52 protein-coding genes (2 of these 52 cut by a window edge) are annotated in these 57,671 nt (G+C 46.6%); 22 read left to right on the forward strand and 30 right to left on the reverse strand.

The features are described from left to right. The 15 genes from QTP81_RS12815 to bamJ form a co-directional block, all read right to left on the reverse strand. Nucleotides 1-1,230, reverse strand: partial view of a M17 family metallopeptidase gene (locus tag QTP81_RS12815; RefSeq protein ID WP_289366021.1) — the 5' portion only. Its footprint begins 336 nt before the window's first position; 1,230 of the gene's 1,566 nt are visible here — the first part of the coding sequence; the start codon lies at nt 1,228-1,230; its stop codon lies beyond the left edge, outside the window. 17 nt (nt 1,231-1,247) lie between these two features. Next, on the reverse strand, nt 1,248-2,351 hold the full coding sequence (dinB, locus tag QTP81_RS12820; protein ID WP_289366023.1) for a DNA polymerase IV: 1,104 nt from the start codon (nt 2,349-2,351) through the stop codon (nt 1,248-1,250). A 126-nt stretch (nt 2,352-2,477) separates the two neighbouring features. Continuing rightward, nucleotides 2,478-2,711: a (Na+)-NQR maturation NqrM gene (gene nqrM / locus QTP81_RS12825; protein WP_289366025.1), complete on the reverse strand. Its 234-nt coding sequence runs from the start codon at nt 2,709-2,711 to the stop codon at nt 2,478-2,480. An 11-nt stretch (nt 2,712-2,722) separates the two neighbouring features. Continuing rightward, nucleotides 2,723-3,760, reverse strand: a complete 1,038-nt coding sequence (locus QTP81_RS12830; protein ID WP_289366026.1) for an FAD:protein FMN transferase — start codon at nt 3,758-3,760, stop codon at nt 2,723-2,725. 54 nt (nt 3,761-3,814) lie between these two features. Then, nucleotides 3,815-5,047 carry an NADH:ubiquinone reductase (Na(+)-transporting) subunit F gene (nqrF, locus tag QTP81_RS12835; RefSeq protein WP_289366027.1) on the reverse strand — a complete coding sequence of 411 codons (1,233 nt, stop codon included), beginning with the start codon at nt 5,045-5,047 and terminating at the stop codon, nt 3,815-3,817. A gap of 18 nt (nt 5,048-5,065) precedes the next feature. Then, on the reverse strand, nt 5,066-5,674 hold the full coding sequence (gene nqrE, locus QTP81_RS12840) for an NADH:ubiquinone reductase (Na(+)-transporting) subunit E (protein WP_289366028.1): 609 nt from the start codon (nt 5,672-5,674) through the stop codon (nt 5,066-5,068). A 2-nt stretch (nt 5,675-5,676) separates the two neighbouring features. Continuing rightward, the gene (locus QTP81_RS12845; RefSeq protein ID WP_289366030.1) at nt 5,677-6,309 is read right to left on the reverse strand and encodes an NADH:ubiquinone reductase (Na(+)-transporting) subunit D; all 633 of its coding nucleotides are present in this window, start codon (nt 6,307-6,309) and stop codon (nt 5,677-5,679) included. 12 nt (nt 6,310-6,321) lie between these two features. Further along, a complete protein-coding gene (locus tag QTP81_RS12850) occupies nt 6,322-7,083 on the reverse strand; it encodes a Na(+)-translocating NADH-quinone reductase subunit C (RefSeq protein WP_289366031.1) in 762 nt (253 codons plus the stop codon). After that, nucleotides 7,073-8,296: an NADH:ubiquinone reductase (Na(+)-transporting) subunit B gene (locus tag QTP81_RS12855; protein ID WP_289366033.1), complete on the reverse strand. Its 1,224-nt coding sequence runs from the start codon at nt 8,294-8,296 to the stop codon at nt 7,073-7,075. The genes QTP81_RS12850 and QTP81_RS12855 overlap by 11 nt, the downstream gene beginning before the upstream one ends. 3 nt (nt 8,297-8,299) lie before the next feature. Continuing rightward, nucleotides 8,300-9,640, reverse strand: coding sequence for a Na(+)-translocating NADH-quinone reductase subunit A (locus QTP81_RS12860; protein WP_289366035.1), 1,341 nt, complete (start codon nt 9,638-9,640; stop codon nt 8,300-8,302). Between the two features lie 499 nt (nt 9,641-10,139). Continuing rightward, nucleotides 10,140-11,333 carry an enoyl-ACP reductase FabV gene (gene fabV / locus QTP81_RS12865; protein WP_289366037.1) on the reverse strand — a complete coding sequence of 398 codons (1,194 nt, stop codon included), beginning with the start codon at nt 11,331-11,333 and terminating at the stop codon, nt 10,140-10,142. Between the two features lie 76 nt (nt 11,334-11,409). Then, on the reverse strand, nt 11,410-12,513 hold the full coding sequence (locus QTP81_RS12870; protein WP_289366039.1) for a TRAP transporter substrate-binding protein: 1,104 nt from the start codon (nt 12,511-12,513) through the stop codon (nt 11,410-11,412). Between the two features lie 14 nt (nt 12,514-12,527). After that, nucleotides 12,528-13,895: a TRAP transporter large permease gene (locus QTP81_RS12875; RefSeq protein WP_289366043.1), complete on the reverse strand. Its 1,368-nt coding sequence runs from the start codon at nt 13,893-13,895 to the stop codon at nt 12,528-12,530. Next, nucleotides 13,895-14,404, reverse strand: coding sequence for a TRAP transporter small permease subunit (locus tag QTP81_RS12880; protein ID WP_289366045.1), 510 nt, complete (start codon nt 14,402-14,404; stop codon nt 13,895-13,897). The genes QTP81_RS12875 and QTP81_RS12880 overlap by 1 nt, the downstream gene beginning before the upstream one ends. Nucleotides 14,405-14,529: 125 nt before the next feature. Further along, nucleotides 14,530-15,147, reverse strand: coding sequence for a BamJ family beta-barrel-assembly machinery protein (gene bamJ, locus QTP81_RS12885; protein WP_289366046.1), 618 nt, complete (start codon nt 15,145-15,147; stop codon nt 14,530-14,532). Between the two features lie 141 nt (nt 15,148-15,288). Here bamJ and ppc point away from each other — a divergent pair, with 141 nt between their 5' ends. Further along, nucleotides 15,289-17,931 carry a phosphoenolpyruvate carboxylase gene (ppc, locus tag QTP81_RS12890; protein WP_289366047.1) on the forward strand — a complete coding sequence of 881 codons (2,643 nt, stop codon included), beginning with the start codon at nt 15,289-15,291 and terminating at the stop codon, nt 17,929-17,931. A gap of 60 nt (nt 17,932-17,991) precedes the next feature. On the opposite strand, the gene mdh is transcribed toward ppc, so the two are convergent. After that, complete coding sequence (mdh, locus tag QTP81_RS12895) at nt 17,992-18,930, reverse strand: malate dehydrogenase (RefSeq protein WP_289366048.1); 939 nt, start codon at nt 18,928-18,930, stop codon at nt 17,992-17,994. A gap of 235 nt (nt 18,931-19,165) precedes the next feature. Between mdh and argR the strand changes: the two genes are divergently transcribed. Continuing rightward, nucleotides 19,166-19,630, forward strand: a complete 465-nt coding sequence (gene argR / locus QTP81_RS12900) for a transcriptional regulator ArgR (protein ID WP_289366050.1) — start codon at nt 19,166-19,168, stop codon at nt 19,628-19,630. A 111-nt stretch (nt 19,631-19,741) separates the two neighbouring features. Here argR and QTP81_RS12905 read toward each other — a convergent pair whose 3' ends face one another. Beyond that, nucleotides 19,742-22,894 carry a TonB-dependent receptor gene (locus QTP81_RS12905; protein WP_289366051.1) on the reverse strand — a complete coding sequence of 1,051 codons (3,153 nt, stop codon included), beginning with the start codon at nt 22,892-22,894 and terminating at the stop codon, nt 19,742-19,744. Nucleotides 22,895-23,374: 480 nt separating this feature from the next. On the opposite strand from QTP81_RS12905, the gene QTP81_RS12910 reads away from it, so the two are divergent. The 5 genes from QTP81_RS12910 (at nt 23,375) to QTP81_RS12930 (ending at nt 28,039) form a co-directional block, all read left to right on the forward strand. Then, the gene (locus QTP81_RS12910) at nt 23,375-24,202 is read left to right on the forward strand and encodes a type 2 periplasmic-binding domain-containing protein (protein WP_289366053.1); all 828 of its coding nucleotides are present in this window, start codon (nt 23,375-23,377) and stop codon (nt 24,200-24,202) included. Continuing rightward, nucleotides 24,195-25,169, forward strand: a complete 975-nt coding sequence (locus QTP81_RS12915; RefSeq protein ID WP_289366055.1) for a hypothetical protein — start codon at nt 24,195-24,197, stop codon at nt 25,167-25,169. Before QTP81_RS12910 ends, QTP81_RS12915 begins: the two co-directional genes overlap by 8 nt. Nucleotides 25,170-25,229: 60 nt before the next feature. Next, on the forward strand, nt 25,230-25,853 hold the full coding sequence (udk, locus tag QTP81_RS12920; protein WP_289366056.1) for a uridine kinase: 624 nt from the start codon (nt 25,230-25,232) through the stop codon (nt 25,851-25,853). Between the two features lie 25 nt (nt 25,854-25,878). Continuing rightward, on the forward strand, nt 25,879-27,090 hold the full coding sequence (locus tag QTP81_RS12925; protein WP_289366057.1) for a NupC/NupG family nucleoside CNT transporter: 1,212 nt from the start codon (nt 25,879-25,881) through the stop codon (nt 27,088-27,090). A gap of 103 nt (nt 27,091-27,193) precedes the next feature. Continuing rightward, on the forward strand, nt 27,194-28,039 hold the full coding sequence (locus QTP81_RS12930; protein ID WP_289366059.1) for an isopenicillin N synthase family dioxygenase: 846 nt from the start codon (nt 27,194-27,196) through the stop codon (nt 28,037-28,039). 2 nt (nt 28,040-28,041) lie between these two features. Here the strand turns inward: QTP81_RS12930 and QTP81_RS12935 are convergent, their stop codons facing one another. Both QTP81_RS12935 and QTP81_RS12940 read right to left on the reverse strand, forming a co-directional pair. Further along, the gene (locus tag QTP81_RS12935; protein ID WP_289366062.1) at nt 28,042-28,905 is read right to left on the reverse strand and encodes a M28 family peptidase; all 864 of its coding nucleotides are present in this window, start codon (nt 28,903-28,905) and stop codon (nt 28,042-28,044) included. Between the two features lie 71 nt (nt 28,906-28,976). Beyond that, on the reverse strand, nt 28,977-30,143 hold the full coding sequence (locus tag QTP81_RS12940; RefSeq protein ID WP_289366066.1) for a tetratricopeptide repeat protein: 1,167 nt from the start codon (nt 30,141-30,143) through the stop codon (nt 28,977-28,979). Between the two features lie 273 nt (nt 30,144-30,416). Between QTP81_RS12940 and QTP81_RS12945 the strand changes: the two genes are divergently transcribed. The 4 genes from QTP81_RS12945 (at nt 30,417) to QTP81_RS12960 (ending at nt 33,750) form a co-directional block, all read left to right on the forward strand. Beyond that, on the forward strand, nt 30,417-30,932 hold the full coding sequence (locus QTP81_RS12945) for a fasciclin domain-containing protein (RefSeq protein ID WP_434532989.1): 516 nt from the start codon (nt 30,417-30,419) through the stop codon (nt 30,930-30,932). Between the two features lie 150 nt (nt 30,933-31,082). Then, entirely contained in the window at nt 31,083-31,850 is a 768-nt protein-coding gene (locus QTP81_RS12950; RefSeq protein WP_289366071.1) for a ParA family protein, read from the forward strand. Between the two features lie 6 nt (nt 31,851-31,856). Then, nucleotides 31,857-32,702, forward strand: coding sequence for a DUF6671 family protein (locus QTP81_RS12955; RefSeq protein WP_289366074.1), 846 nt, complete (start codon nt 31,857-31,859; stop codon nt 32,700-32,702). Nucleotides 32,703-32,760: 58 nt separating this feature from the next. Then, nucleotides 32,761-33,750 carry an L-threonylcarbamoyladenylate synthase gene (locus QTP81_RS12960; protein WP_289366075.1) on the forward strand — a complete coding sequence of 330 codons (990 nt, stop codon included), beginning with the start codon at nt 32,761-32,763 and terminating at the stop codon, nt 33,748-33,750. Here the strand turns inward: QTP81_RS12960 and pepQ are convergent. Together pepQ and QTP81_RS12970 are read right to left on the reverse strand one after the other, a co-directional pair. Beyond that, complete coding sequence (gene pepQ / locus QTP81_RS12965; protein ID WP_289366077.1) at nt 33,747-35,066, reverse strand: Xaa-Pro dipeptidase; 1,320 nt, start codon at nt 35,064-35,066, stop codon at nt 33,747-33,749. The genes QTP81_RS12960 and pepQ overlap by 4 nt on opposite strands. A gap of 24 nt (nt 35,067-35,090) precedes the next feature. Continuing rightward, nucleotides 35,091-37,145: a lytic transglycosylase domain-containing protein gene (locus tag QTP81_RS12970; protein ID WP_289366079.1), complete on the reverse strand. Its 2,055-nt coding sequence runs from the start codon at nt 37,143-37,145 to the stop codon at nt 35,091-35,093. 265 nt (nt 37,146-37,410) lie between these two features. Between QTP81_RS12970 and fadB the strand changes: the two genes are divergently transcribed. The 3 genes from fadB (at nt 37,411) to QTP81_RS12985 (ending at nt 41,892) form a co-directional block, all read left to right on the forward strand. Next, nucleotides 37,411-39,567: a fatty acid oxidation complex subunit alpha FadB gene (gene fadB / locus QTP81_RS12975; protein ID WP_289366080.1), complete on the forward strand. Its 2,157-nt coding sequence runs from the start codon at nt 37,411-37,413 to the stop codon at nt 39,565-39,567. Between the two features lie 20 nt (nt 39,568-39,587). After that, a complete protein-coding gene (fadA, locus tag QTP81_RS12980; RefSeq protein ID WP_289366082.1) occupies nt 39,588-40,751 on the forward strand; it encodes an acetyl-CoA C-acyltransferase FadA in 1,164 nt (387 codons plus the stop codon). A 166-nt stretch (nt 40,752-40,917) separates the two neighbouring features. After that, on the forward strand, nt 40,918-41,892 hold the full coding sequence (locus QTP81_RS12985; protein ID WP_289366084.1) for a GGDEF domain-containing protein: 975 nt from the start codon (nt 40,918-40,920) through the stop codon (nt 41,890-41,892). Here the strand turns inward: QTP81_RS12985 and QTP81_RS12990 are convergent. From QTP81_RS12990 to QTP81_RS13000, 3 genes are read right to left on the reverse strand one after another with little or no spacing between them, the layout of a single operon-like run. Beyond that, the gene (locus QTP81_RS12990) at nt 41,889-42,866 is read right to left on the reverse strand and encodes a glycoside hydrolase family 17 protein (RefSeq protein ID WP_289366086.1); all 978 of its coding nucleotides are present in this window, start codon (nt 42,864-42,866) and stop codon (nt 41,889-41,891) included. The two genes, QTP81_RS12985 and QTP81_RS12990, sit on opposite strands and share 4 nt — an antisense overlap. Nucleotides 42,867-42,880: 14 nt before the next feature. Further along, nucleotides 42,881-43,768, reverse strand: a complete 888-nt coding sequence (locus QTP81_RS12995; RefSeq protein ID WP_289366088.1) for a glycoside hydrolase family 17 protein — start codon at nt 43,766-43,768, stop codon at nt 42,881-42,883. Between the two features lie 36 nt (nt 43,769-43,804). Next, complete coding sequence (locus QTP81_RS13000; protein ID WP_289366090.1) at nt 43,805-44,809, reverse strand: glycoside hydrolase family 17 protein; 1,005 nt, start codon at nt 44,807-44,809, stop codon at nt 43,805-43,807. A 258-nt stretch (nt 44,810-45,067) separates the two neighbouring features. On the opposite strand from QTP81_RS13000, the gene QTP81_RS13005 reads away from it, so the two are divergent. Further along, nucleotides 45,068-46,498, forward strand: coding sequence for an MFS transporter (locus QTP81_RS13005; protein ID WP_289366091.1), 1,431 nt, complete (start codon nt 45,068-45,070; stop codon nt 46,496-46,498). A 112-nt stretch (nt 46,499-46,610) separates the two neighbouring features. Here QTP81_RS13005 and QTP81_RS13010 read toward each other — a convergent pair whose 3' ends face one another. Together QTP81_RS13010 and QTP81_RS13015 are read right to left on the reverse strand one after the other, a co-directional pair. Then, nucleotides 46,611-46,862 carry an HP1242/YdcH family protein gene (locus QTP81_RS13010; RefSeq protein WP_289366093.1) on the reverse strand — a complete coding sequence of 84 codons (252 nt, stop codon included), beginning with the start codon at nt 46,860-46,862 and terminating at the stop codon, nt 46,611-46,613. A gap of 244 nt (nt 46,863-47,106) precedes the next feature. Further along, a complete protein-coding gene (locus QTP81_RS13015; protein ID WP_289366095.1) occupies nt 47,107-47,673 on the reverse strand; it encodes a hypothetical protein in 567 nt (188 codons plus the stop codon). A gap of 252 nt (nt 47,674-47,925) precedes the next feature. On the opposite strand from QTP81_RS13015, the gene QTP81_RS13020 reads away from it, so the two are divergent. Beyond that, nucleotides 47,926-49,101 (forward strand): acyltransferase family protein, encoded by a 1,176-nt coding sequence (locus QTP81_RS13020; RefSeq protein WP_289366097.1) that lies wholly within the window; start codon nt 47,926-47,928, stop codon nt 49,099-49,101. A gap of 317 nt (nt 49,102-49,418) precedes the next feature. Here QTP81_RS13020 and QTP81_RS13025 read toward each other — a convergent pair whose 3' ends face one another. The 4 genes from QTP81_RS13025 to alr all read right to left on the reverse strand — a co-directional run bounded on the left by QTP81_RS13025 (nt 49,419) and on the right by alr (nt 51,464). Next, a complete protein-coding gene (locus QTP81_RS13025; RefSeq protein ID WP_289366099.1) occupies nt 49,419-49,619 on the reverse strand; it encodes a helix-turn-helix transcriptional regulator in 201 nt (66 codons plus the stop codon). Further along, on the reverse strand, nt 49,616-50,032 hold the full coding sequence (locus QTP81_RS13030) for a hypothetical protein (protein ID WP_289366100.1): 417 nt from the start codon (nt 50,030-50,032) through the stop codon (nt 49,616-49,618). The genes QTP81_RS13025 and QTP81_RS13030 overlap by 4 nt, the downstream gene beginning before the upstream one ends. A 131-nt stretch (nt 50,033-50,163) precedes the next feature. Beyond that, on the reverse strand, nt 50,164-50,406 hold the full coding sequence (locus QTP81_RS13035) for a GNAT family N-acetyltransferase (protein WP_289366102.1): 243 nt from the start codon (nt 50,404-50,406) through the stop codon (nt 50,164-50,166). A gap of 2 nt (nt 50,407-50,408) precedes the next feature. After that, nucleotides 50,409-51,464, reverse strand: coding sequence for an alanine racemase (gene alr / locus QTP81_RS13040; RefSeq protein ID WP_289366104.1), 1,056 nt, complete (start codon nt 51,462-51,464; stop codon nt 50,409-50,411). Between the two features lie 117 nt (nt 51,465-51,581). Between alr and QTP81_RS13045 the strand changes: the two genes are divergently transcribed. The 6 genes in view from QTP81_RS13045 to QTP81_RS13070 are tightly spaced (at most 58 nt apart) and all read left to right on the forward strand, a layout consistent with a single transcriptional unit that may run on beyond the window. After that, nucleotides 51,582-53,153 carry a sodium:solute symporter gene (locus tag QTP81_RS13045; protein WP_289366106.1) on the forward strand — a complete coding sequence of 524 codons (1,572 nt, stop codon included), beginning with the start codon at nt 51,582-51,584 and terminating at the stop codon, nt 53,151-53,153. Further along, nucleotides 53,146-54,078 carry an N-acetylmuramic acid 6-phosphate etherase gene (gene murQ / locus QTP81_RS13050; protein WP_289366109.1) on the forward strand — a complete coding sequence of 311 codons (933 nt, stop codon included), beginning with the start codon at nt 53,146-53,148 and terminating at the stop codon, nt 54,076-54,078. Before QTP81_RS13045 ends, murQ begins: the two co-directional genes overlap by 8 nt. Next, nucleotides 54,071-55,237 carry an exo-beta-N-acetylmuramidase NamZ family protein gene (locus tag QTP81_RS13055; RefSeq protein WP_289366274.1) on the forward strand — a complete coding sequence of 389 codons (1,167 nt, stop codon included), beginning with the start codon at nt 54,071-54,073 and terminating at the stop codon, nt 55,235-55,237. Before murQ ends, QTP81_RS13055 begins: the two co-directional genes overlap by 8 nt. Before the next feature lie 12 nt (nt 55,238-55,249). Continuing rightward, entirely contained in the window at nt 55,250-56,557 is a 1,308-nt protein-coding gene (locus QTP81_RS13060; protein ID WP_289366111.1) for a M14 family zinc carboxypeptidase, read from the forward strand. Nucleotides 56,558-56,560: 3 nt separating this feature from the next. Then, nucleotides 56,561-57,214: a GDSL-type esterase/lipase family protein gene (locus tag QTP81_RS13065; RefSeq protein ID WP_289366112.1), complete on the forward strand. Its 654-nt coding sequence runs from the start codon at nt 56,561-56,563 to the stop codon at nt 57,212-57,214. Between the two features lie 58 nt (nt 57,215-57,272). Continuing rightward, on the forward strand, nt 57,273-57,671 hold the 5' portion of the coding sequence (locus tag QTP81_RS13070; RefSeq protein ID WP_289366114.1) for a TonB family protein. The gene runs 246 nt beyond the window's last position; the window shows 399 of its 645 coding nt (coding positions 1-399); the start codon lies at nt 57,273-57,275; its stop codon lies beyond the right edge, outside the window.

The raw sequence follows: 57,671 nt of genomic DNA on the forward strand, positions 1-57,671 counted from the left end.
AAACGCATTTGCCAACATGCGCTGTTGCGCTACACCGTTTTGTATATAACCGGTGTACGGTCCGAGTGCGATGGCGGCGTGACCGGTTAAGGTCGCCACTGAATAAACTTCCGGCTTGGTTTCTCGCGGCTGTTGCAACGCTAATTCACGCAAGTGAGACATAACATCAGCGAGCACCATACGCCCTTCTGCATCAGTATTACCCACCCGCACTCTGACGCCGGCATGGCTGGTAATGATCTCATCGGGTACATAGGCTTCTTCACCAATGCTATTGCGCACTACGCCAAGCTCGGCCACTACTTTTATGTTTTTCGGTTGTAACTTCGCCAGACTCAGCATAAAGCCTGCGACTGCGGCTGCACCACCTTTATCGCGACTCATACCTGCCATATGACCACCCACTTTTAAATCAGCACCGCCAGTGTCAAAAGTGATTCCTTTACCTGCCAAAAACAGGCTCTTTTGGATCAAGCCTTTACCTTCATAGGTTAGGCGCACTACGCGAGGCTGATGCCGCTCAACATTCACCGATGCACGGGCAACGCCATGTAGTAGAGGATAATCCTGACGCAATTGTTGGTCATCGGCGATCACCTTCACGTCAATGCAGCTGTCTTTAAACGCTGCAACACAATAATCGGCAAACTTCGGTGGTGCCATGCGCTCAGGCTCAGTACCGCATAAATCACGCGCGAGACGTTTACCCAGCTCAATTGCGTGAATATAATCACATTCAGCCGCGGACAAACCCACAATGCCAACTTCGGCAATAGTCTCAACAGCGTCTTCTCCTAGAGCTTCACGCGCTTCCAGCGGTTGCCAAAGGCCTTGGGCAAAGCCCAAGTAAGCCACTTCGATGGCATTTTGATAACGCTCTTCATTATGTTCCAGCGACACCATTAGTAACGGTTTATTTATCCCTGCCGCAACAGCGAGCTCGGCTGCTTCACGTCCAGCGTCAAAGCAACGGCGAACATCATCGTAGTAACGGTCTAAAGGCCCTGTGGGAACATGCAACAAACGTTGTCCAGGAACTTGCGCTGCCGCCAATAAAACCGGCTCTTTACCCACGCGAGCATCGATAGCCTTATGCTCGGTTAATACGCTGGATAACCCGCCTAGACTGCTGGGCGTTAAGCTATCAGAAATAACAATGGCCGCATCATATTGATTGAGAACGTCGCCATCTTGGATAGAGGATACCGGAATTGGTGTAGGGGCTGACATACTGTGTCCTTGTGATTTTATTTAGGCTGATATTGTGCACGTGGTTCCGCTACAAACTCAAGTTGCTCAAAAGGTAAATTCATCTGTAGCATGGAATCATTTGTTGGCAAGCCTACGTGTAAACCGACTAAGCGGATCCCGCGATCTTTACTTCGCGCGTACGCCTCGGCCATCAATTCGTTAAAGTAGTCACGTTGCAACGTTGCAGTTTTATGTTCAACCGTTGTTTGTTGAAAGTCACTAAATTTGAGTTTAACGCCTTGCGACGCTATCCGCGCCTGACTCCCTGCATGTTTGGTCAGTCGTTGGTAAAGACTCTCATAAAGTTTCTCAACAATTGCCAAGCATTCATCAAGACTGTGAATATCTTCTGCCAAAGTACGTTCAACACCAACAGACTTGCGCTGGCGCTCGGTACTTAATTCGCGATCATCAATAGCATGGCTACGCTTCCACAACACAGGACCAAATTTGCCGAATTGCTTAACCAGGCGGTCCAGAGGGTAATTGCGAACATCCGCACAGGTGTACAAACCTAATCGTTGTAGCTTCTCAATTGTGACTTTACCGACACCGGGAATTTTTCTGAGCGGCAACTGCTGAACAAACTCATCCAATTGGTCAGGTGTTATCACACAGATTCCATCGGGTTTGTTTTCATCGCTGGCAATCTTGGCAACGAACTTAAGCGGTGCCACACCGGCTGAAGCAGTAAGACCTAACTCAGCTTTGATGGTACGTCTTATTTCTTCAGCAATTAGCGTAGCGCTGCCACCGTGCAGCTTACAATCCGATACATCCAAGTATGCTTCATCAAGCGATAATGGCTCAATTATGTCGGTATAGCGTTGGAATATGGCTCGTATTTGCTTAGACACGCTGACATAGACGTCCATGCGTCCTTTTATGAGTTTCAGCTCTGGGCATAAACGCATGGCATGCGCAGTTGCCATAGCGGATCGCACGCCGAATTGGCGAGCGGGATAATTACAGGTGCTGATCACGCCGCGCCGATCAGAGCTTCCCCCTATAGCAATAGGCACATTGACCAATGCCGGGTTATCGCGCATCTCAACGGCAGCATAAAAACAATCCATGTCGATATGAATGAATTTCCGCACACCACACCTTAAACTGTATAAAAAAACAGTATTTTGGCTCCTGACCGCCTATTTTGCAAGTATTGTGGTGTGGCGTTCAGTCATTGAGTGTCGTTACCCCAACAGGCCAGAGTGATCGTTGTATGACTAGATTATTTTGTCCTTTTGCCACTCAGCAATTTTTTGCTGGCGTGCTTCTTCTCGTTCCATGCGTGCTTTTTTGCGATCACACGGCTCTGGGCAATCACACGCCTTAGAAATACCTAAAGCCCCTAAACCACCGCAACTGCCGGCGATGGATTTGCGTTGCACCATATAGCCAACCGCCATTGCTGCCACCATAGCAAGGAAGAAAATAAATGCGAGAATAAAAGTACTCATAATAATCTCTGTTAGTTCCCGATTTGATGGGGAGTTACCACATTAACCCGTTGGTCAAATGTGCTAGATGTCCATTGAATAAATTCGTTACCGCTCTTACTGATTAGAATAACGGCAATATTATTGAGCTCCGCCACCGCTTTGGCTTGCTCAGTGCCCATTACAATCAGTGCGGTCGCCAAGCCATCCGCTGTCATCGCGGAAGGATGAATAACCGATACCGACACCAAATTGTGCTGTATGGGCTTGCCCGTTATCGGGTTAATTAAATGCGAATAACGCACACCGTCCTGCTCATAATAATTGCGATAATCACCAGATGTCGCAATCGCATTGTTACCGATTTCAATCACGCTTTGAACTGCACGTTCGGTAGAGACTGGTTTTTCGATCGCTATTCGCCAAGGTTGTCCTGACATTTTATTGCCAGCGACACGCATTTCACCACCAATCTCAACTAAGTACTCGGTAATGCCCGCCGCAATTAACAATTCAGCAATTACATCTACACCATAACCTTTGGCGATTGTACTTAAATCGATATAAAGATTCGGTTCGTTTTTAATGATGCTGTTGTCAGCTAAAACAATTTTGTCGATACCTGTCGTGGCTAACGTTTCAGCAATGAGTGCATCACTGGGGACAACGTCGGGTCGTTGCGTTGGACCAAAGCCCCACAGGTTAACCACAGGCCCTATAGTGATATCTAAGGCGCCATCGCTGACTTGGTGCAACCGAACTGCTTCGCGCAGAACCGCTACCGTTTCTGGCGAGAGCGCAAAAGGTTCAGCACTGCGGTGCTGGTTGAGTTTCGATAGCTCTGAATTCGGATCATAGGTCGACATTAACGCATTTACGCGGATCAATGCCGCGTCAATCTGCCGGTGAATATCTTCTGGATCGACGTTTTCGCTAGGCGCAAACTTAACGTTGTAAGACGTTCCCATTGTCGCCCCTTGTAAATGCACTTCTTGCGGTTGTTGCGGAGCGCAACCAAACAGCAAGAAGAGCAACGAGACGCCAACGATAAGGTATTTTACTTGATTCATTTATGTCCTAAAAAAGGGGGCTAAAAAGCCCCCTTGTCAGCAAAAATTGATTGGCTAGCCACCGAAATCATCAAGCATGATGTTTTCGTCTTCAACACCTAAGTCTTTTAGCATGTTGATGACAGCTGCATTCATCATAGGTGGCCCACACATGTAGAACTCACAATCTTCAGGTGCTGGGTGATCTTTCAGGTAATTCTCCAACAATACTTGGTGAATAAAACCTGTGTAACCTTCCCAGTTGTCTTCAGGTTGTGGATCAGACAACGCCACGTGCCAATTAAAGTTATCGTTCTCGTCCTGCAACATATCGAAATCTTCTACATAGAACATTTCGCGTAGTGAACGCGCTCCGTACCAGAACGAAATCTTGCGATCAGTTTTGATGCGGCGCAATTGGTCAAAGATGTGTGAACGCATAGGTGCCATTCCTGCACCACCGCCAACGAATACCATTTCTGCATCAGTTTCTTTCGCAAAGAATTCACCGAATGGGCCAGAAATAGTCACCTTATCACCTGCTTTCAAGCTCCAAATGAATGAGCTCATTTTACCTGCTGGCAGGCTGAGGTTATTAGGTGGCGGCGTAGCAATACGAACGTTAAGCATGATGATGCCTTCCTCTTCAGGATAGTTCGCCATTGAGTATGCACGAATAGTCTCTTCGTCAACTTTAGACTCGATGTCAAAGAAACCGAAGCGTTCCCAGTCACCACGATACTCTTCAGGAATATCGAAGTCTTTGTATTTTACGTGGTGAGGTGGCGCTTCAATCTGGATATAACCACCGGCGCGGAAAGGAACACTTTCCCCGTCGGGAATTGCCAATTTGAGCTCTTTGATGAAGGTCGCTTCGTTATTGTTTGAAATAACTTCACAATCCCACTTTTTGATGCCGAATACTTCTTCCGGGAGTTCGATTTTCATGTCTTGCTTAATCGCAACCTGACATGACAAACGACAACCTTCACGTGCTTCACCTTTAGTGATGTGGTCAAGCTCAGTAGGAAGGATTTCACCACCACCGTCTTTAACATCAACGCGACACTGACCACAAGAGCCACCGCCACCACACGCAGATGATACGAAGATACCGGCGTCTGCTAGTGCGCCGAGAAGCTTACCACCTGGCTCGGCTGTAATGATCTTATCAGGATCATTGTTCACCATAATTTTTACGTCGCCGCTTGGTACAAGCTTTGATTTGGCGAACATGATAATAAACACCAAGGCGAGAACGATGACAATGAACATGCCAACGCCAAGGTAAATTTCAACTTGATTCATACCTGTGACCTGCCCCTATTAAAGTTGAATACCGGTAAATGATTGGAAACCTAATGCCATTAGACCTGCAATCATAAATACTGAACCTAAACCTCTCACGCCATCAGGCATGTCTGCGTACTTGAGTTTTTCGCGCACAGCTGCAAGCAAAGTTATTGCAATTGCCCAACCGATGCCGCTACCCAAACCGTAAACTACACTCTCAGACAAGGTGTATTCACGCTGTACCGCAAACGCCACACCACCGAAGATGGCACAGTTCACCGTAATCAACGGCAAGAAAATACCTAACGCGTTGTACAGCGCTGGGAAGAACTTATCCAAGCTCATTTCCAAAATCTGTACTAATGCAGCAATTACGCCGATAAAGGTCAAAAAGTTCAAGAAGCTCAAATCAGCCTCAGGGAAACCAGCCCAAGCCAGCGCTCCAGGTGCTAAGATGTTGACGTAGATGATTTGGTTAACGGGTACTGAGATACCCAATACCACGATAACAGCTACACCTAGACCCATTGACGTTTTTACTTTCTTTGATACCGCCAAGAAAGTACACATCCCCAAGAAGAGGGCCAACGCCATGTTCTCAATAAAAATTGAGCGAATTAAAAGCGATAAATAATGTTCCATGATTAGTCCTTGGCCTCTACTTGCTCAGGTCTGATAGTTCGGATAAACCAGATCATACCGCCGATTAGGAAGAACGAGCTAAATGGTAAAATTAGTAAACCATTACCTTGATACCAACCACCGTTCTGTACCAGTGGTAAGATTTCGAAACCTAGGATAGTACCGAAACCGAAAAGCTCTTTGATTGTACCAATAACGATAAGGATAAATGAATAACCTAAACCGTTGCCGATACCATCCAAGAAACTCATGGTAGGCGGACTTTTCATCGCATAGGCTTCAGCACGTCCCATTACGATACAGTTGGTGATGATCAATCCAACGAATACCGAAAGCTGCTTGGAAATTTCGTAGCTGTATGCCTTTAACACTTGGTCTACCACGATTACCAAAGAAGCGATAATGGTCATCTGGATTATGATCCGCACGCTCGAAGGAATGTGGTTACGTATAATTGAGATAAACAAGTTTGAAAACGCACACACCGAGGTGAGTGCTAACGACATAACAAGTGCCGTTTCAAGCTTGGTTGTAATTGCCAATGCTGAACAAATGCCCAACACGTGCAATGCGATAGGGTTACTATCTAGTATCGGCCCGAACAGGGCTTTTTTCATTTCTTTAGTATCTGCCATTGTCCTTGCCCCTTATGAACGCCACGATTGCTGTTTCAAGTAAGGTCCGAAGCCGTTTTCACCTGCCCAGTACTGTAGCGTATTTTGTACACCATTACTGGTTAGGGTAGCACCAGATAATGCATCAACCGCATAGGGGTTGTCACGACCGGCCTGCTTCTTCACTTGGATAGCAACTTCGCCATCATCAAATAATTTCTTACCTTCCCAAAGTGCCTGCCATGCAGGATTTTGGATTTCTCCACCCAATCCTGGTGTTTCTTTGTGTTGATAGTAAATAAGCTCAGCAATCGTGTTGCCGTCAGCATCAACCGCAAGGAATCCGTACATAAGATCCCACAAGCCACTGCCGTGAACTGGCAACACAACGCGGGATACATCACCCGCTTCGTTTTTGACGACATAAACGCTCGCGACATCTGGGCGACGCGTGAAGCCAACGTTACTGCCTTCTACACGAGAGCTCATCTCAGGATCTTTAGCTGCTTTGTACATGTCATAGCCTTCAGGCATTTCAACATAAGCACCGGTCTCTAAGTCGACAAAGCGCTCTTGTACAAATTGCTCATAGACTTCAGCAACAGCAGCATTATTCATGCCCGTTTCGTATAAACCGGCAGCTGTTAGGATATTGGTTTTCTTGTCTAGTGCAGCGTTGGTCTGTTGCATGGTGCGCAAGCCAACCGCTGCGCCAGAAACAACAATTGAACACACTAAACAAACCGCTACAACGATACCGACGGTTTTTCCAAAAGTTTCTTTTTTAGCCGACACGTGCAAGCCTCCGTTTAATGTTGCTTTGAGCGACAAAGTAATCAAATAGCGGCGCCCATAGGTTAGCGAATAAAATCGCTAGCATGATGCCCTCAGGGAATGCAGGGTTAATGACGCGAATCAATACTGTCATAAAGCCAATAAAGATACCGTATGCCCATTTGCCTTGATTAGTGAATGACGCTGATACCGGGTCAGTTGCCATGAAGAACATACCGAAGGCTAAGCCGCCAATGACATAGTGCCAGTAGAACGGCATCGCAAACATCGGGTTAGTGTCACTTTGCACGAAGTTTAAAAGTGAACCGAAGAAAGCAACACCCAATGCTACACCAGCAACGATGCGCCAGCTGGCAATACGCATGTATATAATAAACAATCCGCCAATCAGAATGGCTAGGGTTGATACCTCACCCACAGAACCTGGGACATTACCCAAGAATGCATCCCACCATAGGTCCATATTGGTGAAGTTATTGCTGGTCTCAGCCAACTGACCTGATGCCGCTTGGCTCAACCAAGTTGCACCTGAGTAACCGTCAGCAGCAACCCAAACTTGGTCACCAGAGATTTGCGCTGGATATGCGAAGTACAAGAATGCGCGGCCAGACAGTGCCGGGTTCAAGAAGTTGCGGCCCGTGCCACCGAAGATTTCTTTGGCAATTACAACACCAAAAGTAATACCAAGAGCAACTTGCCATAGCGGAATGGTTGCTGGCAACGTCAGTGCGAAAAGTACCGAGGTCACGAAGAAACCTTCGTTAACTTCGTGCTTGCGAATAGACGCGAACAAGACTTCCCAGAAACCACCGACGATAAAGGTAACCGCATAAATAGGTAAGAAGAAACACGCACCGTAGAACATCATACTGCCCCAACCGGTACCTTCTACACCAAGCTGACCACCTAATGCCGTGAATAAACCCGCCTGCCACATATCAGGCAGCACACCTGCACCTGCAAGTAACGCTTCGTGTGCTTGCGCACCCACGTTATACATGCCGTAGAACATCGCTGGGAAAGTAGCCATCCAGACCATGATCATAATGCGCTTCAAGTCGATACTGTCACGTACGTGCGTACCAACTTTATTCACTTTACCTGGCGTGTAAAAAATAGTCGCCGCAGCTTCATAGAGAGCGTAGAACTTCTCATGCTTACCGCCTGGTTCAAAATGCGGCTCGATATCTTCTAAAAATGTTTTTAAACCCATGACTTAGCCCTCTTTCTCGATGGTCGTTAAACAATCGCGCAAAATTGGCCCGTAGTTATATTTGCCTGGGCAAACATAAGTACAAAGCGCCAAATCTTCTTCATCAAGCTCTAAACAGCCCAACGTCTGTGCGCTATCGGTGTCACCGGAAATAATGTCGCGTAATAGCAAGGTTGGAATAATATCAAGCGGCATAATGCGCTCGTAGTTTCCAATCGGCACCATGGAACGATCTGAACCATTGGTTGTTGTTGTCATATTGTATTTCTTGCTGCCACTTAAATGACCGAGATATGCTCGTGTCACTGAGTGTTTGTCACTACCTGGTGCTAGCCAACCGAAGAGCTTCTTCTCGTGACCTTCCATAAGCAGTGAAATCTGAACGTGATAACGACCTAAGTAGCCGTGCACGCCCATAGCGGTAGTGCCCATCAATACAGAACCGGATACTGCACGCACGTCACCGTCTTTGCGTTCGTTGGCGGTGAGCTCGTCTACAGATGCACCCATTACCGTGCGCACTAAACGCGGGTTGGTTGCCGCGGGTCCCGCAATCGAAACGACTCGGCGTGTATCGATTTCACCGGTGGTGAACAACGCACCGATAGCCAAAACGTCTTGATAACCAACATGCCAAACCTGTTTGTTCAAGCCTACTGGATCAAGATAGTGAATGTGGGTACCAACAAGGCCTGCTGGATGAGGGCCGTCAAACTCGTGTACTTCAGCTTGCGGTGCTGAAACAGAAACATCTGCACCTGCAGCTTTACACACATAAACTTTACCTTCAGTCAAACGGCTCAATACCGTCAAACCGTTAGCGAAGTCTTCTTTGCGTTCGTTGATGATGAGTGTTGGGTCAGCCGCTAATGGATTGGTATCCATTACTGACACAAAAATTGAATTTGGCGTTGCATCCAAAGCAGGTGTGCGACTGAACGGACGCGTGCGGATTGCTACCCACATGCCGGCCTCGTTTAATTGCTCTACCACTTTGGCGCGTTCCAATCCAGCTAAGTCACCAGCAGCAACGGGTTCAAACGTTACTTGTTCGTCACCACTGACTTCAATAACTACGGATTGCAGAACACGTTTGGCACCGCGATTCACTTCCACGACTTTACCAGCAGCAGGTGCAGTAAACTTAACGCCAGGGTTCTTTTTGTCTTCAAACAAAACCTGACCTTTAGTGACTGTATCCTCTACTTGGACATGCATGGTAGGACGCATACCGACGTATTCTTCACCTAAAACAGCGACTTTTGTAATGGCTGGGCCATCACTGATTTGTTGCTGCGGCGCTCCCTCAATAGGAAGATCCAAACCTTTCTTGATTTTTATCATACGCTATAGCACTACTCTAATTACAAAACCTGATTTTATTAACCCACTCGGCTGACTGTTCGTCACAGTAAGTTAAATCACTTAATAAAATGAGGCTTGATTAACGTATAACGGTGGTTTATTCATTACCGTTATGGTTATACAACTCAGCCTTTGCATCCAAACACTGATGGGCACTCTAATCCTCACTGGAGACCCCCATCCTGGGCAGTGCCGATTGTTTTGTGTCTTATGATTATTGTGTCGTCACACGTTTCGCTATTCAGTGTAGTCTCGTTTTACACAAAACCACTGAATTTAATTACGAGATTTTAACACTAACCGACCCGCTAGTGCTAATCAAAATCACATAAACTTAGGAATTTTAAACCAATAATTGGCAACTGAAGATGCCATTTTCGCTATTCAGGGGGGTTATTCTGCTGGTTATATCCGCACGAATGGTGAATACAGGGCAAAAAAAAGCCCCATGGCGGGGCTTAATATTCGAATTATTCGATCATTTCCATTCGCGAATAGGGTCAACATCGGCGTCGTAATCTACGCCATCCATCGCAAAACCAAACAACTGCAAGAAGTCTTGGTGGTAACCTTTGTAGTCAGCAAGCTCGTGAAAATTTTCCTGAGTGACTTGATCCCACAGCGCTTTTATTTTTGCTTGTGTGGCATCATTGGTCTCCTTGCCATCCATTCGGTAACGACGCGTCTCGTCAGTTTCAGCGTTATCGGCATACAATCGCTCAGCAAACAAACCGGCGATCTGCTCGATACAACCTTCGTGTGTGCCCTCTTCTTTCATCACTTTGTAAATGAGTGATATATACAAAGGCATCACAGGAATTGCCGAACTCGCCTGTGTAACTAGTGCTTTAAGCGAGGAAACGTGCGCATCAACGTTTAACTGGGCATGTTTGGTGCGAATTGCAGCTGCGGCACGATCTAAGTCTTCTTTAGCTTTACCAATTGTCGCCTGACCATAAATAGGCCACGTTAGCTCTTTACCGATGTACGTGTACGCTGTTGTTTCACACCCTTCGGCGAGGCAACCAGCATCAGCAAGTGCATCCAACCATAACTCCCAGTCTTCGCCGCCCATGACTTTTACCGTGTCGTGGATCTCTTGTTCATTAGCAGGCTCTAACTCAACGGTATGAATTAAGTCTTTGTCAGTGTCGTAAGTTTTAGTCGTATAAGCCTGTCCCACCGGCTTAAGCGTTGATTTAAATACGGTACCCGATACAGGATCTGCACGGCGTGGTGATGCCAAGCTATAAACCACCAAATCAACTTTGCCTAGGTCGGCTTTAATTGCCTCGATAGCTTGCGCTTTTAACTCGTTTGAAAAGGCGTCGCCATTGAGTGTTTTTGCATACATCCCATCAGCGTGAGCGCGCTCATGAAAGGCCGCTGTATTGTACCAACCCGCAGTTCCAGTCTTGCGTTCAGTAGGCGCCTTTTCGAAACAAATACCCAAAGTCTTTGCACCATAGCCGTATGCGGCGGTAATCCGAGAAGCTAGGCCATAACCAGTGGAGCAACCAATCACCAGTACATTTTTCGGTTGGTTGGCGTTAGCAGCAAAGCGTTCGCCCTGCGATTGAGTAAAGGCAATTTGATTATCGACTGATGCCGCGCATCCTTCTGGGTGCGCGTTAGTGCAAATGAATCCGCGTACTTTAGGCTGTATTACCATGTGTAATCCTATTTTTTAATTTGGCGCGTATTGTAATCGCCAACGCGACTTAAACAACTCGGAGCAGCACGAACCGCTACTGTCGATTCTCGTAGTAAGCTTGCTCCGAAAGCGCATGATACTCCTTCACTCCCTCATAGAACTCTTTGTATGAAGCATAAATACGCGCAAAGTCAGCATTTTCTGCAGACTTTTCGGCCAAGACTTCATCCGTTGCACGTTTCAGCGCAGCTAAGACGTCAGCAGGTAGTGGACGTACATCGACATTGTGCTCGTTGATCAATTGTTGCATTGCATTGTTATTGCGCGCGGTGTATTCGTCCAACATATCTTGGTTAACTGCGCGAGTTGCAATGCGGACAATGGCTTGCAGGTCTTCTGGTAGGGCTTCAAAGGCTTCTTGATTAACAATAAACTCAAGTACGGTGCCAGGTTCATGCCAGCCTGAGTGGTAGTAGTAGTTGGCAGCATTGTGCAAACCAAACGCTAAATCGTTGTAAGGACCAACCCATTCTGTTGCGTCAATCGCCCCCGTTTGCAGTGAAGTGAAAATTTCGCCACCGGTCAAAGTCACTGGAACACCGCCAACGCGTTCAAAGACCTCACCCCCCAAACCTGGAATGCGCATATTGAGGCCCGAGAAGTCCTCCAGAGAATTAATTTCTTGTTTGAACCAACCCGCCATCTGAACACCAGAATTTCCACCCGCAAAAGGTATTACACCGAAAGGTGCATATATTTCCTGCCACAGTTCTAGACCGCCGCCATAGTGTAACCATGCATTCATTTCTGTTGCGTTCATGCCAAACGGAATCGCAGAAAAGATTGGTGCTGCGGGGATTTTCCCCTTCCAATAATAAGCGCCAGCATGCCCCATTTCTGCGGTTCCCGCTGATACCGCATCAAAAACTTCGAATCCAGGCACTATCTCACCCGCACCATACACTCTCACGGTGAGACGTCCGCCCGACATTTCTTTAACTATGCGCGAAAACGTTTCTGGCCCTCGCCCAAGTCCGGGAAAGTTTTTTGGCCATGCGGTGACCATCTTCCAACGATACTCTTGTAGAACGGGTCCTGATGTATCAGCAGCAGATTGGTTTTCTGGGGCTGGGCCACAAGCATTTAGCCAAACAAGGCTGAGGGCAGCCAACACAATATGTGGAATTCGGAGTTTCATGGTTTACCTTGTGTTTAATAAATTTTATCGGGTAGATACGTCGCCAATTCAGGCCAAACGAATAAAATTACCAACAGTATCAGTTGAATAATTATAAAGGGTACTACACCGCGATAGATTTGTGCGGTTTGAATAGTCTTAGCTGCAACACCACGTAAATAGAATAGCGCGAAACCAAAGGGTGGCGTTAAAAAAGAGGTCTGCAAATTTACCGCTAGCATTATGCCAAGCCATATAGGATCAAGCCCCATCATCAGCAAAACTGGGGCAACAATAGGTACAACTACAAATGTAATCTCGATAAAGTCGAGGATGAATCCGAGTAGAAAAACCACAAGCATGACGATTAGCATAGCGCCGACAGCACCGCCGGGTAAGCTTTCGAAAAACGAATGTATTAGCTCTTCACCACCAAACCCGCGAAATACCAACGAAAAGATTGATGCGCCGATTAAAATTAAAAATACCATTGAGGTAATTTTGGTTGTTTCAGCTAACACCAGTTTAAATTGCGCCCATGTAAGAGTACGCTTAACTATCGCCAACATTAATGCACCAAATGCACCAACCCCCGATGCTTCAGTAGGTGTTGCCGAGCCACTAATAATGGCGCCCAAGACAATAACAATCAGCAGTAAAGGCGGAATTAATGCCGACAACACTGTACCAATAGCGACTTGCTGCTTCTGTTCCTCTACCCGCTGTTCGCCTTGTTGAGTGAATACCGCGTTTGCTACGACGTAAATCAGATACATGGCAACTAACAACACTCCAGGGATCAATGCACCAACAAACAAATCACCAACCGAAACCGATTCAGGCGAAAATATGCCCATATCGAGTTGCGCCTGCTGATATGCGTTAGACAGAACATCGCCGAGCAGCACTAAGGCAATAGAGGGCGGAATAATTTGTCCAAGAGTGCCGGTTGCACATATGAGGCCGCTGCTCAATTCCGGTGAATAACCCTTTTTCATCATGCTCGGTAGCGACAACAAGCCCATAGTGACAACTGTTGCCCCAACAATCCCGGTACTGGCAGCCAATAGCATGCCTACTAAAACCACTGACACAGCCATACCCGCGGGAATCCGTCCACTGAGTAAGTGCGCCATGGAAAGTAATAACTGTTCAGCTATTTTGGACTTTTCCAACAACACGCCCATAAACACAAACAGTGGAACTGCGATAAGGGTCGTATTCGTTAAAATGCCATACATACGACTGGGCATTGCAGATAGGTAGCTGGCGTCAAAGCTACCCGCTAGAATACCAATACCGGCGAACACCAAGGAAGTTCCAGCAAGGCTCAAAGCGACTGGATAACCGAGCAGAAGCACGCCACACACACAAACAAATAGCAGCAAAGCAATGTATTCCATTACATCGAACCTACTTTTCTGATAAGGACAATATTCCGCAAAATGTCAGCCAGCCCTTGTAAGAGCATTAAAACGCTGAATGCCGGGATCAGGCTCTTCAAGACGAAAACCAGTGGTAGCCCACCCGCCTCTTTTGACGCTTCAAGTAGCCGCCAGGAATTACTCACGTAATCCCAACTGATCACCAGTATAAAAATACACACCGGGAATAACAGTAATAGCGTACCGAAAATGTTGATGAATGCTTGCACACGCAGCGAGAACTTACGGTAGAAGATATCCACTCGCACATGACCGTCTTCGCGCAGAGTATAAGCAGCACCAAGCATAAACACTAACGCGTGCAAATACATTACCGACTCTTGTAGTGCTATCCAGCCGGTATCAAAGCCATATCTGAGCACCACAATAGCAAAGGTGATCAGAGTCATCAGTAGCAAGCCAATACTAGCAAGCTTGGCAATGACTCGATTAAACGTGTCGATCGCATCACTTATGTTTGCTGACATAAAAGGTTTTGTTCTAATTATTTGCAATCATTAACGCATAGCTTATGCGTTTCCTACTGCGCAACGCAACCGAAAAAAACCCCGCACAACTAAAGTTATACGGGGTTTTTTGGATCCGCACAGTTTTACAGGATGTCGAGCAACTCAACATCGAAAACCAAGGTCGCGTATGGACCAATTGCACCGCCAGCACCTTGCTCACCGTAAGCTAGGTTATGTGGTACATACAAACGCCATTTGGCGCCCACCTTCATTAGCTGTAACGCTTCGGTCCAGCCTTTGATCACACCACCGACTGGGAATTCTGCTGGCTGGCCGCGATCGTAACTGCTGTCAAATACAGAACCGTCAATCAGTGTTCCGTGGTAGTGCGTACGCACTGTTGAGCTCGCGTCTGGTGTCGCACCTTCGCCTTCGGTAAGCACTTCGTATTGCAAACCAGATGCAGTCACAGTCACTTCATCGCGTTTTGCGTTATCAGCCAAGAATGCTACACCTTCTTCGATTACCGCTTTGTGCTGCTCAGCTTTAGCTTCCTGCATACGTTGATGAATGGTTTCAAAAGCAGCGCGCAATGCGTCGTCTGCCACTTGTGGTGCAACTTGGTTGAAGGCGTCACGCACGCCGTCAACTACGGCATCAACTTGCATGCCCTCAAAAGGGTTCTGTGCTAGTTGTTGACCCATGTTATAGCCAATGCCGTAACTAGCTTGTAATTCGATAGTTGAATACTTTTCGCTCACGATTTTTCCCGTTGGTTCAAAAGTGCGCGATGATAACACAACCAGACCTATTCGCACATTCTCTAAGATATAGCCAAAGCTATTAGACAGTGCTTAAGTGAATAGAGTATCGTTTATATTCGATTAACTTTGGAGAAGGACATGACTGAGTTTGACGCACAACTACGTGATACAGTCCGCCAATTAGGCGCGACTTTAGGTGCTACCATCAAGCACCAGCTGGGTGAAGAGTGGTTGGAACGCATCGAACACATTCGCAAATCCGGCCGTGCAGCCAACAAAGGCAACACGGAAAGTAGTGCAGCATTACAACAGCTGTTTAGTGAACTAAGTGACAAAGACTTATTGGTCGTTGGTCGCGCGTTCGCGCAATTTTTGAATCTGGGGAATATCGCTGAACAAGAATATAATAGTGCGACCCATATCGACGTCTCACTTGATACGTTATTTGAACATATCGAACGAGCCAAACTTAATCAGCAAAGCGTGCAAAAGGCAGTTAGTGACCTCAATATTGATTTGGTCTTAACAGCACACCCTACCGAAGTTACTCGCCGTACGCTGATCCACAAGCACAGCGAACTCGCTAAGTGCTTAACCGAGTTACACCAAGCATCATTAAACGACCATCAGCGCAGCAGCTTGCAAGCGCGCATTGCCGACTTAATCGCCCAAGCTTGGCACACCGAAGAAATTAGAACGATTCGTCCAACACCTGTTGATGAAGCGCGTTGGGGCTTTTCAGTGATTGAAAACTCACTATGGGATGCGGTGCCAGAGTTCTTGAGAGATTTTGCCACACGTCTTGATGCTCACTATGAATTACCCCTGCCGTTAGATGCCAAGCCGGTACAATTTAGCAGTTGGATGGGCGGTGACCGCGATGGCAACCCATTTGTTACCTCAAAAGTGACCGAACAGGTGTTGCTGTTAGCACGTAAACGCGCGGCAAAATTGTTCGCCATCGATATTGATAAACTCCAAGTTGAGTTATCGATGAGCGAGTGTAACCCCGCTCTGCGCGACGTTGTTGGCGATGCGCTAGAACCCTATCGTGCGCTGTTGCGACCGCTGGTCAATCAATTGCGCTTCACCCGCGACGATATTGACCGTTACCTAAACACGGGAACGGCAACCGACCAGAGCGCCTGGATCGCAACACAGGAAGAGCTCATAGAGCCACTGATGCTGTGTTACAACAGCTTGGTTGAGACGGGTTTGCAGATCGTTGCCGATGGTTTATTAACCGATACTATCCGCCGGGCACATTGTTTCGGCGTACACTTGTTGAAGCTTGACGTCAGACAGGATTCACAGCGCCATGCTGACGTATTTAGTGAACTTACCCGCCATTTGGGTTTGGGTGATTACAACCAGTGGAGTGAAGCTGACAAGCAAGCATTCTTACTCCGCGAATTAAGCTCTAAGCGACCGCTGTTCCCGCGTAAATGGTCACCCAGTGATGATGTACAAGAAGTACTCGACACCGCGACTACTATTGCTAGTCACTCGCGTCATGGTTTTGGGATTTACATTATTTCAATGGCAAGTGAGCCATCGGACGTATTAGCTGTGCAGCTGTTGCTACAAGAAATGGGCGTTGATTGGCCAATGCCGGTAGCGCCGCTGTTCGAGACCCTCGACGACTTGAATCAATCGCCGCACGTCATGCGCAATTTACTTTCGATTGACTGGTACCGGGGCTATATCCAAGGCCGTCAATACGTCATGATTGGCTACTCAGATTCAGCCAAAGACGCGGGCGCATTAGCCGCAGGTTGGGCTCAATATCAAGCGCAAGAAGCATTGGTTGAGTTGGCGGATGAGTATCAGACACAGTTGACCCTATTCCACGGTCGTGGCGGCACCATAGGGCGCGGAGGTTTACCGGCACATGCAGCAATTCACTCGCAACCTCCGGGCTCGCTGAGCGGAGGATTCCGTGTCACTGAGCAAGGTGAGACCATTCGCTATAAGTTTGGTATGCCCAAATTAGCCAAACGCAGTTTGGGTATCTACGCCAGTGCAATTATTGAGGCGATCTTATTTCCACCACCGCAACCCAAGCAAGAGTGGCGTGAAACAATTCAAACCATGGCAGACAATGCCCGAGACAATTACCGTAGCATTGTGCGCGAACACCCGGACTTTGTGCCCTACTTCCGTGTGGCGACGCCTGAGCAAGAGTTGGGCAAGTTACCCTTGGGTTCTCGTCCAGCCAAGCGAAAACCAACTGGCGGCATCGAGAGCTTGCGTGCTATACCTTGGATCTTTGCATGGGCACAAACGCGCTTAGTGTTGCCTTCTTGGTTAGGTGTAATGCGTGCTATCGAAGCCCACTATAACGCCGGTGGACAAGCGACCGTTGACGACATGATCGAAAACTGGCCGTTCTTTGAATCGCGCTTGTCGATGCTTGACATGGTATTCCACAAAGCCGATCCGAAAATTAGCGAATCTTACGACAAACGCTTAGTGCCCGAAGAGCTGAAACACTTTGGCGAAACCTTGCGCAGTGAGTTGTCTGACAGTATTGCTATGTTACTTAAGCTCACTAAGCAAAACAGCGTTATGGAAGGCGACCAACAAGGCAAAGAGTCAATGAACATTCGCGCCGGATACTTGCAGCCTTTGCACTATTTGCAAATTGAGTTGTTAGAACGCATTAGAGCGCAAAATGCGTTGGCTGAAGAGGCTCAAGATAGTGACAAAGTTGCTGTGCTAGAACGCGCGATGATGGTCGCTATTGCGGGAATTGCGATTGGTATGCGCAATACCGGTTAAGCCGCAATGCAGGTAATAAAAAGCCGGTCGAATGACCGGCTTTTTTGTTTTCATTCAAGCTTACGCTTTAGTAACGAAATCAACACCCAATTGAATGTCACCGCGCAAACCGTCTAGCATGTCTGCCTTAGCTTGCTGTTCGAACGCGCTTAGCTCACCGTACGGCAGGATTTCTTCTACACCATTTGCACCCAAGCGGACAGGATGTGCAAAGAAGGCTGCATCGTCAGAATCCACTTGAACGTAAGTGTACTCAACTACGTTGTCACCTTTCATCGCCGCCACTAGAGACAGACAGAAACGCGCTGCCGCTTGACCCATAGAAAGCGTTGCAGAGCCACCGCCAGCTTTTGCTTCAACAACTTCAGTACCTGCATTTTGAATACGCTTGGTCAATGCCGCTACTTCGTCATCGCTGAATGTTGCACCTTCAACTTGTGAAAGTAATGGCAAAATAGTAGTACCAGAGTGACCACCGATAACTGGAACATGCACACCAGCTACATCCAAGCCTTTTAAGTCAGCAACGAAAGTTTCGGCGCGGATTACGTCAAGCGTAGTTACGCCAAATAATTTGTTCTTGTCATAAACGCCTTTTGCCTTAAGCGCTTCTGCGGCAATCGCAACAGTAGTGTTAACTGGGTTGGTGATAATACCGATGCACGCTGATGGACAAGTATCAGCAATTGCATCTACTAGGTTACGTACGATACCCGCATTGATATTGAACAGATCAGAACGGTCCATACCAGGCTTACGTGGCACACCCGCTGGGATCAGGACGATATCGCAACCCGTTAATGCGTCTGCTAAGTCGTCTTTACCATGACCAGTAACTTTTACATCTGTAGGAATGTGGCTTAGATCAACCGCAACACCTGGAACGACTGGTGCAACGTCGTACAAAGACAACTCTGAGCCAGCTGGAAGTTGAGTTTTCAATAATAGCGATAGTGCCTGGCCGATTCCGCCAGCGGCTCCTAGGACTGCTACTTTCATGTTTTTCTCCTACGTGATTCGATCGATATTGAGATCTAGTACGCCTACACGCTGATTCTCAGCGATAGGCTATTAATTGAAACGCCCGACACACTAATGCAATAAAGGTCAAAACTCAATCACCCGATGGTCTAATACTCACTATTTTATCTATGAACATGGAATAACCGCGAACAAAATTGCCTAACCGATAGTGATCCGGCAAAATAGAGCAAATTTCTCAATACAAAACTGCATGGCTACGGTAAAGCAAGAGCTACTGATCAAAGCATTTAAAGATCTCTTAAAAGCAGAGAGTTACGGATCGCAAGGTGAAATTGTTGATGCCCTTAAGAAATCTGGCTTCGACAGCATCAGTCAATCTAAGATTTCGCGTATGCTCAGTAAGTTTGGTGCGGTTCGCACGCGGAATGCACGCGGCGATATGGTCTATTGCTTGCCGCCTGAACTGGGAATGCCAACCGCAAAAAGTCCGCTTAAGCAATTAGTCCTCGATATAGTGCACAATAACGTTATGGTGATTATCCGCACAAGCCCTGGCGCTGCGCAGTTAATTGCCCGTTTATTAGATTCTCTGTCCAAAAAGGACGGGGTACTTGGCACTATTGCCGGTGATGATACTATCTTCATTGCGCCCGCTGATGTCAGCCAGATTGAAGATTTACGCCAGCGCGTTGAAGCATTATTCGAAAACGTTTAGTAAATTATAAGCCTTTCCACGTTATTCCCGACCATAAAAAAGCCAGTTGCTAACAACTGGCTTTTTTGTATCTGCGATAAAGCGGCCACGTATGACCGCTTATCAAACCGCTTAGAAGCGGTACTTGATACCTACACGCATTGACCAAGTAGACGCGTCAGCATTAACTGTCTGACCGCGGTCACCGTCAAAGTTAGTGAATAGGTAAGTACCATCGTCTTGTAGTCTCGCGTCAACAACTGGGTTGTTGTACTCGAAGTTAACCTGACGATATACGCCCCATTGATCGTTGATCAAGTTACCGATATTGCGGATAGCGAAGTAGATTTCACCGCTGTGGTCATCCATGAAGCCAGGAATTTCCTGAGAAACACGAAGATCCACACGTGACCACCAGTCACTGTTTTGCGCATTACGGTCAACGATTGTACCACGCGAACCCTCTAGGCCAGCAGTACGGATGAACGCATTAAACTCATCCAAATCAAAGCCATCTGCATACGCTACGATTGGATCATCTTCTAGAGGTACGTAAAGCAATGAACGGTCTTCGAACGGACGCTCGTCACCGAAGCCTGGATCCCAATCGAATGTAAAGCTATACGGCTTACCTTTAACGCGTTGTGCGAATAGGTTGAAGCGAGTGTCTAAACCGTCAAAGATTTGCGTAGTGTAACCAAGGTTAAGCGTAAAGCGGTGCTTAACTTCGTAGTTACTGGTAGCAACTTCTGGGTTGTTGTAATCAGCAGTAGACAAGTTACCGTAGTTTGAACTTGCAGTAGAGCTGTTCATTGGGCTGCCTTCTTCCGCATCCATGTATGCGTATGCAGCGCCCCAACGGAAGCCGTTGTCATAAGACTTACGCGCCCACGCCGACAATACTAATGAATCGCCATCGTCATCAGCGTTAGTTAGGAAGTAGTCTGTAGTTGAACGCTCAGAGCAACTTGCGCTCGTCGGATCAGCAACACAGTCTGCATCTAACAAATCTACGTTTTGGTAGATAGGACGACCATCAGCCGCACGACCTACACGTACAGAGTTCAACGCTACAGTCTTAGCTGAGTCTTGTTGACGAGAGAAGATAGCGTCAACACCGGTTAAGATGCCGTTGGCTAGCTCGTGTTGTACACCCAAGTTCATCTTCCAGATTGAAGGTACGTCGAAATCAGCGTCAAGCGCGTTAACGGCACCGTCACCACCAGTCAAGCCGTCGATAGACGCTTGTGGCAAGTTGAACAAGAAGCCAGGAGTGTTAGCAGCAATCAACGCATCGCCAGAGCGAACGTCAGAAGCAAGGATAGTTACACCGTTGTTAGAGTAGTTGTTAGACAACCAAACATTCGGGTTACCACCAGCGAATAGACCCAAACCACCGTAAACGAAAGTAGAATCGTCAACGACCAAGTTAAAGCCCAAACGCGGTTGTAACAATGACATGTCAGGTGCTACAGCGTTTGTGAAGCCGTAACGCGTTTGGAAGCTAGGGTTAGCTGTTGGGATATCGTCACTTGTCCACTCGTCATAACGAAGACCGAAAGTAACAGTCAAGTCGTCAGTCGCTAACCAGCGGTCTTGTAGGAACAAAGTAGTATTTTCAAACGTGAATGCGGCTGCGCCGTCGTTTGCGTCAAGTGAACCAGGGATCGCGTAACGGATGCGGCTTGCAATACCGTTGCGGAAATCTTCTAGAGAGTCAAACTCGAAACGACCTTGGCTACCCGGTACGAACAAGTTGAACACGTCAACTGAACCGTACTCGATACCACCAGTGATTTCGTGATCGCCTGCGAAGTAAGTACCCGCAAAACGGAAGGTATTTGTATCGTATTCTAGTTTGTTAGCTTGACGGAATTGGTCAGCACCTAGGAATACGTCAACACCGTCAACTACGTCACGGATAGTTACGTCACCGAAATCAGAGTCAGAAGTGAATGGCGTTTGACCATTTTTAACTTCTTGAACACCTACACGTAGTTCAGTAGAGAAGTTGTCTGTCCAGTCAGAGAACAACTGCAATGAATAAGACGTTAACTCGTTTGCACGGCGGTAGTAACGGTCATTGAACGCATAACTGCGAGAAGATGCACCCGTTGAGCTGATGGTGTTACCGTCAGTGTTCTGATAAGTCAATGAAGCACGTTGGCCGTCCATGATTTCCCAATCAAGTTTGATTAGTACTTTCTCTTCTTCTTCGTCAGCAGCAGTGATGATATCACCTGCTTGATAGCCGTAAGTGTTTAGTGCAATGCTGCGGATATCATCAAGGATACCAACAGTTAAGCCGTCGATAGGCTCAGCAAAACCAGCACCTTCTGGACCGTCTTCGAACAATTCAGTTGGCTCATGAGTTTCATAAGCAGCAAAGATAAATAGTTTGTCTTTGATGATTGGTGCGCCAACCGTGAAACCGTAGCGTTTTTCATCGAAATCTGGCACGTCAAACTTGTTACCTTCGATTGAATCGCCTTGCATAGCATCGTTGGTATAGTCAATCCATACGCTACCAGAGATTTCGTTGGTACCTGAACGAACAACAGCGTTTACGTTACAGCCAGTGAAACCACCGTAAGTTACGTCGAACGGAGCAAGCTGAACGTCAACTTGGTCAATTGCGTCGAATGGGAAAGGCAAACGCTCAGTTGGGTAACCGTTGTTGTTAAGACCAAAGTTATCGTTCTGAGAGATACCGTCAACAGTAATGCTGTTAGAACGGTTGTTTACGCCACCACACTGAATCGCGTCTGAGTTAGACGGGTCGATAGTGATACGCGGGTCATTTTGAATAACGTCTTTAATGTCACGAGCAATTGAAGGCTGGTACTGCAAATCTTCGAAGTTGAAGTTTGAAGATGGACCAAGCGCCTCAGTAACAACACCGCCAGCAGTACCAGTTACAACGATACGCTCAACGTTTGAAGAAGGCTCTAGAGAAATCGCAACGCTTGCTGGCTCACCTAGGTTTACGTAGATGTCTTCAATTGTACGTGAACCTTGTGAGTCAACGACGGTTAGTGTGTATGGACCGCCAACACGTAAACCACGCACGCTGAAGTTACCTTCTGCATTGGTTACGAATGTACGAACTGCGCCCGTACGCGTGTCAGTTAGTGTCACTGTCGCACCAGCAACCATTTGACCCGCCTGTGTTGCTACCGAACCACGAATGGTTGACGATGTATCTTGCGCCATTGCAGCAGTTGACAAACCAACTGATAGCGCAACTGCAACCGCAACGCGATTGAGTTTAGATTTGAGTAACATAGTGTGTGTTTCCTATTTTAGTATCGTAACGATTAATTTCGCTTGCCTTCATATTGAGTAATTTTGCATCCAGCAAATAGTCACAAGCGCTTAAAAAAATCCGCTAAATTCTTGGCTAAATATATGTCAAATTTATGACAAAACACGTCGTTAGGGCTGATTTAACCGGAACTTCACATTTTTTAAAGCGTCTTACGACTGTACCAAAGTGAATAATACAAGTTTCACGTTTTTTTATTTTATTCGCTGTGCTTATTACTTCTTTTCAGCAGTCTGAATCATCCCACTCAGCACAAAAATAAACAGCGCTCAATAACATTCAGAATTACTCAAAGCTTTTGTATATTTATCAGTGCTTTACGGCCTTTGAGTAATATTACCTATTGCAATAACGCCGAATTACTGGTCAAATTCGAACAATAAATAAGAATTGTTTCAGTTTTCACATTGCGCTTGTTGATTCATGTAAATCGAAATCTTTTGCTGATATTCGCTGCACTCAGTGTGCTAGCGAGCGCCTTATTGGGTTTGTGGTTCGGCGAAAAAAAAATTGAGCCGTTAGCGTTAATTGGCGAAAAAACAACCTATTGCGACGCACCTTTTTCCCAAAACCCTCGAAATTTGACGGTGTATGTCACCGATTTGTGGCTATCTAGAACCGTTTTAGATCTACTCTGCGAAGACCCTGTAGTAAGACGCCAATTCGGTAATGTCACTATGATATTGGGCAGTAATGACTTTGATACCTACCGCTACATTAGCTATGGCATCGCTGACTTAGCGCTCGTTAAAGACAATTTAGTATCTGCGTTCGGCAGTGACCAAGCCTATGGTTACCGGGCGGTGGCTCAATATCCAGATTATCAAGCGTTTTTCATAGGTAAAACTGAAAAGCCCATCATTACAAAAGAGTATTTTCTCGGTAAGCGCATCGGATTATTAGATTATCCTAGCAGCCGCTCTGGTCACGTGGTGCCCAAAAGCCAATTGCAAAAAATCGGCATTAACGAAAGTAATTCAACCATTTTGTATTACAACTCCCATCAGGAGTTACGGGATAAGTTACTGGTAGGCGAAGTCGATATTATCGCCAGTTACTGGGATGACGATGATGACCAAACACTGTCAATCACCTATCGTACAGAAATCATCTCAGATATCACCGGCTCTAAGTGGTATGTGCGCGGTCAACAGCGCAACACCGATTTAGTCTGTGCATTACAGCGTACCATAACAGATATATCGAATGGCCACCCATCCAGCTACTATCACGGCGTGCAGCCATTACTGGAGGAGTGTAATGACTAAACGCAGCATTATGCTTCGCGCATTGAGTATCTTTATGGGTCTGTGGATAATCACTCAGCTAGCATTTAGCAGCGCACAGCTGTTGGCGTTTAAGCACGGCCTTAATCACGCAATATTAGAAATCCGCACGCGGGTTGCACTCGACGCAGCCCATCTAGATTTAGGTGACCCCAATACCCAGCAATCACTGAATGAAGCCTCCGTAGAAGCCTATTTATCCACCCTTAATCAAAAGGTGGCCGAAGAATATGGTATCGCTTTGTTGGAAGTATTGTCCGTCCAATACGAGCCACTGAGCAAGGGCTCATTAAGTGGCGATCTGGATTTGCCGTTGTTTGGAGTCAGCGCAACCCCGCTGGAGATTCGTCTGCATAGCGGCCATGCAGATCTGGTGATGGCGATTAATGTCCCTTCTATTTTTAGTCACTGGCAATTTAACTACTTTGGCTTTTTGTTTGCTTTGGGTATTAGTGCATTTTATGTCAAGCGCAATGAAGCAAAAGAAGTCCGACGCCAGCAGCGTCAATCTATGCTGCCGTCAGCCTTACTGCACATTGATTTAAATACCAAGCAGTTAGTAAATGTAGGTACGCAACAACGTTTTGATATGCAGAATAAACCCTTGTGTTTCTTCGTTGCGCTAGTGCAGTACTGTATCGACAATCCCAACGCAGAGTTGTTGCACCACAAAGACGTCCCTGAATCACTGATAAAAGGCGCCAATAAAGCATTTGCGCGATTAATCGAACTGGGTCACACCAAGCGTAAACGGCCAGACTTCAATGCAAATTTAGAGAAGACATTGAGTGAAATCCGTGCGGTTTTGGATTTGGTATTTGCTCAAAACGAAAAACACAAAGCCATCTTTTACCCACCTCGAGCACAAGGCGAAGGCTCACGCTCGAAACAGCACAGCTATGCGCTGCACCACGTAGAAGCCGAAAAAGTCGAAATTATTGGCCTATAGATTTGCCAAAAACGGTGTAAACACGTATCTTTGCCGAAATTAGTTCGAACGTCTACACACATGCAAACACCGCTCATCATTGCTATTTCTGGAGCTTCAGGTTCTGGTAAATCTTTGTTCACTGAAAACTTACTCAAAGCTTTTTCAGAGCAAGGACGTCCCGTCCAAATTTTGCGTGAAGATCATTATTACAAAGCGCAAGATCACTTGCCGATGGCGGAGCGTGAAAAGAATAACTACGACCATCCAAACGCGTTTGAACATTCACTATTAAAGGAACATTTAGAGCAATTGCGCAGTGGCGACGAGATTGACTATCCACACTACTGCTATAAAACCCATACACGCTTACCGGAAACTGAGCGCTTAAAACCGGCGCCGGTGATCATACTCGAAGGGATAATGTTGCTCGCTCGTCCTGACTTGTTGCCGCTTTACGATGTGAAAGTCTTTATTGATACGCCGCTTGATATTTGTTTAATGCGCCGCATGATGCGCGACGTTAAAGAACGCGGTAGAACCTTAGAGTCTGTTGCCAACCAATACGAGACTACCGTAAAGCCTATGTATCACCAGTTTATCGAGCCCAGCCGTTTTACCGCAGACGTAGTAGTAACTCAGGGTGGTAAAAACTTTATTGCGCTAGACGTTATTTCTTCGCATATTAAACAAGCACTTCAATAACACTAATAACAAGGAAGACTGCTTAATGACCAGTATCATCGGCATCATTATACTATTGGCTATCGCCTTTCTCTTATCCGCTAACCGCAGTGCGATTAATTGGCGCACTGTAGGTGGCGCTTTCGCTATTCAAGCCGGTATTGGTGCGTTTATTTTGTATTTTGAGCCTGGCGTGCGCATGTTGCTGACCCTGAGTGAGTACGTTAAGCAAGTCATCGATTATTCAAGTGCCGGCATTGAGTTTCTATTCGGCGCAGTTGGTAATATGTCACTGGGGTTTATCTTTGCCTTTAATGTATTACCCGTCATTATTTTTTTCTCATCATTAATTGCTGTGCTCTATCACCTCGGCATTATGACTTGGATCATCCGTTTAATTGGTGGTGCTTTACAGAAGCTACTCAATACCAGTCGCCCGGAATCGATGTCTGCAGCAGCCAATATTTTCGTTGGTCAGACAGAAGCGCCACTGGTTGTGCGCCCTTTTATTCCAACCATGACACGGTCTGAATTGTTCGCCATTATGGTCGGTGGTTTAGCGTCAATTGCGGGGTCAGTGATGGCCGGCTATGCCGGTCTTGGTGTAGAAATAAAATACCTTCTTGCCGCTAGCTTTATGGCTGCCCCTGGTGGACTGTTAATGGCCAAAATGATGCAGCCTGAAGTGGACAAAGTACACAATGAGCTGTCTGATGTTAAAGAAGAGAAAGCCAGTTATGCGAATATTTTTGACGCGGCCGCCAGCGGTGCCTCATCAGGCCTACAGCTAGCACTAAATGTCGGCGCAATGTTACTCGCCTTTGTCGCTCTGATCGCGATGTTAAATGGCCTTATTGGCTGGGTTGGCGCTTTGTTTGGCCAAGAGGAAGTCACCTTTCAACTTATTCTCGGTTATATCCTGCAACCTCTAGCTTGGGCTATTGGGGTTCCCTGGGAAGAAGCGCGTTTAGCCGGAAGCTTCATCGGACAAAAGATGGTTGTGAATGAGTTCGTTGCCTATTTAGACTTTATTAAGTACAAAGATGAACTATCCGCAAGCACTCAAGCCATCGTTACTTTCGCGTTGTGCGGTTTCGCCAACCTTTCATCTATCGCAATCTTGATGGGTGGCATCGGTGCAATGGCACCGTCACGCCGTAAAGAGATTGCCCAGTTAGGCCTAAAAGCGGTATTAGCAGCGACATTAGCTAACCTAATGAGCGCAGCATTAGCCGGTTTCTTCTTAGCACTGGCATAAATCCCTGACAACGCGCATCACAGGTTGTTGATGCGCGTCAATAAATTCCGGTAAAACCGCGCTATAATGCGCGGCACTACTTTCCGTTAGATTAGAGAGTTATATGACACAAATATTGATTGCCGTTGATTATCAAGCGGCTGACGCGAAGGAACAATTCGTTCGCTCATTGCGCGAAACGGGCTTTGGCGTATTAAAAAACCATCCGATTCAACAGCAGAGCGTGGCTGACATTTATGCCACATGGCAAAGTTTCTTTAACAGCGAAGAAAAGCACGATTTTACCTTCAACAAAGATACCCAAGATGGGTTCTTTCCTAGCACGGTTTCTGAAGTTGCCAAGGGTTTCAAGAAGAAAGATATCAAGGAATACTTCCACTATTACCCTTGGGGACAGTGTCCAGCAGCGCTTAAGCAACAACTGCAAGACTATTATGAGCAAGCGAATGCTTTGGCTGCAGAGCTTTTGACTTGGGTAGAAGAGTTATCACCAGAAGATGTGAGTAAGCTCTACCGTGAACCATTGTCGAATATGATCAAGCAAAGTGGTCAAACATTACTTCGCGTTCTTCACTATCCGCCATTAGACGGTTCTGAGGAACCCGATGCGATCCGCGCCGCTGCACATGAAGATATCAACCTGTTAACTATCTTACCTGCTGCTAACGAGCCTGGATTACAGGTAAAAGGTAAAGACGGCAATTGGATTGATGTTCCTTGTGACTTTGGCAACCTAATCGTCAATATTGGTGACATGTTGCAAGAAGCGTCTGGCGGTTACTTCCCGTCAACGACGCACCGCGTGATCAACCCTGAAGGTAGCGACCAAACACGTTCGCGTATTTCACTGCCGTTGTTCTTGCATCCACGTCCAGACGTTGTGTTATCTGATCGTCATTCTGCCGACAGTTATTTAAAAGAGCGTCTGCGTGAATTAGGCGTCGCGTAACGCTATTCACTTTGCAAGCGCTGGTCGGTGGCGAGCAATAACGCCCACGCCAGCGCTTCAACCTCAATAAATAGATCGACCTCGACCCGCTCAAAGGTATCTCTTGGCGTGTGGTAATCATTGTGGCCACCAACGCCAAAGAACAAATAAGGAATGCCGTGGTCTGCAAATACAGCATGATCACTGGCGTTTTTGTAGTTAATTTGTTGCGACACCGAACGCCGTCCACGTGGCTGCCTGTGCTCTTTGATCAAGCGCAGCGCACTGTCTTGTAATAACTGTTCATTGAGCTGCTCAACGATACCGGTAAAAGCCGTATGGGTATTAATCCCCGTCAAATACAATCGGGCTGGGCGCCCGACTCGGGCTAACATATCGAGATTCAAATTGTAAACTACCTGCTCAACATCACCGGGGAAGTCAGCTAATAATGCTTTCGCTCCGTGTAGACCCTTCTCTTCTGAATCAGTTGCGACAAACAGTATTTGATGACTCAGCGGCGATAGCTGGGTGCGCCGAGCCAATGAGAGCAATACGGCGACACCTGATGCATTATCATCAGCACCCGGGTGAATTCGGCCACTGATTTTGCCAATGTGATCGTAATGTGCGGTTATAACAATGATCTGCGTAAGCTCAGCCTGTCGATGGCCGATTAAATTAACCCCGAATTGACGCCCTATGGTGCGATCATTATCAAAGGCATGACGATAGTCATTGCCGCCGGTTGCCACTAACAAATCCGCTTCTCTGTAACGCTGGGCGATATACTCCTGCGCCGCTAAGCTGCCGTTAGTACCCGGCTTGCGGCCTTCCAGAGACGCATCGGCTAAATATGCGAAATCCGCAACGAGTTGGTCAGGCAATGATATTTCAGACGCTATTGCAAGATTGGTACATAGCGCTGTGACACATAAAAACCTAACGATTAGACACTTCAACGGTTTTGTAGCACCGCAAGTTTACCTTGATAACGCTCTTCATCTTGAGCGTTCGAGGCACGGCGTTTGGCCATAGACAAAAAACGCTGGGCGCGGTCAATATCGCCCAGAGCATAATAGACTTTGCTCAAGCCAAATAAGATCTCGTGCTTTTGGTTATCTAAACGATATGCCGCGCGATAAAAACCTAGCGCTCGCTCAAGCTCACCCTCTTCTAACGCCTGCTCTCCGAGAATGAAATGATAAAAAGGATTATCTAGACGCTGTCGTTCAACTCTGGCAAAAATCGCATTTGCAGTCTCTTCTTCGCCATTTAAATGATGAACGTACGCTAAGTTTTCCCACGCAGTGAGATTATCGTGGTCAGCTTCAATCGCTCTTTGATAACTGGCTTTGGCTAGGTCTATAAAGCCAGCACGGCGGTATAAAATACCGAGGTTTACCCAAGTTCCGTCAAAATCGGGAGCCACTGTAGCTGCCGCCTTAAAGTACGCATAGGCCTGTGAATAAGAATCCGCAATCAATGCATCTGCACCTTTGTTATTGTAAAACATCGCCAGCGCTTTATCTGCCGACATTTCAACGACTTCAAAGTGTCTGCGGCTCTCTTGCGGATCAAAATCGATAATAACCTCACGTGAAACGAAGTGCAGTACACCGCCTTTGTCGCCTGGTTTGACTTTAAGGTTAATGTGACCGTTTAGTAAACTATAACCATCTCTACGGGTCCAGTATTCAGGGATCTGGATATCCTGAAACGTCGCATCAAATCCTGCATAGTTTGCCAGTGCATAGGTCATTATTGACATGGAAATACAGTTTGCTGCGCGAGAGTCGAAGGTTTGACTCGCGGTCGTGTTTGCATCATTACTGTAGAGTAAGTTCAAACTGGAGCGATCAAAGATTTTATCCACTAAGGCCTTAATTTTTTCATCTGGATCATCATGCTTCCAAATGACCCGATCCACAAAGGCTTTTGCTTCTGGGCTGAGTGCAAACACTTCTTGCTTGCTTTCTACAGGAAAGAGTTCATAGCCGGGAAAGGCTGCATCATTTAACAGCGGCGCGGGCTCTTCAATTACGACATCTGACGTACTACTACACCCTACTACAGCCAACCCCAAAAGTGTTGTTAGTAGCGTGGAAACTATATTTTTGCGCACTCGCATACAGCCACCCCAATTTGTAAACAACATGTTAATTTTAGCTTATAAAGTCTATTGCAACAATGTCACCTATCCCGCTCAGTTTGTCGCAAAACGTGTCGAAACGTCATTGAACCACGAAAAATCGTAACCCAACCCACATTACAGCATTGTAATCATCTATTTCGCTTTAGCCCTTGTAGCAAAAGGCATGCATAGCGCTTTTGTGTGTTCGCATGCAGATCAGACGACGCCTCAAAAAGGCATTATTTAGATTAAATGAAGGTTTATATTATGAAAAAATTACTCTCTACCCTGTTACTGTCTACCGCTTTATTTGGTGTTTCGACCGCCGTAGTCGCTGGCGGTAATTACAAGCAGAAATCACACCAACAACCCTCTATTGTTGCAATCGCTGCAAACAATCCAGACTTCTCTACACTGGTAGCCGCGTTAAAAGCTGCTGATCTAGTTGAAGCTTTGCAAGGTGACGGACCTTTCACCGTATTTGCGCCGACCAATGCTGCGTTTGCTAAACTGCCCGCAGGCACAGTAGAAAGTTTATTAAAACCTGAAAATAAGCATCAACTCATCGACATCCTTACCTATCACGTAGTACCGGGCGCTGTTTACGCAAAAGACGTAGTGAGTATCGATACCGCCAATTCACTGCAAGGTGACTCAATTGATGTGAATGTCACCATGGGAAGAGTTACGGTTGATAACGCCAACGTAGTGGCTACCGATATTAAGGGCAGCAACGGGGTTATTCATGTCATTGATAGTGTAATTCTACCAAATTCATAGTCCTGTATAGCCAGCATCTCTAAACGGGATGCTGGTGCCAAACGCAGGTTATTCACCTGGCAAATCATCAACAGCTACGACCAGATATTTCCAAATCACCTTGTTTGCCTTATTCTTGAGTGACTGAATCATCAATACAAACGGCAACCGATGAAAAAACGCGTAGTGTTCAATCAAAAAGGTGGAGTTGGAAAGTCAACTATTAGCACCAACCTTGCTGCTGCAAGTGCCAAGCGCGGACTAAAAACGCTAATAGTCGACCTCGACGCACAATGCAACACCACACATTACGTCGGCGTTGATAACAGTGACGACATACACACTGTGGCTGATATGTTCAAACAAACAGTAGGCTGGTTTAGCAAGACCTTAACCGCTGAAGATTTTATTCAGCCCACGGCGTTTGAAAACTTGATGATCATGCCAGCCGATCCAGCCTTAGGGGAGATTGAACGCGAATTAGAATCACGCTATAAGATGTTTAAGTTGCGAGATACGTTGGCCAAGCTCGATGACCAGTTCGATCGTATCTATATCGATACGCCACCTAACTTTAACTTCTACTCAAAAGCGGCTTTAATTGCCGCAGATTCTTTTATCGTGCCGTTTGACTGCGATGATTTCTCGGCTCAGGCCATTCACCGCTTGCTCGACAATGTGATGGAACTCAAGAGCGATCACAACCCAGAGTTAGCCTGTGAGGGTATTATTATTAATCAGTTTAATTCGCAGGCTAACTTGCCCAAGCAATTAGTCGCCTCGCTGATTGAACAGGAATTACCTGTCCTAAACACCCATTTAAGTAGCTCGGTAAAGGTGCGTGAGTCACATTCGCAGCGCAGACCACTGCCGTTTCTAGCCCCAAGTCACAAGCTTAGCCAGCAGTTTGAAGCACTTCTAACAGAGTTGGAGGGTTAGCTTCAAGTGCCTAATTGCGCGGCTATAGCGACACTGCATCACAAAGATCGATATATTGCCGCGCCACTGCAGAGCGCGTTGCAGTGGCAAGTCACAGCTTACACAGATTTTGATACTGACGCACTTGGCACATTTAGCGGTGAAATCCAACGGAAGTTAGCACCACTCGATTGCGCCATTGAAAAGGCTCGGCAAGCGCTAAATGCAGAATCAGTTGATTTTGGTTTGGGTAATGAAGGTAGTTTTAATGCCGACCCATTTATGTTGTGCACAGTTAACCAAGAGCTTGTCGTCGCAGTTGACGAGCAAGGAGAGGTATTAGCTACCGGCAAACATACGGCACCTATCAATATCGATATTATTGAATTAGCAGCGCATGATTGGAGTTCTAAATCTACCGAAGTCGACGAATTTATCCAGCGCCTACCAACCAATCAAGCCGCTATTTTAATTGCCAAAGACCAGCAGCAAGCCATCGTCGAAGTGCACAAACCCTTGCTCGAGCAATCAGCGATCTTTGTGGCACTCGACCAAGCCAGTTCAAATCCCAATGTTTGGTTGTTAGAATTAACGTATGATTTACGCGCCATGCACTGTCCACAGCGTCAAGTCAACATTACGCGAGCAGCCGAAGACTTAGCTCGACGGTTAACTCACCATTGTCCAAGTTGCAGTGCAGTGGATTTTGTTGCTGAAGATAGCATCGCAGGATTACCTTGTGAGCTATGTGGTAGCCCAACGTCCGCAACTAAGGCAATTATTGCGCGGTGCAAACATTGCGGCTATGAGGAAACGACTGCGGTATCAGCTGCAGTAGCATCTGCCGCCCAGTGCAGTTTATGTAATCCATAACGACTATCTTGAACAGTATGCCAGCCAACTGACAAACAGGGCTGTGGGAAACTCAAACTTGAATACACAATTATTTTCCGCCGACGAGCAGGATACCAAACGCGCTGCTGAAATATTAAAAGCAGGGGGTACTGTCGCAGTGCCTACCGAAACTGTATACGGATTGGCCGCTGATGCTCAAAACCCCACTGCAGTAAATAAAATCTTTACTGCGAAACAGCGGCCTAATAATCATCCACTTATCGTTCATATCCACGATATTGCGCAGCTTTCACAGATTTGTTCTTCAGTACCGGAAGTTGCACTGGAACTGGCCGAGCAGTTTTGGCCGGGGCCGCTAACCTTAATCCTACCTAAACACCCGAGTATGCCTGATGAGGTTACCGGTGGAATGACAACTATTGGTGTCCGCATGCCCGCGCACCCAGTATTGCGTAAGATTTTGGCTGAAGGCGATTTAGTTGTTGCTGCACCATCGGCTAACCCACACAAACAGTTGAGTCCCACATCAGCACAGCAAGTATTGGAATCGCTAGCCGGTAGAATTGATGCCGTCGTTGATGGCGGATTTTGTCAGGTCGGCTTGGAGTCGACGATTGTTGATTTAGGCAGTATCGAGGCTCAGCAATCACCGCGCGTTTTGCGCGCAGGCCCCATCACTCCAACACAACTAAGTGCGGCGATTGGTCGGTCTGTATTGGGTTACCAAGAACACCAACAGTCAGTGCCAGGTAATATCGAACAGCACTATCAGCCCAAAGGGCGGCTAACACTGGTGACAACCGACGACATTGTCGCACATATATCAAAGTGGCCCGGCAATACGGCCTGTTTGTGGTACAGCGATACTGTTGCAGCTCACTTAACGACTGTTACCCCTCCAAATCTATACAGTATCAGCCATGATAAAGCCGCCTATGCGCAAGCGCTTTATCGGATGCTGTATGAAATAGACCAAGTGGGTTATGACCATATATGGGTAGAACAGCCCCCGCTATCAGAGCAGTGGGCTGATGTTAATGACCGGTTGCGGCGAGCTAGCGCTTAAACCAACCCGCAATCGCGCGTCATATTTTCAACAGACGTACTGTGTACGATGATATTGTCTTCAATGCGAATACCGCCAAATGGCTTAAATTCAGCAACGCGGTCCCAGTTGATGTACTGACTATTCTCAGTGCTGCGCAAATCGTCTAGCAGGCTATCGATAAAATACAGTCCGGGTTCAATGGTAAACACTTGGCGCGCCTCAACTGTTCGGGTACAACGCAGAAACGGATGATCTTCCGGTGCAGGCTTGGGTGTGCCGCGATCATCAGCAATATGTCCGCCCACATCATGCACTTGTAGGCCGAGAAAATGGCCAATGCCATGTGGGAAAAACGTCTTTGAAATACCGCGTTCGACAATGTCATCGGCGGATAAATTAACGATTTGAGCGTCGGCTAAAATCGCAGCAATACCGGCATGAGCTTCACGATGAATATCAGCATACTCGGTGCCAGGCTGTAAATGCGTAGCCAATAACTTAGTCAAATTATCAACTCTGCCAATCAAGTCATTAAACTCGTGAGGCTGGTTGCAGTACGTTCTCGTGATATCAGCCGCATAACCATTGAATCCGGCTCCAGCATCAATCAGGAAGCTGCGATGTTGTTGGGGCGGCTGCGATTCTAGCACCATATAGTGCAAAATAGAGGCATTTTCATTGAGCGCAACAATGTTGCAATACGGTACTTGATTATCACCTTGGCGCGCAGCATTTAAATACGCAAGATTAATATCAAACTCACTTTTGCCTTGCAAAAATGCTTGCTCAGCAGCGCGATGAGCGGCAACCGCAGTAGAGTTTGCCATGCGCATGCATGCCAACTCGTAATCCGTTTTATAGGCGCGGTGATAGTGGAGGTAATGTAAAACGCGATCTGGATTGACTAGATTAAACCCGAGTGCGCGAGCGACTTCGATAAACTCACCAACATAAGCATATCTGTCTTTGTCATACGGCAAGTGCTTTTCAACCTGATTGGCCTGTTGCAGCATGACGATGTCAAAGTGCTCGGTCCAAAATGCAGAGGGCTCAGGCGGCACTTTGTGCCAAAAATCCACGGGGCGATAAAAAATTAATTTTGGCTTGTTGATACCGTCAACGACTAACCAACAGTTTGGATTATCAATCACTGGTAACCATGCTTTAAACTGTGGGTTTACGTGGAACGGGTAGTGATTATCATCCAAGAACATAACTTTGCTTTGCCCGGAATGAATCACCAAGCCATCAATTGATTCGCGCTCTAGCGCCTCTCTGGTCCGCTGTTGAAGAACTTCTATGTGGTTGGCGTATTCTGCCGCGAGTGACTGCATAAAACCTCGTATATCTGTAGTGTACTATTGCGCTTCAGTAGCGAGCGTCGTTCTGGGTTGCAGTTGCATAATTTGTAACTGTTCGAACAGATCACTTTGCTGTCCCAGTTGCAACTGATAAATGTATTTATAGGCTAACACGGCCTTCACATAATTGCGTGTTTCGCGGTACGGAATTGATTCAATCCAGATATCGGCATCTACCGCTTCCTGCTCAGGTAACCACTCCAGAACTCGCCGCCAACCTGCATTGTAGGACGCAGTCGCAAGCAACGTGTTGTCATCGACTTTCTCCATTAAGTAACGCAAGTATTGAATCCCCAGCGCCACATTGGCCTGTGGCTCTAGTAAAGTGCTGTAGCGTACTGGTTGTTGCTGAATAAACCTTGCCGTGGCTGGCATCACCTGCATCAATCCGCGCGCGCCGACTCCTGATACCGCATCGCTCATAAACGAACTTTCACGACGTGTAATCGCAAATGCCCAGGCCGGATCGATTTGATATTCCTGTGCCAAAGGCTGAATCGCGGTATTGCTCGCAATCGGGAAACGACGCAACACGTCATCGAAATAGCCTAATTGGGTAAATAACGCGATAGCTTGATCGTACCACTGCCAATCATGGGCTAGCAGAGCCGCTTGCATCCGAACGTCGTCACTCGCCTCACGCAGCGCAAATCGCCATTCCCGACGCGCCTCTGCAAAGCGCTGCTGTACAAATAACTCATGTGCCCGACGAATTGCTGGATCTTGAATCAAAGCCTGTTGCAACACTGAATCAATACGAGGCTCCCGATGATTTAATCTTGGTACCTGCTGTATCTGAGCGCTGGCAAGGAAACCGTAGTAATGTCTTTGAGCTGCCACGATACTAAAACTATCATGCGCTTTTTCAGGGGCTTCGAGTTGCTGCCAACTGCGTCCTTGCCAATACTGATAAGACAAGTCATTTGCATGACTGGGTTCAGCGGCGGCTATCATCGCAATCGTTTGTTGCCACTGTTGTTGGCGAATTGCCGTGGCAACCTGCCAGCGCAGAATTTCTGGATCAGCCTGTTGTTGATAGGCTTTTTGCAACCACGTTTCGGCATCTGGGTGTTGGTCTACCGCCAGCGACAATGCCACCGTTTGAACAATTTTATTTAGTTGATCATCGCTTAAGGATAATCTGTCTGCTGTATTATCAAGTGCGCTAATAACCCTGTGTGGCTCTGACCATGCCAGACGGTTCATTGCGTAAGTGAATACCTCTGCCTCTTCTGCTACATACTTACCTGGAAACTTATTAGCGGCGGTTAAGCGCAGTGGCCGACGCCGAGCGTCACGCCAGAGGCTTTGCAGATATTTTTGCTCTGGTGCGATACTGCGGCCAAGAAACTGCGCTAGGCGCAGGTTACCGGCCCGTGACGCAAGTTTAAAGCGCGCTAACACCCGGTCAGAGGTTTGCAGACCAGACGCTTTCCAACGTTTAAATATGGGGTCACAAGCTTTAGGTTGGGAATACTCTACAAGCCACAATGGTGCAACAAGCTGATCAAACTCTCTAAGCTCTTGTTCTTCGTTGTAAGTTAATTGCAAATAGTGACAATCAAGCTCGGCGCTAAGCTGTGGCTGATAGTATTCGACATATAATTCGTCCTGATTTTCATCCTGCAGTAACTGCAGCCAGCGCTTGCGAACATTCCGCGCTACCGGAGAATTGTCATTCGCAGCGAGAAATGCTTCCATTTGCGCTTCAGATTCAACGCTTAAGCTTAACAACAGCCAGTACTTTTCGGCATAGCTTCTCAGGGGATATCCGTCGAGTGCCGCTAATTTTTGCACCATATCCTCGGCATCTAAACCGCGTTGCGTTTCGATTAATTCAACAAATTCGGCAAATAACTCGCGCTGTTGCAGCTCACGTTCGGTCAACGTAAACGGGACTATACTCGCCATTGACGGATCTTTAGTGACCGGAGCGGCTACGAGTACAAGCTCATTGGCGTTTGGTTTGGCCGCCAAAATAGCAGGCGCTAACATCGCCATTCCAATAATGAATAACGAATATAAGCATTTGTTGATTTTGGGTTTCCGCATGTAATTGACTCGTTCAACTAAAGCTATATGAACATTTGTTACTCTTTAAGAGTACCAATAAACCCAATAGGTTGCAGTGTGGTTAAAAAGATTTTATCGACGTTTCAACTTGAAAAAATAAAGTCTATACCTACTTAGTCAGATTAAAACGCGCGTTTTATTTTCGTTGTGTTTCTAGCGTTTTTTGACGAGAATCTCGACACCCTACGTATATAGCGGCAGCAGTCATCTATAATCAACTGCATCGCCATAGGAGAATAAACATATGATTTACTCAGGTAACTGTTTATCAGTTGCAACTCTCGACCAAGCCAGTGACATTGCCGAACTGGTTTTCGACGCCCCAGGCTCCGTAAACAAATTTGACCGTCAGACAGTAGAAGAGCTTGATGCTGCAACACAGGCGCTAAAAGCTGCTGAAGGCATTAAAGCCGTCATTGTGCGCAGTGCAAAATCGACCTTTATCGTTGGCGCTGACATCACAGAGTTTACTGACCTATTTAGCCAGCCAGACGAAGAAGTGCTCGGCTGGGTAGCAAAAACTTCGCAAGTATTTGACCGCTTTGAAGACCTGCCAATGCCAACCGTTTGTGCAATCAATGGTTTTGCGCTAGGCGGTGGTTGTGAGATGACATTAGCCTGTGACCTGCGTGTAGCCGATACTACAGCACAAATTGGCCTGCCTGAGGTTAAACTTGGCCTAATGCCTGGCTTTGGTGGCACAGTGCGCTTACCTCGTGTGATCGGCTCCGACAACGCGTTAGAATGGATGACGACGGGTCGTGATCGCAAGGCACCAAAAGCGCTCGCTGAAGGCGCAGTGGATGCAGTTGTAGCACCTGAAGCACTGCTTGAAGCAGCGATTTCTATGGCGCAAGACGCCGCAGCTAATACTCTCGACTGGCAACAGCGTCGTGCGCAGAAAAAGGCCCCTCTTCAACTTGGCAAAAACGAAGCTATGATGAGCTTCTCTACAGCCGCAGCGATGGTTGCAGCACAAGCGGGTAAGCATTACCCCGCTCCGCACATGATGGTGGAAACCGTTAAAAATGCCGCTACGCTCGATCGCGAAGGTGCATTAGCATTGGAAAACCAAGGTTTTGTAAAGCTGGCGAAAACTGATGCGGCTAAAGCTCAAATCGGTATTTTCATGGCCGACCAGCTAGTTAAGAGCAAAGGTAAAAAGCAAGCTAAGCAAGCAACTAAACAGGTTGCACAAAACGCAGTTCTAGGTGCCGGTATTATGGGGGGCGGTATCGCCTACCAAGGTGCTGTTAAAGGTATTCCTTCAGTAATGAAAGACATTAACCAAGCAGCTTTGGATCTAGGATTAAAAGAAGCTTCCGGTATTCTACTTAAAGGCATGCAGCGTGGGAAAGTCGACGGTAAGAAGATGGCCGCTACGCTTGCTAACATCACGCCTACTTTGGATTACAGTGCGATTGCCAATGCAGATTTGGTCATTGAAGCGGTCGTTGAAAATCCAAAAGTCAAAGGTATCGTGTTAGCGGAAACTGAAGATGCAGTGGCTGATGACGCGATTATTTGCTCAAACACATCAACCATTAGCATTAACCAGCTCGCAAAGAGCCTAAAAAATCCATCGCGCTTCTGCGGTATGCACTTCTTTAATCCGGTGCATAAAATGCCTTTGGTGGAAATTATTCGCGGCGAAGATACCAGCGAAGAAACCATCAACGCGGTAGTTGCAACCACATTGCGCATGGGCAAAACCCCAATCGTAGTAAACGATTGCCCTGGGTTCTTAGTTAACCGCGTGTTGTTCCCTTACTTCGCAGGCTTTAGTCGTTTGGTACTTGATGGTGCTGATTTTACTGCCGTTGATAAAGTCATGGAAAAACAGTTTGGTTGGCCAATGGGTCCAGCATACTTACTTGACGTAGTAGGTATGGATACCGCAGACCATGCAGCCGGTGTTATGTCCGATGGAATTCCCGAGCGCATGCAAAAGATCGACAACGACCCAGTTACCGTAATGTTCAGTAATGAACGCCTAGGCCAGAAGAATGGTAAAGGTTTCTATGACTACGGCACCGATAAGCGCGGTCGCCCAACGAAGGTTCCTGCGCAAACGGCATTTGAACTGTTAGCACCACACGTAGCTGAAAAACGTGACTTCAGCGCTGAAGAAATCATCGCTAGAACCATGATCCCAATGGCCAATGAAGCGATACGCTGTCTTGAAGAAGGCATCGTTGCAAGTGCGGCAGAGGCAGATATGGCACTGTTGTATGGCTTGGGCTTCCCGCCGTTTAGAGGTGGTATCTTCCGTTATATTGAAACTATGGGCTTACAAAACTTCGTTGATTTAGCCGATAAATACGCTGAGCTTGGGCCAATTTACCAAGTATCTGAAGGTGTGCGTGAAATGGCACGTACTGGTAAATCGTACTTCGCATAAGCTGGCCTAAGGAGAATTTTATGAAAGACGTAGTTGTTATTGATTGTATTCGTACCCCAATGGGTCGCTCTAAAGGTGGTGTATTCCGCAATGTTCGTGCTGAAACGCTTTCAGCGCACTTGATGACTAAACTATTAGAACGCAACCCGAACGTGCCTCCCGCAGAGATTGAGGACATCATTTGGGGCTGTGTACAGCAAACTAAAGAGCAAGGCTTTAACATTGCGCGCAATGCCCAATTGTTAACCGATATTCCGCGTTCAACCGGTGCGGTTACGGTCAACCGCTTATGTGGCTCTTCAATGCAAGCGTTACACGATGCCGCTAAAGGTATTATGACAGGCAACGGTGATATCTTTATGATTGGTGGTGTTGAGCACATGGGTCACGTACCTATGACATTTAACCTCGACTTCCACCCCGGACTAGCCAAGTATACCGCGAAAGCGTCGGGTAACATGGGTATGACCGCGGAGTTATTGGGCCGTCAAAACGGTATCACACGTGAAATGCAAGATGCTTTTGGTGCTCGCTCGCATCAACGCGCTCACAAGGCACACCTTGAAGGCCGCTGGAATAATGAAATTGTCGGTATCGAAGGCCATGACGCCAATGGCGTTTTAAAGCTTATCGATTCAGATGAAGTCATTCGTCCAGATAGCACAGTCGACACAATGGCGGCACTTCGCCCAGTGTTTGACCCGGTAAATGGTACCGTGACGGCAGGTACCTCGTCTGCCATTTCTGATGGTGCTGCGGCCATGCTACTGATGTCTGCAGATAAGGCAAAAGAACTGGGACTGACTCCTCGTGCGAAGATCCGCGCGATGGCTGTTGCTGGTTGTGATGCCGCAATTATGGGTTTCGGCCCGGTACCTGCTACGCAAAAAGCACTCAAGCGCGCCGGTCTTACAATGGACGATATTGAGTTGGCAGAGTTTAACGAAGCATTTGCTGCGCAAGCGTTATCCTGTATTAAGCAGCTGGGTTGGATCGACCATTACGACGACAAGGTAAACCTCAATGGTGGCGCAATTGCGCTTGGTCACCCGCTAGGCTGTTCTGGTGCGCGTATCTCAACAACCTTGTTAAACCTAATGGAAGCTGAAGACAAGACACTCGGACTCGCAACCATGTGTATTGGTCTAGGTCAGGGTATCGCAACCGTCTTTGAGCGCGTATAAGCCATTGCAAATGACTGGCTAATATCTCGCTTAGCTTTAAATAAAGGCCCCAGGTGAATATCTGGGGCTTTTTTATACACGACATTCACTGCTCAATTTAAATACAATTTGTGTTTATTTAACAACCACGACTACACTTGGATTAGGACACATATGTATTCAGGTTATGCAGACCTCACCCAGAACGACCGAAGAGTCGATAATACTAATCATTAGCGGCGCTATCTCTATATGCCTTTTACCATTTGCGGTCATCCGCACCTTAAATGGTGATACCGCTGTTGCAATACTGAATACCACTGCAGTTGTGGTTACCTTAGCTATTTTTTTTAACGTGTATCTCACGCATAAAATCCACTTTGCGCGCTGGGGACTGTCGTTACTGAGTGTGCTGGTAATGACAATCACCATAGGGTTAAAAGGCTATGAGCAGGTCGTTTGGGTATATCCAGCGCTGACAACAATATTTTTCTTACTCACTCCCACAGTGGCTGCAGCAATAGGGACATTGTTTCTGATTAACGTATTGATCATGATATGGCCGCAAGTAGACAACTTTTTCACGTTAAAATTTTCAGTTTCGGCTGGTGCGACCCTGTTATTTTGTTACGCGTTTTCCAGCCGTATGCGACGCCAACAACTGTTTTTAGAGCACATGGCCACATCTGACCCATTGACTGAAGTGGGCAATCGCAGGGCACTGGAAGAAGTGTTGCTTAAGACCATTGAACGTTTACGTCGCTATCCTGAGCAAACCTGCTCGTTAATCATGCTCGATATTGATCATTTCAAGCGCATCAATGACCAATATGGCCACGGCTGTGGCGATCAGGTACTCAAACTGTTTGCTAAGATCATCACAAGTCGAATCCGACGAACGGATGATTTATTCCGTTTCGGAGGTGAAGAGTTTGTTGTAGTACTTGAAAATACGAGCCTGGAAGAAGCCCGCACGCTTGCTGATGTGCTGCGTGAAGCAGTGGCCTCAGCAGTTTGGCCACAAACAGATTTACAAGTCACGCTTTCAGCTGGCGCGGCAGAATTTAACGGCCATGAAACCGCGTACGAATGGCTGGCAAGAGCCGATGCAGCGATGTACGGCGCGAAAGAACTTGGCCGTAATCGCTGCCACGTCGCTTAGCCGTTATTACTCAACTTAGCGATTGAAGCTAATTGGGGTTGTTGAAGTCGAATTACTACCGGTTTAGGTTGGCGGTTTAACCGAAAAATCCCCCAGTGTTTTTCGGGTTCTGCGGGGTCGTCTGAGCCTTTCCATGACTCGTCAAATGCTTCAAAGAGAAAGCATAGAATTCCGTCTTTTTCGCACCAATTTAGCAATTGCGCACAATAATCAGATTGCCAGCGCTCATTGGCAAAATGGGCCGGAAAAGCGTGACCATTGGCGTTAGTTGTCCAACCAGCTTCGGTAATAACCACAGGTTTATCACTGAACCTATCCGCCACTTCGTAGTAGTTTTGTTGGGTAAAGTGCAAAGCGTGTTCAATGCTCTGCGACTCCCACAATGGATAGCTATGTATCGATAAAAAATCAACGTGCTTGGCTAATTCATCTAACTGTCCATTGGCCCAGGGGACGTAATTCTCACAAAAGGTTACTAAAGCTTGAGTTTGGCCTTTGAGTTGCACAGCAAAATGCACCAATCGGTGGGTTTCTACTTTGTGATCAGTCCAGTCAACGCTTGCTTCGTTACCGATTGAGATAGCCAATACGTGTTCGGAATATTCGTTTGCCAAACGCACAACCCGTTGTAATTCCGTGTCATTGTGACGTCGGTTGTCGGCCAATTTATGATCAGGGTAATAAGCATCCCAAGGACAATTCGGATTACTTACCTCGGCCGCCAAGTCCATTCCCAACAATACTTTAAATGGTAATTGCTCTCGCTCAATGACCTCCAACACTGTATGAGCATGTGGCCCAGCATCATACAAGCGCAAGTATTGCCAATCACCTGCCAGCAATTGCAAATCTTCTAAGATTTGCGAATAACTTGGAAATATCCCCAATCCAGGATTGTGGCCATCACGGTAGCCTGAGTAGCATATCGCGCGTTGCAGCAAAATGCCGATGGACTCTACATTATTTGATTGCACTGATTTTTTAATCTCTACCAAAACTTCGGTTTCCCATCTTTATCCCACAGTCCCCAATAAGCGCCAACATCACCTTCCACATCGACTTTCCATGCTTCATCTAACGCCGAGAAATAGAACAGTGGGATCTCCATTTGCTCTGTCCAACGCACGGCATCGATAAAGTAACGCATTGCATTTTCTTCAGAGGGTTGCGCTTGTCCTTCCAACGTGCCTTTATTTGGCCAGCCAGTTTCACTGATAACGACCGGCTTATCTCCTGCGACCGCCTTAGCCCGATAGTACATGTCTTTCATATAAACTAACGCGTGATCAATGTGATAGCCTTCCCAGAACGGATAGCAGTTTGCAAACACTACGTCGCAGGCGTCGGTAACAATCTGATTTTCTTCGAATAAGTAGTACGCATCAACGTAGCCAACCGGCACACCATCCGCTACGCGCTTTGCTCGCTCGATATAATCGACCAATTGTTGCGCTGACATTTCTTCGCGCAGCATTACCTCATTGCCCACGGCAAGCATATCAACGACGCCTTGCTCGAGCAGTTCAAAAGCCCCTTTCAGCTCTCTTTCATTGGCTTCAAAGTCATCGTCCAACCAAACACCTACTAAGGTCTTTAATCCCATTTCTTTCGCGACTACCGGCACCAATTCGTTGCCCTCTGTGCACGAAAACGAGCGCACCCAGCCTACGCTATCTGCAACCAGCGCTAGGCGCTGCCGTATTTGTTCTTTTGTAATCGTTGTGCCGGGCCCCTGGCCTTCAATGTAAGGACTGAAACACAAACCGTGCATGCCAGCCTCAATAATGGACCGAATCGCATCACGTTTACTCGCTACTGTCGTGTGCGCTTCACTGTGATAACGTCGCCGCAAATAGGGGTTAGTAAATTTCGACATATTGGTATTCCTCGGTTTCTCTAGCGTTGCACAGGTTTACTGCATCACCAATTTGGGTGTGCGGTCAGAGCGATAAATACCCCAATTTTTTTCTGCAATGCCATCAGGTTTATCGTCACCGCCCTTCCACTTTTCATCGAACGCTTCAAAGTAAAAGGACACAATTTGATTGGCCGACAACCACGCGCGATAGTCATCAAAAAAGGCTTTTTGAGCTTCTTCACTCGCTTCTGCAATGATCAATCGTTCATCGCCATTTGTGCTTATAGAGCTCGTCGCCCAGCCAGACTCTCCGAGCGCAATCTGTTTGGTCGGGAAGCGGGCTTGAATATCATGATAAATTTCTGCTGTCCAAGTCACGGCTTCTTCAAGCTGCTTTGAATTCCACATAGCGTATGCGTGCAACACGATGTAATCCAATGCTTCAGCCACTTCCGTACTCCAAGGCTTATTCCAGAAGTTGTAGTCGTCAGCCAAAGTCACCGGTACGTCAGTTGCCGCTTGCACACGTTTAACCCAATCTAGGTAGCTAGGAATAAATTCAGGTGGAAAGCCGTGAGCAGACCAATCAACAAATATTTCATTGCCTAAGTTAACGCTCACAATAATGTCCGAGTATTCATTCGCAAGACGAATTATTTCGGTGATCTGCAATTCGTTTTCCGCATCCGTTTGCGTTGACGACAGCCACGCGCCTTGCATAACTTTGACAGGTAACTTGTGCTTACGGATGGTTTTAAGTACTTGTTCGCTTGCGGGATCAGCTGCATACATGCGGATTAAATGCCACTGAACTGCACCTTGAGATGTAAGGATTTGCATATCTTCAAGGATGTCAGTTTCAGACGACACACTGCCTTTACCCGGGCTTTCACCGTCGCGGTATGAGCCATAGGCTATACCAAGACCAATCCAGCGACCGTCAATCTGCGGAGAAAACACTGTTACGGGTTTCTCTTGGTCAGTTTTATGCATACTTTTCGCCTCGTTACTGAGTAACAAACCCGAAGCTAACACCCATAAGATCAGCAAAACTTTCATAGTGGTACTTGTCACTGTTGCCCAATAGTAAGACGCATAAAATGCAACTTGCCGACGATGATCAAGAAATAAACGATACAACGGACTAGCAGCAGGTTAAGAAGGGACATCTTGGCAAATTCAATCACTAGCTGGCCCGATAAGAAATCCACCTCACCGCACGACAAGGACGCATCATCTAATTTAACGGTTTTCGATTAACAGGTATGCAACAACTTCGTTTACATTCCATTAATCAAATTTTTAATCGCGTTGTAGATGGCTCATTACCAAACTGCTGAAAAAGATCGAGTTCCCTTAGGTCAAAAGTCTGCCTACGGGGCGGGAACCTTTGTCCTTAACTTTTTGCCTTCAGCTCTGAGTGTATTTTCGTTCTTTTTAATTACGGGGTTCGGTGTTGACCCATTGATTGCAGGCATACTCGGCGCAATACCTCGATTCTTAGATGCCATCACTGACCCAATCATGGGGTTTATTACCGATAATACCAAATCACGATGGGGGCGGCGTCGCCCATACATCGTTGTGGGCGCCATTTTAAGCGGCACTTTGTTTGCAATGTTGTGGCAAATGAATCCCGATTGGAGTGACGACTTTACTTTTTGGTACTTCTTGGGCTTTTCACTGGCTTTTACTATTGGCAACACCATGTATGCCACGCCTTTTGTGGGCTTGGGTTACGAAATTACTGCCGATTATAACGAACGCACACGCTTAATGGCGTTTTCTCAATTTATGGGTCAGATTGCGTGGATGATTGTGCCTTGGTTTTGGGTGCTAATCGCGGACCCAACAGTATTTCCAACCCAAGCAGAGGGCGTGCAAACTCTATCACTGTTCGTAGCAGGCGGATGTATCGTGCTCGGTATCCTGCCGGGTCTCTTTTGTAAAGGGATCGACAGTGACAAAATCGAAGATCGCGCTGAGATTTCATTTCAAAATCTGTGGAGTAATGTTAAGACAGTCTTCAAAAATATTATTCAAACGTTCAATAATACCGCTTTTGTAAAGCTCTGCGGCGCTACATTTCTGGTTTTTAATGGTTTCCAGTTAGTCGCATCTTTCAGCTATTTCATCATCGTCTTTCATATGTTCAATGGTGATTATGGTGCAGCTGGCACCTGGCCGGCGTGGTTCTCAACGCTCAGTGCAGTGATGACGGCATTCTTTGTTATCCCAATTATTAGCTGGATGGCCAATAGCTGGGGCAAACGCAATGCATTTATCATCTCGACCCTGATATCGGTAGTTGGCTATGGCCTCAAGTGGTATGGCTTTAATCCAGATAACCCGTGGTTGATATTTATGCCTATACCGTTGATGTCTTTTGGTATCGGTGGATTGTTCACACTGATGATGAGTATGACAGCAGATGTGTGTGACTTGGACGAACTAAACAATGGTATGCCACGCAAAGAGGGTACTTTTGGTGCTATTTATTGGCTGATGGTGAAACTCGGTCAAGCACTAGCCCTATTCCTCGCTGGTGTAGTGCTGAAAATCGTTGGTTTTGACGCAGGTGCAGCTGTTCAAACTGTAGAAACAATGACCAAGCTTCGTATCGCTGATATCGTGATACCTGCTGCAACAGCCTTACTCGCGATTGCGGTGATGTGGAAATATGACATTACCGAAGAGCGCGCTCACCAAATCAAAGACGAGTTAGAGCAACGCCGCGGTGAGATTTAATTAAGCTCTCCCCCCCCCTCGGCGAAAAAAGCCGGTGAGTCAACACCGGCGGTCCTATTAAGGAGAACGGAAGCAAGATACTTCCTTTGGGTTAGAACTGATTGACTAACGACTATTGAGCAGCTTCCTCGCGTTGAACCATTTGGAACAGCGCGTCTTTCAGTTGTACCCGTTTCAACTTCTGATTTTCAAGATAGGTGTCATCGGTAGCCTCCTCACCGGTCTCAATACGATAAACTTCGTGGTCGAGTTCGTGATACTCGTCAAACAATTTAGCAAAGTGATTATCATTCATCTTCAGGTGACGAATCGTGTGATGATGATCAGGAAACTCTTTTAGTAAGCTATGCTTTTCAAGCGCCATTTTTTTACCTTCTGTATTGATTCATTATGGCTACAGTATGAGATGTTTGCCCCTATTGCTTTTTGATCTAAGTCAGTGTTTGGGTTTAGGCAAAGGTAAAAGGTGAAAGTTAACTTGGAGACTGATTAAGGGCTATTTTAAGCGCGTGTTTGAGTGCTAGACGCTTATTCGATATGGGAAGCAATTCCAATCCAATCGAACCCAATATCTTATGCTGTCAGGGAATACTGACGATTGCCTGAGCTCACTGTGCAGCCGGCGGTTTAAAACTGTCTAGCACACGACGGACCGTTCCTTCAAAATCCTGAGATGTGTCGAAGTAGAGCAAATTATTCCGCGCACATCCTTCTCTTATCATCACGCTATATACGACCATATTTTCAATATGATTTTTGATATAGTCGTCTGGCTCATTGACTAACCAATCCCCAACGCCAGAGCTAAATTTTTTTATATCATTAGCTTTTTCGTCTGAGTTAGCGTCTGCGTAACCCATGAAAGCGACTCTAATCTTGTCAGGGTGTTCATCTAGCAGCTTTCTGACTAACTCGGGAAGAAATGCTTCTCCTTCCAATACGAAGTCTACTTCTGTCCAAAGCATGCTCTTGCACATAGCTTGAAGAAAAGGCCACAACCTTTCAGCAATCTCATGCGGCCACAACTTGTCATGAATGCCATATTCAGGAATGCCATTAGTAAACCCCATCATAATGGCGTCGACTGACATATAAGGAATTCCAGTCTTTTTCAAAAACTCTTTTGCTACGATGGTTTTCCCAGACCTTGATGCTCCGCTCAAGATATACAGCAAAGTACGCTCCTTTGTGGCGAAAGCGCCGTGTAAAATCAGAATAACAAACTAGTTGTATAATGTCTGCTGGATGGGTTTTGTTGCCAGAAGTCACCGTAATTTATTGATTAAAATTGCAATAAAATCATAGACTGACCGTATAGAGGTTAAATTGGTAGTAGAGTATTTGTACGTCAATATTGTCGATTCGCAACTAGCGCCACTCTCGTCACGTGGTGTTTCAATATTATTACTCAAGGGAAGAGCATAGAAATGGAACCCAAAAAGCAATTACCAGCACTAACGGGTATTCGCTTTATTGCCATATTTCATATTTTTCTCCATCACCTGTGGGCATTACATACCTATGTTAGAGACACCAAACCAGGTACAGAGGGTCTGCTAAAAGACATGGCGGATCTTCCCGATAGTTTGATGTTGTTTTTCGCTAATGGATGGGTTTCCACCAGTTTGTTTTTTATGCTGTCAGGTTTTATGCTTGGGCACTTATATTGGCAACGTGATGGGAGTTTCCTTGGGACTCCTCAACGCTTTTTGATATTGCGGTTTTCGCGCCTTTATCCAGCCCATTTAGTTGTCCTTTCGCTATTAATCGTGAACGCGTTTAACGTGCACATCGAAGATGGTTTCAGTATCGAATTTATTGTAGCTAGCGCAATTGGAACTGCATTGTTAGTCCAAGCTTGGTTTTCTAGCTGGGTACCTATGTGGAACTGGCCCGCTTGGACAATCTCTGTTTTGGTGTTTTTGTACCTGGTGATGCCAATCTTGGCAAAGTGGCTAGGACGTTTATCGAGTTCGCATCAGAAATTTTTATTGCTAACATTGCCGTTAATTTCTTTGCTACCGACTGCCGTATATGCATGGTTGTTGTGGCGAGGTATGCCATGGAATATGAACACCGAAATATTCTTCAACAACTTCCCACTATTTTGGTTGCCGTACTTTGTAGCTGGCATGCTATTGACACGGCTGATCAACAGCGAAGAACCAGAAAAAACATACAACGTTTATTCAGTGTCAATAGGTGATCTCGCCTTTGTTGCAGCGCTGTCATTCACCTTTATTCCAGACTTACTACAACCTTTAACATCTGTTATCCGTTTCGGTGTTCTAATGCCACTCTATATGTTATTCATCATCGACTTGGCAAAGGGAAAGGGAATTATTGCAAGGTTAATATCAGGACGAGTGCTTAACTATTTGGGCGAAATTAGCTTCTCCATTTTCATCTGGCAGGCCGCCGTAATTGCCGCGTTAGTAAATTCGGTCTCTGTATATCCCGCGATAGTAGATTATCATTTGCCTGTCGCAATTATCAGTATTTTGTTAGTTTCTATCGCTAGTTTTCATTGGCTCGAAAGACCTATCTATAACTATGTGAAGCGTAAGCTCAATCGTAATCTCCCACTTAACAACTCGGCATGATTCGACTTAAATTAGGTACCAGGGGATTTGTTTACATGTAACTTGTTAAAACTAAAAATATCTTCACTGTGTTGTCACTGAGCAGTGCATCAATGATAAGGATAACTTCTTAATGCCCTTTTTGCCTGGTGTCGTTGTGAGCGATAAGGCACAGCTTTAAAGCAAACTGATCCGGTGCGTAAGAGCCACCGGATTTTTTTCGAGCACTTGATATCAGAAAAGAGGCCCCATTGTTCAGGCCCACCTATAAGAAGTCGCACTGTTAACCGTGTGTATGGGTCAACTAACCTTGTGAACACCGACTCAGGACATTGCTGTTACTGTTCCTGACCATCATCAAAGATTGATTCAATAGGCATATCAAATAGACGTGCAGCTTTGAATGCTAGCGGCAAACTTGGGTCAAATTTGCCTTTTTCTATCGCATTAATAGTTTGCCGAGATACATCAAGTGCGTTAGCCAAATCAGCTTGTGTCCAGTCGCGCTCAGCACGCAGTACTTTTAGGCGATTTTTCATAAGTACTTCCTAAAATTAATGAATACCGCAATCAGGTAGCTGAGTCCCATCACGAATAGTAAATTAGACGGATTCGGATTCTCTTCAAGCAGTCCAGCAGGTTTCAAGGAACCATAAATAATCCCCAAAACCATGGTGCAGCCCAGTGAGATAGCCATCGCGTTGTAGTGAATTTTCTGTTGCATGTCATCCATATCATTCAGGTGTTGTTTATTCACTAATAGCATTTTGATGCCCAAGACCAAATTGATAACTATTGTGATAACCGTTGCTGTATGGTCAAAGTCCCACATAAGTTTCGGCCCAAATACTAATCCAGCAACACTTAACATCCAGAGTAATGTCCAAAAGAACAATACGCGGCTACCTTTCTTAAGCCGCTGATCGTGATTATTGACTGTAGCTTTGTTCATATGTCTAACCTCAATTACAATAAGTAAATAAAACTTTACATAACGAAGATTAAACCCAGCCCGACAATAAGTCAAATAGACTTTACACAAAGTTTGGTTATATTGTCTTTTTATTGTGGGAGACTGGCGTTCTAAACCGATCGAGCGAAGTAAACCACTCTCGTTTTGCCTAGCAGTTTACTGCCAACGTTTGTACAACCTCTACGTTCATACATCGCGATATTCTGAGCGCTGTTTTCACCGGTAAAAAGTTCATATCGTTTGGCTTGTGGGAATACTTCTTCCAAGGCTGTCATCAGTTGCGAGCCATAGCCTTTGCCTTGATATTCAGGCTTCACTGCCATTCGGGCAATGAAAGTATTGATACTCGACAAGCTTAAATGTAAACCCTAGGAACCCGCGCCGACACGCGTGTCATCAACTCATAGTCTATTGTGCCAGCGTTTTGTGCTACTTCGGTAATCGATTGGTTTGCACCCCATAACTCTACGGTATCGCCGACATCGATTTCAGTTCCAGTAACGTCAAAGGTGAGCATATCCATTGAGACGCGTCCAGCGAGCTCGATTTTCACACCGTTACAAAACGCTGTCGTCCCCGATGGTGCATGCCGTGGGTATCCATCACCATAGCCAATAGCCACCGTCGCGATTCGGCTCTCTCGGGTTGCTGTCCAAGTTGCGCCATAACCCACAGTCTCACCTTCGGCAATCGTACGTGTCGCAATCACCGGCGCCGTGAGCGTCATGACCGGTTTCAACGTGGCAACATCGGGGGCTCCTTGTCCGCCATATAGCGCAATTCCTGCGCGATTCCATGCACCATGTGCTTGAGGTACTTGCACAATTCCTGCAGAGTTCGCTGCACTTATGGGTAACGGATGTGCCGCTAAAAACTGCTGGAAAATAGTGAGCTGCTTAGCAGTTAAAGAATGTGCTTTATCGTCTGCACATGCAAAATGCGTAACCAGCACCGTGTGTTCATTAAATAACGACGCATATTGCTGCCAGATGGCGGCTAATTCAGACGGCTGAAAGCCCAGCCGATGCATTCCGGTATCTATCTTCAACCATACTTCAGGTGGCGGTTGGTCCAGGGCAGCCAACCATGCAAGCTGTGCCTCTCGGTGAGCAACTACACAACAATTATTGGCCACCGCCCACTGTGCCTCGGTTTTATCATAAACACCTTCAAATAATACTAGGCATTCCGTTATCCCCTGTTCACGCAGCAGGCGAGCCTCGTCGACAAAAGCGACACCAAAGCGCTGAGCATGGCCATGTAAGGCTCGCGCTACCGCAATCGCTCCATGACCGTAAGCGTCAGCTTTTATCACCGCCAATGTTTGACCTTGCGAGTTGAGTTCTGCAAGTGTGTGGTAGTTACTCACCAATGCACTTAAATCGATTGCTGCGCGCGTAGTTCGTGCCAATTAAAAAGCCTTTTTGTAAACCCGATTGGAAGTTTGTTGGCAATATACATTGTCAATAGAATATTCTATGCTGCTGAGTAGCATTGCCTTGCATAAAGAATAACAAAAACGCTGACCATGCTCGACCACTATTCCACTCTCGATGTAATCGTTTTTGGTGGCTATATTTGCCTCCTGATTGTTAGCGGCTTTTATATCAATCGCACAGCGAAGGATGGTAAAGATTTCTTTTTGGCCAGTCAGCGAATGCCGATTTGGGTTGTAGCCATCTCGGTACTTGCAACGTCGCAGTCTGCAGCCACGTTTTTAGGTGGGCCAGAACAAGGTTATCGCGGCGATCTGACGTACCTTGCCAGCAATATTGGCGCGGTCATAGCCGCATTTTTTGTCGCTTACATTCTCATCCCACGCTTCTACGCCGCCAACGTTTTTACCGTTTACGAACTGCTACAACAGCGCTTCGGCGCCCAAGCCAAACAACGAGCGGGGGCAATCTATCTTGCTGGGCGCTTTCTTGCGAGCGGTTCGCGTTTGTATATGGCTGCAATCGCCATTGCTCTAATTCTATTTGGTGATATCGCTGCATCAAGTGTATTGGCATCAGTATTACTGATTGCAACAGTGGGGCTGTTATATACGGTATATGGCGGTGTTCGCAGTGTGATATACAGCGATGTTTTACAGTGCTTGGTTTACGTCAGTGCAGCAATAGCGGTGGTGATATGGCTATGCTGGCAAATACCGAGCGATTGGCAGGGTGTTTTGCACGCATTACAGTATCCACTTGATGGCTCCACCAGCAAACTCCGGCTGTTTAATTGGCAGTTGGACTTTGCACCAATAGGCGTTTTTAGCATGGCCTCCGTACTGACCGGTTTTGTCCTCCTGAACATTGCAGCCTTTGGTCTGGATCAGGATATGACGCAACGCGTCTTAACCTGTAAGACAGCAGCTCACGGGGCCAAGGCTATGCTTATGTCTGTGGTGTTGGTTATTCCGGTGATGTTGATTTTCTTGTTTATCGGCTTATTACTCTATGTGTTCTATCAACGGCCAGACGTGATGAGCGCGAGTCACGCGCTCGATGCAACCCCTGCATTTGCAGGAGAAAGTGTTACTGTATTTATGTATTTCGTACTGACTGAGATGCCCGCAGGTCTTAAAGCATGGGTCACTATCGGTATTATTGCGGCAGCATTATCAACATTAAACTCGGGGCTTAATTCCATGGCATCAGTTATGGTCAAAGACTTTATTGAGCCTTATCTGACCCGACGTACCTCGCCATTGAATCCACGACGTGAAGTTCGCCTAGGTCGCGTAATGATGACGGTTACTGCTGTCATACTCGCTGCGGTTGCGGGGCTGTGTTACTACTGGCAACAATACACGGATATGCCACTGCTACAGTTTGCGCTCAGTGTGATGGTATTTTCTTATAGTGGTCTTTTAGGTGTGTATTTTACCCTGCTATTTACTGAGCGCGGCTCACTAATGTCGATGACACTTGCATTGATTGTCGGGTTCTCTGTTCCTCTATTATTACAGCCCTACATGCAAAATCTCTGGAAAGAATGGCTCCCGCAACTAGCGCTCGGGTTTACCTGGCAACTGTTACTCGGTACTCTATTTTCCATGGCCGTATGTATGTGCGGGAAACCAACGAATAAGGTTCAACTAGATGTCTAATGACACCAGTGCGCTGCTCAAGCAACTCGAGACTATTGCTTCTGAAGCTCGTAACCCTGCCACGATGGATATTGATATTCTGCCAACCAAAGGTATCTTGCAATGCATCAATAGCCAAGATCAATTGGTCGCTTTAGCCATTGAAAAGTGTTTAGACGATATCGCTCTCGCCGTTGATGCCATTGTCGATGCAATTCAGACCGGAGGGCGTTTATTTTATATTGGCGCGGGTACCAGTGGGCGTTTAGGCATTTTAGATGCGGTTGAGTGCCGTCCCACATTTAGCGTTGACGATGAACTAGTACAAGGCATTATCGCCGGTGGCAGCAAAGCCATAGAACACGCGATTGAAGGGGCTGAGGACGACCAGCAAGCAGCAATAGATGACTTAAAAAAACGCACTTTTAATTCATCTGATGTATTGGTTGGTATCGCTGCCAGCGGACGCACGCCTTATGTGATTAGTGCACTCAACTATGCAAGCCAGCTCGGTGCCAAAACTATCGGCATCAGCTGTAGCCCAAATTCAGCGGTCGAACAGGCTGCGAGTATTGGCATTTGTGCCCAAGTAGGACCTGAATGCCTCACCGGCTCTACGCGAATGAAGTCAGGCACAGCGCAAAAGCTTATTTTAAATATGTTAAGCACTGCCACTATGATCAGGTTAGGAAAGACCTACCAAAATTTGATGGTCGACGTAAATGCCAGTAATCAAAAACTGCGTGCTCGCGCCCAGCGCATTGTAATGCAAGCAACAGGATGTGATGCATCAACAGCTGTAGTGCATTTAAACGCAGCTGATCAACAATCCAAATTGGCCATTCTTACTGTGCTGACGGGCTTAGACGTAGACGCTGCCCGAGCACTATTGGCGACCAATCAGGGCTTTTTACGCCGTGCAGTGGAACAGCACAATGATGTGTAAGTCTCTGTATCATTGGCTTTTGATTAGTTGGTTGGTGTTTTTGCCGACCACCAGCGATGCGTTAACCGTGGGTGCCGAGCGTCCTGACGCGTATCTCCCTCTTCTTAAGGATAAACGCGTAGGCTTAGTAGTTAATCATTCCTCACGGGCCTTTGATCAGCATTTAGTTGACTACTTAATAGCCCAAGACGTTAAAGTGACAGCAATTTTTGCACCCGAACACGGATTCCGCGGCAACCGCGGTGCGGGCGAAGCAATAGCGAATGAACACGATGTTAAAACCGGCCTGCCTATCCACTCACTGTATGGTAAAACGCGAAAACCTACGGCAGCGATGTTAGCTAATGTAGATACTTTGGTATTCGATATCCAAGATGTTGGTGTGCGCTTTTACACGTATATTAGTACGATGCATTATGTCATGGAAGCTGCTGCCGAAAATGATAAAAGCGTCATTGTTTTCGATCGCCCCAACCCTAACATTGCCCATATAGATGGTCCGCTCCTTGAACCCGAACAACAATCATTTGTGGGCATGCATCCTATCCCGCTACTGCACGGTATGACCGTTGCTGAATTAGCCCAAATGATCGTCGGCGAAAAGTGGTTGGACACGCAGGCATCAATTACCCTTCATACCATTCCTATCTTGGCGTATAGCCGCAATACGGCGTACAACTTGCCCATTGCACCAAGTCCCAACTTACCCAACGCGCAATCAATTCAGTTGTATCCGTCATTATGCTTGTTCGAGCCCACGATTATGAGTATCGGTCGCGGTACTGATTTTCCTTTTCAGGTGCTCGGTCACGATCACCTGCAACTAGGCAGTTTCCGTTTCACGCCCCAGAGTATGCCAGCCAGCGCACCCTATCCTAAATTGCAAGGTGTTGAGCTCACAGGTCTAGATTTACGCAACGACACGCGCAGCGGTTTAACGCTCGATCTGTTGCTCACTGCCTATCAACAAGCGGTTACGTCAGAGCTTGAATTTTTTACCTCGCCATCATTCTTCGACAAGCTTGCTGGCACTAAAGCACTGCGAGAAGCGATAATCGCAGGACAAAATGAAACGCAAATCAAGGCAATGTGGCACGCCGATTTGAGCGCATTTAAGCAACAAAGGCAGCCGTATTTAATTTATCAGGAACCCCACTAACAGGGCTTGTCAATGGATTGGATTGTGCATCACTACTGGCCAGAACTGGATCGCAAACATGTGCGCAGGGCTGATATTGAGCCGATACTCGAACATTTTCGCTCCCGCCCAGAAATAAACATTCAGTTGCTTGGCCATTCGGTGCAACAGCGTCCGATTGAACTTGTATCTATTGGCCGTGGTAAGCAAGTGGTCCTCGCTTGGACCCAAATGCACGGTGACGAGCCTACAGCAACGGCTGCGGTATTTGATATCATCGAGCAGCTACTGAGCGATAATCGTTCTTTGGTTACACAGGTCTTGAACCATTTTACGCTACACTTTATTCCAATGCTCAATCCCGATGGTGCCGAACGCAAAACGCGCGAAAATGCACAAGGAATCGATATTAATCGCGATGCCAGAAAACGTTGTTCACCGGAGGCGCAGATACTGCACAATGCTGTGAGTAAATTGCGACCAGATATCGCCTTTAACTTACATGACCAAAACCGCTATTACGGTGTAGGCAATACTGATGAGCTATCAACTATTGCCTTCTTAGCACCGCCATTTGACCAGGAGCAAAGCGTTAACCATGCGCGTGGCCGCGCCATGTCACTCATCGCTGTTATGCGGCAAGTATTGGAAGCTCGAATCAACGGTCATGTGGCCCGCTATATGGATGAATACTCACCGCGCTGTTTTGGTGACACGATTGCAGCTATGGGGGCTAGCACCCTATTAATAGAATCAGGTGAATTCCCGAACGACCCCAACCGCCAAACTGCCCGAGCAATGAATCGACTGGCGATTTTTACTGCTTTGGATGCTGTCAGCCAAAACACATGGCAGGATGTAGGAGAAGCGGACTACTTTGCTATTCCGGCTAATAATGAAAACCATTGGGGCGATATTGTACTTCGTAATGTTACATTTGCTGGGAACGCCAATTCAGTCGAATTTCAAACCGACATGCTGATTCGAAAAGTCGAAGGAGAGTACCAAGTTGCTGAAATTGGTGATTTAGCTGACCAACGTGGAATCACTGAATTAGGATGTGACCAACTGACGCTCAGCAGAGGTGAACCCTACAGAGTGTCTGAGCCCCTTACCTTGGACGACCTTGCTTACAGAGCTATACTCAAAAACGGATATAGCCATTTTATTGATACAAATGACAATTTAGCTGTGCGAACCGAGTTACCTGTCTTTAGCACAACACAGCCACTACCCACCACGTTTCATAAGTTGCCCGCAATTGGGATATTGAGTACTGCAGGCTCTCCTCGATATGCAGTACTTGGACGTAAAGTAGTCGAGCTGGAAGGGGAGCCCTAACCGATGGCGGCTATTCCCTATGAGGACAATATTGCCAAACCCTTATGGCTACCGCGGCATCAGGAAAAGTTAGCCGAAGTAGCAAAGCGCGGTGATGAGATCCGCTTGGTATTTATTGGCGATTCAATCATTCACGCTTGGGAGGACTTTGGTGAGTCAGCATGGCATGCACATTTTGCTATGTACGGTGCACTTAACTTAGGCTTTGGCGGCGACCGCACCGAACACGCGCTCTGGCGGGTAGCTAACGGTGAACTAGACGGTTTAAACTCTCAGGTAGTTGTTTTGATGATAGGCACCAACAATACCGGACATCGAAAAGATCCAGCTGACTACACGGCACGAGCTATTACGCTGCTGGTTGATGAGATACACCAGAGATTACCAAACGCACATATTCTATTACATGCAATTTTTCCACGAGGGAAAACCGCTTCAGACCCTTTGCGCTCACTAAATAATGAGATTAATCGGCAAATTCAACACCTAGAGCAGCGTGTGTATGTAACCTGGCTGGATTTCACTCATCTGTTTCTGCAGAGCGACGGTAGTTTAAGCCGTGAGATCATGGACGACTATCTTCACCCCAACGCTAATCAATATCCGCGTTGGGCTGCAGCATTACAACCGCATATTAAACAGTATTTAAAAAAGTAATTTAATGCTAACCCCTTTCTTCGCTGTTCGGCGTTAGTCGAGTAAAGAGGAGAGAAATATGCAAAACGCAACGCAAATACATCAAACCAGTCATCTTCAAGCGGCGACCAAAGCGTTAACCGCAAGCTTGATTGGCGGTGCAGTAACTTTTGGTCTGTTTGCTTTAATGCACGGCTTGATTGACCAAGAAGCCGTTGGTGTAAGCACTCTGCCGGAGCCTGTCATTATCGATGCAATATTTAAAGCTGAAGAAGAAACCATCGTCGAGCGAGAGAAACTGCCAGAGCCACCACAAATCAAAGAAATCCCTGACCGGCCTATTGAAAATCCTGTGGATATTGACGAGCCTGATACCCAGTGGACGTATGCACCAACAATTGACACAGGCACGACATTGACGGATATTTTGAGTTTCGGAATGCAAGACAGTGAACTAAGACCGTTGGTAAGAGTAGAC

Source organism: Neoalteromonas arenosi (assembly GCF_030362855.1).
Lineage (GTDB): Bacteria > Pseudomonadota > Gammaproteobacteria > Enterobacterales > Alteromonadaceae > Alteromonas_E > Alteromonas_E arenosi.

Excerpts from the sequence above, each read along its gene's own strand:
- nqrM (WP_289366025.1), bottom strand. The coding sequence starts at position 2,711 with ATGAGTACTTTTATTCTCGCATTTATTTTCTTCCTTGCTATGGTGGCA.
- QTP81_RS12830 (WP_289366026.1), bottom strand. The coding sequence starts at position 3,760 with ATGAATCAAGTAAAATACCTTATCGTTGGCGTCTCGTTGCTCTTCTTG.
- nqrF (WP_289366027.1), bottom strand. The coding sequence starts at position 5,047 with ATGAATCAAGTTGAAATTTACCTTGGCGTTGGCATGTTCATTGTCATC.
- nqrE (WP_289366028.1), bottom strand. The coding sequence starts at position 5,674 with ATGGAACATTATTTATCGCTTTTAATTCGCTCAATTTTTATTGAGAAC.
- QTP81_RS12845 (WP_289366030.1), bottom strand. The coding sequence starts at position 6,309 with ATGGCAGATACTAAAGAAATGAAAAAAGCCCTGTTCGGGCCGATACTA.
- QTP81_RS12855 (WP_289366033.1), bottom strand. The coding sequence starts at position 8,296 with ATGGGTTTAAAAACATTTTTAGAAGATATCGAGCCGCATTTTGAACCA.
- QTP81_RS12860 (WP_289366035.1), bottom strand. The coding sequence starts at position 9,640 with ATGATAAAAATCAAGAAAGGTTTGGATCTTCCTATTGAGGGAGCGCCG.
- fabV (WP_289366037.1), bottom strand. The coding sequence starts at position 11,333 with ATGGTAATACAGCCTAAAGTACGCGGATTCATTTGCACTAACGCGCAC.
- QTP81_RS12870 (WP_289366039.1), bottom strand. The coding sequence starts at position 12,513 with ATGAAACTCCGAATTCCACATATTGTGTTGGCTGCCCTCAGCCTTGTT.
- QTP81_RS12875 (WP_289366043.1), bottom strand. The coding sequence starts at position 13,895 with ATGGAATACATTGCTTTGCTGCTATTTGTTTGTGTGTGTGGCGTGCTT.
- QTP81_RS12880 (WP_289366045.1), bottom strand. The coding sequence starts at position 14,404 with ATGTCAGCAAACATAAGTGATGCGATCGACACGTTTAATCGAGTCATT.
- ppc (WP_289366047.1), top strand. The coding sequence starts at position 15,289 with ATGACTGAGTTTGACGCACAACTACGTGATACAGTCCGCCAATTAGGC.
- mdh (WP_289366048.1), bottom strand. The coding sequence starts at position 18,930 with ATGAAAGTAGCAGTCCTAGGAGCCGCTGGCGGAATCGGCCAGGCACTA.
- argR (WP_289366050.1), top strand. The coding sequence starts at position 19,166 with ATGGCTACGGTAAAGCAAGAGCTACTGATCAAAGCATTTAAAGATCTC.
- QTP81_RS12905 (WP_289366051.1), bottom strand. The coding sequence starts at position 22,894 with ATGTTACTCAAATCTAAACTCAATCGCGTTGCGGTTGCAGTTGCGCTA.
- QTP81_RS12915 (WP_289366055.1), top strand. The coding sequence starts at position 24,195 with ATGACTAAACGCAGCATTATGCTTCGCGCATTGAGTATCTTTATGGGT.
- udk (WP_289366056.1), top strand. The coding sequence starts at position 25,230 with ATGCAAACACCGCTCATCATTGCTATTTCTGGAGCTTCAGGTTCTGGT.
- QTP81_RS12925 (WP_289366057.1), top strand. The coding sequence starts at position 25,879 with ATGACCAGTATCATCGGCATCATTATACTATTGGCTATCGCCTTTCTC.
- QTP81_RS12930 (WP_289366059.1), top strand. The coding sequence starts at position 27,194 with ATGACACAAATATTGATTGCCGTTGATTATCAAGCGGCTGACGCGAAG.
- QTP81_RS12950 (WP_289366071.1), top strand. The coding sequence starts at position 31,083 with ATGAAAAAACGCGTAGTGTTCAATCAAAAAGGTGGAGTTGGAAAGTCA.
- pepQ (WP_289366077.1), bottom strand. The coding sequence starts at position 35,066 with ATGCAGTCACTCGCGGCAGAATACGCCAACCACATAGAAGTTCTTCAA.
- QTP81_RS12970 (WP_289366079.1), bottom strand. The coding sequence starts at position 37,145 with ATGCGGAAACCCAAAATCAACAAATGCTTATATTCGTTATTCATTATT.
- fadB (WP_289366080.1), top strand. The coding sequence starts at position 37,411 with ATGATTTACTCAGGTAACTGTTTATCAGTTGCAACTCTCGACCAAGCC.
- fadA (WP_289366082.1), top strand. The coding sequence starts at position 39,588 with ATGAAAGACGTAGTTGTTATTGATTGTATTCGTACCCCAATGGGTCGC.
- QTP81_RS12985 (WP_289366084.1), top strand. The coding sequence starts at position 40,918 with ATGCAGACCTCACCCAGAACGACCGAAGAGTCGATAATACTAATCATT.
- QTP81_RS12995 (WP_289366088.1), bottom strand. The coding sequence starts at position 43,768 with ATGTCGAAATTTACTAACCCCTATTTGCGGCGACGTTATCACAGTGAA.
- QTP81_RS13000 (WP_289366090.1), bottom strand. The coding sequence starts at position 44,809 with ATGAAAGTTTTGCTGATCTTATGGGTGTTAGCTTCGGGTTTGTTACTC.
- QTP81_RS13005 (WP_289366091.1), top strand. The coding sequence starts at position 45,068 with ATGGCTCATTACCAAACTGCTGAAAAAGATCGAGTTCCCTTAGGTCAA.
- QTP81_RS13010 (WP_289366093.1), bottom strand. The coding sequence starts at position 46,862 with ATGGCGCTTGAAAAGCATAGCTTACTAAAAGAGTTTCCTGATCATCAT.
- QTP81_RS13020 (WP_289366097.1), top strand. The coding sequence starts at position 47,926 with ATGGAACCCAAAAAGCAATTACCAGCACTAACGGGTATTCGCTTTATT.
- QTP81_RS13025 (WP_289366099.1), bottom strand. The coding sequence starts at position 49,619 with ATGAAAAATCGCCTAAAAGTACTGCGTGCTGAGCGCGACTGGACACAA.
- QTP81_RS13030 (WP_289366100.1), bottom strand. The coding sequence starts at position 50,032 with ATGAACAAAGCTACAGTCAATAATCACGATCAGCGGCTTAAGAAAGGT.
- QTP81_RS13045 (WP_289366106.1), top strand. The coding sequence starts at position 51,582 with ATGCTCGACCACTATTCCACTCTCGATGTAATCGTTTTTGGTGGCTAT.
- murQ (WP_289366109.1), top strand. The coding sequence starts at position 53,146 with ATGTCTAATGACACCAGTGCGCTGCTCAAGCAACTCGAGACTATTGCT.
- QTP81_RS13055 (WP_289366274.1), top strand. The coding sequence starts at position 54,071 with ATGTGTAAGTCTCTGTATCATTGGCTTTTGATTAGTTGGTTGGTGTTT.
- QTP81_RS13060 (WP_289366111.1), top strand. The coding sequence starts at position 55,250 with ATGGATTGGATTGTGCATCACTACTGGCCAGAACTGGATCGCAAACAT.
- QTP81_RS13065 (WP_289366112.1), top strand. The coding sequence starts at position 56,561 with ATGGCGGCTATTCCCTATGAGGACAATATTGCCAAACCCTTATGGCTA.